The sequence below is a fragment of the Streptomyces sp. NPDC029956 genome (assembly GCF_055574655.1).
This window is the reverse complement of record NZ_JBVHZJ010000067.1, coordinates 1-44,150: the sequence shown is the minus strand read 5'-3', so window position 1 is coordinate 44,150 and position 44,150 is coordinate 1. Positions and strand designations below refer to the sequence as shown.

Annotated in this window: 43 protein-coding genes and 1 pseudogene; 15 read left to right on the top strand and 29 right to left on the bottom strand. The window is 72.0% G+C overall.

The genetic code is table 11. The annotated features are described in order from the left end of the window. Nucleotides 1–126: 126 nt before the first annotated feature. Together ACZ4XX_RS35065 and ACZ4XX_RS35060 are read right to left on the bottom strand one after the other, a co-directional pair. On the bottom strand, nt 127–780 hold the full coding sequence (locus ACZ4XX_RS35065; protein ID WP_468511896.1) for a DedA family protein: 654 nt from the start codon (nt 778–780) through the stop codon (nt 127–129). Between the two features lie 272 nt (nt 781–1,052). Next, nucleotides 1,053–1,490, bottom strand: coding sequence for a DUF4442 domain-containing protein (locus ACZ4XX_RS35060; protein ID WP_468511898.1), 438 nt, complete (start codon nt 1,488–1,490; stop codon nt 1,053–1,055). Nucleotides 1,491–1,610: 120 nt separating this feature from the next. On the opposite strand from ACZ4XX_RS35060, the gene ACZ4XX_RS35055 reads away from it, so the two are divergent. Then, a complete protein-coding gene (locus ACZ4XX_RS35055) occupies nt 1,611–2,753 on the top strand; it encodes a DUF8017 domain-containing protein (RefSeq protein ID WP_468511895.1) in 1,143 nt (380 codons plus the stop codon). Between the two features lie 290 nt (nt 2,754–3,043). Beyond that, the gene (locus ACZ4XX_RS35050) at nt 3,044–4,471 is read left to right on the top strand and encodes an MFS transporter (RefSeq protein WP_468511894.1); all 1,428 of its coding nucleotides are present in this window, start codon (nt 3,044–3,046) and stop codon (nt 4,469–4,471) included. Here ACZ4XX_RS35050 and ACZ4XX_RS35045 read toward each other — a convergent pair. Further along, nucleotides 4,433–5,278 (bottom strand): spermidine synthase, encoded by an 846-nt coding sequence (locus ACZ4XX_RS35045; protein ID WP_468511893.1) that lies wholly within the window; start codon nt 5,276–5,278, stop codon nt 4,433–4,435. The two genes, ACZ4XX_RS35050 and ACZ4XX_RS35045, sit on opposite strands and share 39 nt — an antisense overlap. A 94-nt stretch (nt 5,279–5,372) precedes the next feature. Then, nucleotides 5,373–6,098, bottom strand: a complete 726-nt coding sequence (locus ACZ4XX_RS35040) for a DNA alkylation repair protein (RefSeq protein WP_468511892.1) — start codon at nt 6,096–6,098, stop codon at nt 5,373–5,375. Nucleotides 6,099–6,280: 182 nt separating this feature from the next. On the opposite strand from ACZ4XX_RS35040, the gene ACZ4XX_RS35035 reads away from it, so the two are divergent. Further along, nucleotides 6,281–7,042 (top strand): TVP38/TMEM64 family protein, encoded by a 762-nt coding sequence (locus ACZ4XX_RS35035; protein WP_468511891.1) that lies wholly within the window; start codon nt 6,281–6,283, stop codon nt 7,040–7,042. A 22-nt stretch (nt 7,043–7,064) separates the two neighbouring features. On the opposite strand, the gene ACZ4XX_RS35030 is transcribed toward ACZ4XX_RS35035, so the two are convergent. Beyond that, nucleotides 7,065–8,234 carry a thiolase family protein gene (locus ACZ4XX_RS35030; protein WP_468511890.1) on the bottom strand — a complete coding sequence of 390 codons (1,170 nt, stop codon included), beginning with the start codon at nt 8,232–8,234 and terminating at the stop codon, nt 7,065–7,067. A gap of 136 nt (nt 8,235–8,370) precedes the next feature. Here ACZ4XX_RS35030 and ACZ4XX_RS35025 point away from each other — a divergent pair, with 136 nt between their 5' ends. Both ACZ4XX_RS35025 and ACZ4XX_RS35020 read left to right on the top strand, forming a co-directional pair. Next, a complete protein-coding gene (locus tag ACZ4XX_RS35025) occupies nt 8,371–8,841 on the top strand; it encodes a winged helix-turn-helix transcriptional regulator (RefSeq protein ID WP_468511889.1) in 471 nt (156 codons plus the stop codon). 82 nt (nt 8,842–8,923) lie between these two features. Then, nucleotides 8,924–9,796 (top strand): undecaprenyl-diphosphate phosphatase, encoded by an 873-nt coding sequence (locus tag ACZ4XX_RS35020; RefSeq protein WP_468511888.1) that lies wholly within the window; start codon nt 8,924–8,926, stop codon nt 9,794–9,796. Nucleotides 9,797–9,932: 136 nt separating this feature from the next. Here the strand turns inward: ACZ4XX_RS35020 and ACZ4XX_RS35015 are convergent, their stop codons facing one another. Continuing rightward, nucleotides 9,933–10,565, bottom strand: coding sequence for a flavin reductase family protein (locus ACZ4XX_RS35015; RefSeq protein WP_468511887.1), 633 nt, complete (start codon nt 10,563–10,565; stop codon nt 9,933–9,935). A gap of 80 nt (nt 10,566–10,645) precedes the next feature. Here ACZ4XX_RS35015 and ACZ4XX_RS35010 point away from each other — a divergent pair, with 80 nt between their 5' ends. Together ACZ4XX_RS35010 and lnt are read left to right on the top strand one after the other, a co-directional pair. Further along, the gene (locus tag ACZ4XX_RS35010; RefSeq protein ID WP_468511886.1) at nt 10,646–11,092 is read left to right on the top strand and encodes a nuclear transport factor 2 family protein; all 447 of its coding nucleotides are present in this window, start codon (nt 10,646–10,648) and stop codon (nt 11,090–11,092) included. A gap of 124 nt (nt 11,093–11,216) precedes the next feature. Beyond that, nucleotides 11,217–12,968: an apolipoprotein N-acyltransferase gene (gene lnt, locus ACZ4XX_RS35005; protein ID WP_468511885.1), complete on the top strand. Its 1,752-nt coding sequence runs from the start codon at nt 11,217–11,219 to the stop codon at nt 12,966–12,968. Here lnt and ACZ4XX_RS35000 read toward each other — a convergent pair. Both ACZ4XX_RS35000 and ACZ4XX_RS34995 read right to left on the bottom strand, forming a co-directional pair. After that, nucleotides 12,892–13,797, bottom strand: a complete 906-nt coding sequence (locus tag ACZ4XX_RS35000) for a Gfo/Idh/MocA family protein (protein WP_468511884.1) — start codon at nt 13,795–13,797, stop codon at nt 12,892–12,894. The two genes, lnt and ACZ4XX_RS35000, sit on opposite strands and share 77 nt — an antisense overlap. Nucleotides 13,798–13,857: 60 nt before the next feature. Further along, a complete protein-coding gene (locus ACZ4XX_RS34995; protein ID WP_468511883.1) occupies nt 13,858–15,099 on the bottom strand; it encodes an FAD-dependent monooxygenase in 1,242 nt (413 codons plus the stop codon). Nucleotides 15,100–15,201: 102 nt separating this feature from the next. Here ACZ4XX_RS34995 and ACZ4XX_RS34990 point away from each other — a divergent pair, with 102 nt between their 5' ends. From ACZ4XX_RS34990 to ACZ4XX_RS34980, 3 genes are all read left to right on the top strand, one after another. After that, complete coding sequence (locus tag ACZ4XX_RS34990) at nt 15,202–16,008, top strand: TetR/AcrR family transcriptional regulator (RefSeq protein WP_468511882.1); 807 nt, start codon at nt 15,202–15,204, stop codon at nt 16,006–16,008. Continuing rightward, nucleotides 16,005–16,532 (top strand): DinB family protein, encoded by a 528-nt coding sequence (locus tag ACZ4XX_RS34985; RefSeq protein WP_468511881.1) that lies wholly within the window; start codon nt 16,005–16,007, stop codon nt 16,530–16,532. The genes ACZ4XX_RS34990 and ACZ4XX_RS34985 overlap by 4 nt, the downstream gene beginning before the upstream one ends. A gap of 158 nt (nt 16,533–16,690) precedes the next feature. Next, nucleotides 16,691–17,176, top strand: a complete 486-nt coding sequence (locus ACZ4XX_RS34980) for a hypothetical protein (RefSeq protein WP_468511880.1) — start codon at nt 16,691–16,693, stop codon at nt 17,174–17,176. Between the two features lie 90 nt (nt 17,177–17,266). Here ACZ4XX_RS34980 and ACZ4XX_RS34975 read toward each other — a convergent pair whose 3' ends face one another. The 8 genes from ACZ4XX_RS34975 to ACZ4XX_RS34940 form a co-directional block, all read right to left on the bottom strand. Continuing rightward, nucleotides 17,267–17,740: a hypothetical protein gene (locus tag ACZ4XX_RS34975; RefSeq protein ID WP_468511879.1), complete on the bottom strand. Its 474-nt coding sequence runs from the start codon at nt 17,738–17,740 to the stop codon at nt 17,267–17,269. Between the two features lie 70 nt (nt 17,741–17,810). Beyond that, nucleotides 17,811–18,494, bottom strand: a complete 684-nt coding sequence (ung, locus tag ACZ4XX_RS34970) for a uracil-DNA glycosylase (protein ID WP_468511878.1) — start codon at nt 18,492–18,494, stop codon at nt 17,811–17,813. Nucleotides 18,495–18,598: 104 nt separating this feature from the next. Then, nucleotides 18,599–20,176 (bottom strand): ABC transporter substrate-binding protein, encoded by a 1,578-nt coding sequence (locus tag ACZ4XX_RS34965; RefSeq protein ID WP_468511877.1) that lies wholly within the window; start codon nt 20,174–20,176, stop codon nt 18,599–18,601. A gap of 148 nt (nt 20,177–20,324) precedes the next feature. Further along, nucleotides 20,325–21,092: an SDR family oxidoreductase gene (locus tag ACZ4XX_RS34960; RefSeq protein ID WP_383581284.1), complete on the bottom strand. Its 768-nt coding sequence runs from the start codon at nt 21,090–21,092 to the stop codon at nt 20,325–20,327. A gap of 29 nt (nt 21,093–21,121) precedes the next feature. After that, nucleotides 21,122–21,883, bottom strand: a complete 762-nt coding sequence (gene fabG, locus ACZ4XX_RS34955) for a 3-oxoacyl-ACP reductase FabG (protein ID WP_030316526.1) — start codon at nt 21,881–21,883, stop codon at nt 21,122–21,124. Nucleotides 21,884–22,338: 455 nt separating this feature from the next. Beyond that, nucleotides 22,339–22,722, bottom strand: coding sequence for a DUF3037 domain-containing protein (locus ACZ4XX_RS34950; protein ID WP_384328540.1), 384 nt, complete (start codon nt 22,720–22,722; stop codon nt 22,339–22,341). After that, nucleotides 22,719–23,564, bottom strand: a complete 846-nt coding sequence (locus ACZ4XX_RS34945; RefSeq protein ID WP_468511876.1) for a HipA family kinase — start codon at nt 23,562–23,564, stop codon at nt 22,719–22,721. Before ACZ4XX_RS34945 ends, ACZ4XX_RS34950 begins: the two co-directional genes overlap by 4 nt. Nucleotides 23,565–23,848: 284 nt before the next feature. After that, nucleotides 23,849–24,991 (bottom strand): agmatine deiminase family protein, encoded by a 1,143-nt coding sequence (locus ACZ4XX_RS34940; protein WP_468511875.1) that lies wholly within the window; start codon nt 24,989–24,991, stop codon nt 23,849–23,851. 183 nt (nt 24,992–25,174) lie between these two features. Between ACZ4XX_RS34940 and ACZ4XX_RS34935 the strand changes: the two genes are divergently transcribed. Then, on the top strand, nt 25,175–25,813 hold the full coding sequence (locus tag ACZ4XX_RS34935) for a TetR/AcrR family transcriptional regulator (RefSeq protein ID WP_468511874.1): 639 nt from the start codon (nt 25,175–25,177) through the stop codon (nt 25,811–25,813). A gap of 16 nt (nt 25,814–25,829) precedes the next feature. Here ACZ4XX_RS34935 and ACZ4XX_RS34930 read toward each other — a convergent pair whose 3' ends face one another. The 10 genes from ACZ4XX_RS34930 to ACZ4XX_RS34885 all read right to left on the bottom strand — a co-directional run bounded on the left by ACZ4XX_RS34930 (nt 25,830) and on the right by ACZ4XX_RS34885 (nt 38,063). Further along, the gene (locus ACZ4XX_RS34930; RefSeq protein ID WP_468511873.1) at nt 25,830–26,738 is read right to left on the bottom strand and encodes an ABC transporter ATP-binding protein; all 909 of its coding nucleotides are present in this window, start codon (nt 26,736–26,738) and stop codon (nt 25,830–25,832) included. Further along, nucleotides 26,731–27,786: an ABC transporter ATP-binding protein gene (locus ACZ4XX_RS34925; RefSeq protein WP_468511872.1), complete on the bottom strand. Its 1,056-nt coding sequence runs from the start codon at nt 27,784–27,786 to the stop codon at nt 26,731–26,733. The genes ACZ4XX_RS34930 and ACZ4XX_RS34925 overlap by 8 nt, the downstream gene beginning before the upstream one ends. Next, nucleotides 27,783–28,637: an ABC transporter permease gene (locus tag ACZ4XX_RS34920; RefSeq protein ID WP_468511871.1), complete on the bottom strand. Its 855-nt coding sequence runs from the start codon at nt 28,635–28,637 to the stop codon at nt 27,783–27,785. Before ACZ4XX_RS34920 ends, ACZ4XX_RS34925 begins: the two co-directional genes overlap by 4 nt. Next, a complete protein-coding gene (locus ACZ4XX_RS34915; RefSeq protein WP_468511870.1) occupies nt 28,634–29,593 on the bottom strand; it encodes an ABC transporter permease in 960 nt (319 codons plus the stop codon). The genes ACZ4XX_RS34920 and ACZ4XX_RS34915 overlap by 4 nt, the downstream gene beginning before the upstream one ends. Then, nucleotides 29,590–31,263: an ABC transporter substrate-binding protein gene (locus ACZ4XX_RS34910; protein WP_468511869.1), complete on the bottom strand. Its 1,674-nt coding sequence runs from the start codon at nt 31,261–31,263 to the stop codon at nt 29,590–29,592. Before ACZ4XX_RS34910 ends, ACZ4XX_RS34915 begins: the two co-directional genes overlap by 4 nt. A gap of 96 nt (nt 31,264–31,359) precedes the next feature. Continuing rightward, nucleotides 31,360–32,373: an agmatine deiminase family protein gene (locus tag ACZ4XX_RS34905; RefSeq protein WP_468511868.1), complete on the bottom strand. Its 1,014-nt coding sequence runs from the start codon at nt 32,371–32,373 to the stop codon at nt 31,360–31,362. A 243-nt stretch (nt 32,374–32,616) separates the two neighbouring features. Continuing rightward, the gene (locus tag ACZ4XX_RS34900; RefSeq protein ID WP_468511867.1) at nt 32,617–34,368 is read right to left on the bottom strand and encodes an urease subunit alpha; all 1,752 of its coding nucleotides are present in this window, start codon (nt 34,366–34,368) and stop codon (nt 32,617–32,619) included. Next, nucleotides 34,365–35,147, bottom strand: coding sequence for an urease subunit gamma (ureA, locus tag ACZ4XX_RS34895; protein WP_468511866.1), 783 nt, complete (start codon nt 35,145–35,147; stop codon nt 34,365–34,367). Before ureA ends, ACZ4XX_RS34900 begins: the two co-directional genes overlap by 4 nt. Nucleotides 35,148–35,624: 477 nt before the next feature. After that, complete coding sequence (locus ACZ4XX_RS34890; RefSeq protein ID WP_187623581.1) at nt 35,625–36,200, bottom strand: TetR/AcrR family transcriptional regulator; 576 nt, start codon at nt 36,198–36,200, stop codon at nt 35,625–35,627. A 105-nt stretch (nt 36,201–36,305) separates the two neighbouring features. Next, on the bottom strand, nt 36,306–38,063 hold the full coding sequence (locus ACZ4XX_RS34885) for a serine/threonine-protein kinase (protein WP_468511865.1): 1,758 nt from the start codon (nt 38,061–38,063) through the stop codon (nt 36,306–36,308). A gap of 160 nt (nt 38,064–38,223) precedes the next feature. Between ACZ4XX_RS34885 and ACZ4XX_RS34880 the strand changes: the two genes are divergently transcribed. Together ACZ4XX_RS34880 and ACZ4XX_RS34875 are read left to right on the top strand one after the other, a co-directional pair. After that, complete coding sequence (locus tag ACZ4XX_RS34880; RefSeq protein ID WP_468511864.1) at nt 38,224–38,841, top strand: TetR/AcrR family transcriptional regulator; 618 nt, start codon at nt 38,224–38,226, stop codon at nt 38,839–38,841. Nucleotides 38,842–39,089: 248 nt separating this feature from the next. After that, nucleotides 39,090–40,247, top strand: a complete 1,158-nt coding sequence (locus ACZ4XX_RS34875) for an agmatine deiminase family protein (protein WP_468511863.1) — start codon at nt 39,090–39,092, stop codon at nt 40,245–40,247. Nucleotides 40,248–40,339: 92 nt separating this feature from the next. Here ACZ4XX_RS34875 and ACZ4XX_RS34870 read toward each other — a convergent pair whose 3' ends face one another. The 3 genes and pseudogenes from ACZ4XX_RS34870 to ACZ4XX_RS34860 all read right to left on the bottom strand — a co-directional run bounded on the left by ACZ4XX_RS34870 (nt 40,340) and on the right by ACZ4XX_RS34860 (nt 42,856). Beyond that, nucleotides 40,340–41,323 (bottom strand): NlpC/P60 family protein, encoded by a 984-nt coding sequence (locus ACZ4XX_RS34870; protein WP_468511897.1) that lies wholly within the window; start codon nt 41,321–41,323, stop codon nt 40,340–40,342. 58 nt (nt 41,324–41,381) lie between these two features. Continuing rightward, nucleotides 41,382–41,660 (bottom strand): annotated as a pseudogene (locus ACZ4XX_RS34865) (poly-gamma-glutamate biosynthesis protein PgsC/CapC); the annotation flags it as partial. A 41-nt stretch (nt 41,661–41,701) separates the two neighbouring features. Beyond that, on the bottom strand, nt 41,702–42,856 hold the full coding sequence (locus ACZ4XX_RS34860; RefSeq protein ID WP_468511862.1) for an agmatine deiminase family protein: 1,155 nt from the start codon (nt 42,854–42,856) through the stop codon (nt 41,702–41,704). A 286-nt stretch (nt 42,857–43,142) separates the two neighbouring features. Between ACZ4XX_RS34860 and ACZ4XX_RS34855 the strand changes: the two genes are divergently transcribed. Together ACZ4XX_RS34855 and ACZ4XX_RS34850 are read left to right on the top strand one after the other, a co-directional pair. Next, nucleotides 43,143–43,745 (top strand): TetR/AcrR family transcriptional regulator, encoded by a 603-nt coding sequence (locus ACZ4XX_RS34855; protein ID WP_468511861.1) that lies wholly within the window; start codon nt 43,143–43,145, stop codon nt 43,743–43,745. 4 nt (nt 43,746–43,749) lie between these two features. Then, the coding region (locus tag ACZ4XX_RS34850; RefSeq protein WP_468511860.1) for a response regulator at nt 43,750–44,150 on the top strand (401 nt) is incomplete at its 3' end.

Genomic DNA, 44,150 nt, shown 5'->3' with positions numbered 1-44,150 from the left:
GCCCCGCAGAGAGGGGCGGTGGGGGGGTTGGGGGGGGGGGGGTGGCAGGGTGGGCGGCGGGGGGGGGGGCGCCCCCCCCCCCCCCCTCCCCCCCCCTCCCTCACCTGATTCCCGGTGCGTCCGGACTCAGTCGGCGACCGCGACCGGCGTCGGCTCCGGGGCCTCGGCCTGCTCCGCCGCCGCCTTCTTGGCACGGTTCTTGATGATCAGCATCGACGCGACGCCGATCAGCACGGCGAGGACGAGCCCCAGCCACGAGAAGCGCTTGAGCCAGGCCTCCGCGACGATGCCGACCGAGTAGATGACGGCCGTCGTGCCGCCGGCCCACAGGATGCCGCCGAAGACGTTGGCGATGAGGAACTTCCAGTACGGCATGTGCAGGACGCCCGCGAGCGGCCCGGCGAAGATGCGGAGCAGGGCGATGAAGCGGCCGAAGAAGACCGCCCACATGCCCCACTTCTGGAAGGAGCGCTCGGCAAGCCCGATGTTGGCCTCGCTGAAGTGCTTGGGGAACTTCTTCCCCAGCCAGGCGAGCAACGGCCGTCCACCTCTGCGGCCGATCGCGTAACCGATCGAGTCACCGATGATCGCACCGGCGGTGGCGCAGGCGCCGAGGACGTATGGGTTGATGTCGCCGTGCTGCGAGGCGAGCAGCGCGGAACTCACGAGGACGATCTCGCCGGGCAGCGGGATGCCCAGGCTCTCCAGCCCGATCACCACGCCGACGAGGACGTAGACCGCGATCGCGGGGATCGTCTCCAGCCACTCCTGGACGTGCAACGCGGCTTCCTCCCGTTTCGACTGCTTGGACTGCTTCGACTGCTTGGACAGCTTCGAGCACTGCCACCGCTTCGACCGCTCTGCCGCGCCCGTCCCCTGGTCGGGGGTCCGTGGCGCCGGCGCGCACCGCGGCGGGCACGCCGGGGCAGCCTACCCGGTCGGGGTGGACGGCCCGCGCCGTCGGCCGCCCGGAACGCGACCGCCCCCGCACCCCGGTAGGGGTACGGGGGCGGTCCACGGCGTCCCTGGTCGGGGCTCGGGCCCAGCGCCGGTCAGGCGTTCGGGCGCAGGGTCCAGACGACGGTCATCTCGCCGGTCACGGCGCCGTCCTCGCGGGTGATGTCGATCCGCACCGGGAACTCCGGCCGCTGCCCGGCGTCGAGCTCGGCGACGACCTCGGCGGCCGGGCGGCCCAGGGTCGCGGTGGCCGTGACGACGCCCATCGCGAGCTTCTTGTAGCCGATCTCGGCCTTGACGGCGAGCGGCACGGCGCGGCTCAGCTGGTCGCCGAACGCGGCGAGCACGATGGCGCCGCTGGCGGACTCGGCAAGCGTGAACATCGCGCCGGCGTGCGGGCCGCCGACGTGGTTGTGGTAGGCGGCCTGGTCCGGCAGGCGCACGACGGCGCGCTCGGCGGTGGTCTCCAGGAACTCCAGGTTCAGGGTTCCGGCCATGGGCACCGTGGCGGCGAGCATCTCGCCGACGGTCATCTGGTCTGCGCTCATGGCCGTGATGTTACCCACGAGTAGCAGCCTTGGCCATCCCCTGCGCGTGCGCTGTGCGGGGGCGGGCGTGGTCGAGGCGCCTCCGCACCTCTATGGTTACTGGCCATGTGGCCAGGACAGCAGCCGCCCGGGGGCGAGCAGAACCCGCAGGACAGCAATCAGAACCCCTATCAGCAGTCGGGGTACCAGCAGCCGAACCCGTATCAGCAGCCGCCTGCCCAGCCCGGGTATCCGCAGCAGCCGCCGACACAGCCCGGCTACCCGCAGCAGCAGCCGCCGGCACAGCCCGGGTATCCGCAGCAGGGGTACGGCCAGCAGCAGGGTTACGGCCAGCCGAACCCGTACCAGCAGCCGACCGTTCCGCAGCAGTACGCGGTGCCGGGTCCGGTGCAGCCCGGCGGGCCCGACGGCGGGAAGAAGAGGACGACGCTCGTGGCGATCGTCGCCGCGACCGCCGTGGTCGTCGCGGCCGGTGTCACCGGCTTCCTCGTCCTCGGCAAGGACGACGACAAGAAGACGACCGCCGACGACCAGAAGCCGACCCCGACGGCCGCGCCGGTGGACCCGTCGACCGATCCTTCGACCATCCCCTCCACGGACCCGAGCGACAGCCCGTCCGGGATCGCCAACCCGCGTGACGGCGCCGCCCAGCAGCCGACGATCCCCGGCTGGAAGGTCGTCTACAACCCGAAGTACGGCACGCTCTTCGACGTACCTCCGGAGTGGGAGGTGCTGAAGCCGGGCATGATCACCTTCTTCGAGGACGAGAAGAAGAACGACGGCAGCCCGCTCGTCACCATGTCGTCGCCGACGCGCCTCAAGAGCGAGTGGTGCACGTACGACACCGACAAGAACGGCACCAAGGAGACCTGGGGCCTGAGCACCGCCGGCACCAAGGGCGGCCAGGGCGCCAAGAACACCTCGGACGCCTCGCGCAGCGAAGCCGGAACGTGGGTGTGGGGCGGCTACGCCCAGCACATGCCGCAGAGCACCATCAAGATCACCAAGCCGGTGCCGTACAAGACGAAGTCGGGTCTCACCGGCCACATGGCGATGGCGACGGCGCCGGGCGTCAAGAAGCGCAACAAGTGCGAGACGGACGGCAAGTCGATCGCCTTCACCTTCAAGAACGCCAAGGGCGACTTCTCGACCTGGGTGCTCTACGGGGCCGACGGCGTCAAGGACGAGCTGCCGGACGCCACCATCCAGAAGATCCTGTCCACGGTCCGGCTCGCGCCGGAGTCCTGACCGGACGGCATGCGAAGGTCCGACCCCGGCGCGTGGTCCGTCCACGCGCCGGGGTCGACGCGCAGGCCGTACGGACGCTGGCCGCCACCGACCACGGTCCCGTCCACGCGCCGGGGTCGACGCGTCCGGAGCACTGCCCGGGCCGCTCTGCCGCCCCCTGCCCGGTGCCTCGCCCAGGCCCCTGACCGGACCCCCGCCCGGAGCCACTGTCCAGGACACTGTCCGGCCCTCAGGCGTCCCGTCCGGATATCGGGTTGGCATACGGGCGGCCCGCCAGGGATAGTCCCGGGGTGAACAGTCCCGCCGCCGCCCCCCACCGCGCTCCCCTCGGCTCGCGCCGCCCCGAGTGGGCCGGGCGCAACTACGTCCTCCTGACCGCCGCCACCATCGTGACCAACCTCGGCACGCACGGCGCGTTGATCGCCACGACCTGGGCGGTGTTCGAGACCGGTGGCGACGCCGGCGACGTGGGACTCGTGGCGATGGCACGGTTCCTGCCGCTCGTCCTCTTCCTGCTGATCGGCGGCGCGGTCGCCGACCGGGTGCCCCGGCACCGGGTGATGGTCGCGGCGAACGTCCTCAACTGCGTCTCGCAGGCCGTCTTCGCCGCCCTCGTGCTCGCCGGTTCGGCCCAGATCTGGCAGATGATGGTGCTGACCGCGCTCTGCGGCACCGGCCAGGCCTTCTTCAACCCGGCGGCCGAGGGCATGCTGATGTCCAGCGTCACCGGGGAACAGGCGAGCCGCGCCTTCGCCGTCTACCGGATGGCCATGCACGGCGCGTCCATCGGCGGCGCGGCGCTCGGCGGCGCGCTCGTCGCGTTCGTCGGACCAGGCTGGGTCCTCCTGATCGACGCCGTCGCCTTCGCGGTCGCGGGCGGGCTCCGCGCGTTCCTGGACGTGAGCGGAATCCCCGAACGCGCTCCCGGCGGTGGTCTCTTCTCCGATCTCCGCGAGGGCTGGCACGAGTTCATCGGCCGGCCCTGGCTGTGGTCGATCGTCGCCCAGTTCTCCGTCGTGGTCGGGCTGATCGGGGCGGTCGAGGCGGTGTACGGGCCGCTGGTCGCCAAGGCGGAGCTGGGCGGCGCGCGGCCCTGGGGCATCGCGCTCGCCGCGTACGGGGTGGGAACACTCGCGGGCGCCTTCCTGATGGCCCGCTGGAAACCGCGCCGGCTGCTGTTCGTCGGCACGCTCTGCGTCTTCCCGATCGCGCTGCCGTCGGCGGCGCTCGCCGTACCGCTCGACGCGTGGGGGCTCACGACGGCGATGTTCGTCAGCGGTGTGGCCATCGAGGTCTTCGGCGTCTCGTGGATGACGACGATGCACCAGGAGATCCCGGAGGAGAAGCTGTCCCGGGTGTCGGCCTACGACTGGTTCGGCTCGACGGCCCTGCTGCCGCTGACGACGGCGCTCGCGGGCCCGGCGGAGAACACGTTCGGCCGGAGCACGGCGCTGTGGGGGGCCGCGGGGCTGATGGTGCTGGTCACCGCGCTCGTCCTGTTGGTCCCGGACGTCCGGAACCTGACCCGGCGTCCGCACACGAAGGAGCCGGTCGGCGGGGTGACGCCGGCCGTCGCCTCCGGCTCCGTACCGGCTCCGACGGGCGCGTCCCTCGCCGCGTCGGCCGTTGATGCGGCCGTTGTTCCGGCCGATGCCTCGGCCACTGCTTCAGCCGGCGCTTCAGCCGATGCCGAAGGCTCCCTCCGGCGGAACGGGTGACGGGACGGCCCCGGCGTCGAGGACGGGTGCCGCGGCGCCGGTGAACCGGTGGAGCGTGTCCCCGTGCTCCACGCGCGCGGGGAAGGCGTCCGAGGCGGCCCGGCGGGCGAGGTGGGCGGTGTCGATCTCGCGGCCGGAGGCCACCAGGACCGCGTTCCCGAAGCGGCGGCCGCGGAGCACGGCCGGTTCGGCGACCAGCGCGAGCTCGGGGAAGACGGCCGCGAAGGTGGCGAGCTGCGAGCGGAGGAAGGCGAACGGCGCTCCGTCGGCCAGGTTGGCGGCGTAGACGCCGTCGGGTCGCAGCACGCGCCGAACCTCGCGCGCGTACTCCACGGATGTGAGGTGGGCGGGCACGCGGGAGCCGCCGAAGACATCGCCGACGACGAGGTCGGCCGAGGCGGCGGGGGCCGCCTCGAGCCAGCGCCGGGCGTCCGCGCCGTGCACGGTGATCCCGGACTCCTCGGGCAGCGGCAGGTGTTCGGCGACGAGCGCGAGCAGCCCCCGGTCGGCCTCGACCACCTCCTGGCGCGAGCCCGGCCGGCTGACGGCCACATAGCGCGGCAGGGAGAGCGCCCCGCCGCCGAGGTGCAGGACGTCCAGGGGTTCGCCGTCGTCGGCGGCGCCGTCCACGACATGGGCGAGCCGGCGCGCGTACTCGAACTCCAGGTACGCGGGGTCGTCGAGGTCGACGTACGACTGGGGTGCGCCGTCGACCGTGAGGAGCCAGGCCCGCTCCCGGTCCACATCGGGCATGAGGCGCGCGGTGCCCTGGTCGACCTCACGGATGACGGGAATCTGCTCGTTCACGCTCTCATTGTGCAGGGGCGCCGGGGACGGACGGTCGGGGCGGTCGGCGGGGGCCAGTGGCGGTCAGCGGCGCCCCTGGTCGGGCCGGGGCCGGTCAGAGGTGTTTGAGGGCCTCGCGGACCGAGAGCGGTGAGAGCCGGGCGGTGTGTGCGGCGACGAAGGCGCGCACCTCGGCCGGGGCCGTCTTGCCGTACTCGCGCAGGCTCCAGCCGATGGCCTTGCGGAGGAAGAAGTCGGTGTCGGCGGCGCGGCGCAGACAGTGGGCGAAGAGCCGGTCCGCGTCGGTGGCCTCCTTGAACCGCAGCTGGTGGAGGATCGCCGTCCGGGCCACCCACAGGTCCTCGTCCTCGATCCACTCGTCCATGCGGTCGCCGAGCACGGGATCGGCCGCGACGAGACCGCCGACGACATGGGCGGCGAGGTGGTCGACCGTGTCCCACCAGGAGACGGTGGTGACGAGCCGGCGGGCGACGGGCAGGAATCCGGACGAGCAGCGCTTCACATGGCGGCGCAGGTAGTCGACGGCGAAGTAGTGGTACTCGCGCTCGGGCAGTGCGAAACAGCGCAGGGCGACGGCGGCGCAGTCCTGCTCGTCCGGGCGGGGGGTGCCGTCGAGGACGGTACGGGACAGGGCTCGGCGCTCGGGGGTGCGCAGCCCGAGGAAGGGGGCGACACCCTTCATGTACGCGACCATCTCCTGTGCCCGGAAGGGGTTCCCCGCTGCCGGGTAGGCGGTGGTGAGCCGTTCGAGAAGGGTGTCGGCGAGCGCGCTGTCGGGGATGCCGACGGACCCGCCGGCCGTCGGCGCGGTCTCGGTCATGGGGCCCTCCGTGTCGTGGGCGGTCCGCGGCGTGCGCGGTCCACCCGGGTTCGTGGGCCCACCCGGGGGCATGGGGCCCGCCCGGGATCATGGGCTGTCCGCCCGGGGTCATGGGCTGTCCGCCAGGCGGGACATGACGCACATTACGGCGATCATACGGACGCGTCCGTTACTCTCCCCGAATGCTCGCTCCCGTGCCCCGGCCGCCGGGCTCCCTCGCCTTCCGCTGCTCCCGGGCCCTGCTCGCGCCCCGCGCACGGCTCTCGATGCTCGCGCTGCTGCTGCTGACCGCGGCGGCCCTCGTCGTCCTGTACGAACCGCAACGGCTGCTCTCCTCGGGCTGGCCTCAGCAGACGGACGGCACCGGCGCGGTGATGCTCTTCGGCCTGGCGTACGGCGTGTGCACGGCGGCGTTCGTCCCGCGTCCGGTGCTCAACCTGGCGGCGGGCGCGCTCTTCGGCTCGGCCTTCGGTCTGACGGCGGCGATCGCGGGGACGGTGCTCGGCGCGGGGATCTCCTTCACCCTCGGCCGCTTCCTGGGGCAGGATGCGCTGCGGCCGATGCTGCGGGGCCGCTGGCTGACGGCGGCGGACGGGCAGCTCAGCCGGCACGGGTTCCGTTCGATGCTGGCGATCCGGCTGTTCCCCGGGGTGCCGTTCGCGGCGGCGAACTACTGTGCCGCCGTCTCCCGGATGGGGTACGTGCCGTTCCTGGTGGCGACGGGGATCGGTTCGGTGCCCAACACGGCGGCGTACGTCGTGGCGGGCGCGCAGGCGGGGGAACCCGGCTCCCCGGCGTTCCTCGTCTCGGCGGGTTTCATCGCCCTGTCCGCCGTGGCGGCCGCCGTGGTCGCCTGGCGCAAGCGGCACCATCTGCGGTCCCCGGCTCAGGCCGTGGCGCCGGAGCCGGAGCAGACGCCCGAGACGGTGGGCAGCCCCCGCTGAGGGGGTGTGCGGGCGGCGGAGGTCAGAGGGCCTCGACGATCATCGCGTTGGCCAGGCCGCCCGCCTCGCACATCGCCTGGAGCCCGTAGCGGGCGCCCCGGGCCCGCAGTGCGTGGACGAGCGTGGTGGTGAGGCGGGTGCCGCTGGCGCCGAGGGGGTGCCCGAGGGCGATCGCGCCGCCGTGGACGTTGACCTTGGCCGGGTCCGCGCCGGTCTCCTGCTGCCAGGCGAGGACGACGCTGGCGAAGGCCTCGTTGATCTCGAAGAGGTCGATGTCGTCGAGGGAGAGGCCCGAGCGCCGCAGCACCTTCTCCGTGGCGGGGATGACGCCGGTGAGCATGAGCAGCGGGTCGGAGCCGGTGACGGCGAAACTGTGCAGCCGGGCGAGGGGCCGCAGGCCCAGGCGCGCGGCGGTGTCGGCGGCCATGACGAGCACGGCGGAGGCGCCGTCGTTGATCGGGCTGCTGTTGCCCGCGGTGACGGACCAGTCGATCTGCGGGAAGCGCTCGGCGAAGCCGGGGTCCTCGAAGGAGGGCCGGAGTCCGGCGAGGATCTCGGGGGTGGTCGCCGGACGCACCGACTCGTCGCGGCGGACGTCCTCGTACGGGGCGACCTCGGCGTCGAAGAGTCCGGCCGCCCAGGCGCGCGCCGCCTTGGTGTGCGACGCGGTGGCGAAGGCGTCCATGGCCTCGCGGTCGATCGACCACTTCGCGGCGATGAGCTCGGCGCTGACGCCCTGCGGGACGAGGCCCTCGGGGTAGCGCTCGGCGACACCGGGTCCGAAGGGATCGGCGCCCGGCGGCACGTTGGACCACATGGGGACCCGGCTCATGGACTCGACTCCGCAGGCGACGGCGATGTCGTAGGCCCCGGAGAGCACGCCCTGGGCGGCGAAGTGCACGGCCTGCTGGGAGGAGCCGCACTGCCGGTCGACGGTGGTGGCGGGCACGGACTCGGGGAATCCGGCACCCAGCCAGGCGTAGCGGGTGGTGTTCATGGCCTGCTCGCCGACCTGGTCGACGGTGCCGCCGATCACGTCGTCGACGAGGGCGGGGTCGATGCCGCTGCGCCCGATCAGGGCACTCAGGGTGTGCGAGAGCAGGGCGACGGGGTGGACATGGGCCAGGGCTCCGCCCGCCTTGCCCTTTCCTATCGGCGTCCGGACGGCTTCGACGATGACGGCGTCACGCATGACAGACTCCTGAGTTGGAAAAGTGGACCAACACTCATCGGTAACATAACCCCCAGGGTTGGCTTTTCAAACCCACTCGGAACAGTGAGTTGGATTCCCGAACCGACAGTGCCCCGACTGTCCTACCCTTGAGCCCATGAAGGCCGCCCCCCGCCCCTGCTCGATCGCCGACACGCTGGCGCTCGTCGGCGAGAAGTACTCCCTGCTCGTACTCCGGGAGGTCTCCCTCGGCGTACGACGCTTCGACCGGATCGCCCGCAACACCGGCGCGCCCCGCGACATCCTCACCACCCGCCTCAAGCGGCTCGTCGAGGCCGGAATCCTGGAGAAGGTGCGGTACAGCGAGCGCCCGCAGCGCTTCGAGTACCGGGCCACGGCGGCCGGCGAGGAGCTCCAGCCGGTCCTGGTGACCCTGATGGCCTGGGGCGACCGGCACCTCAACGCCGACGACCGCCCGGTCGTCCTCGAGCACCGGTGCGGCGAGGTTCTGAGCCCCCGGATCGTCTGTGCCCACTGCGGTGACGAGGCCGCCCGAGACAGCCTCACCGCCCACGTCCGGGCGCCCGGCTGGAGCACCGCGGGCCCGACGGTCCCTCAGGAGGACTGAGCACGGGACCGTTCATCTGGGGAAGGTACGCTGCGCTCGACCTGCTGATCGCACACGTACATAACGGGACGGCCCTAGCCCCATGAGTTGGTTCGAATCGTTCATCCTCGGACTCGTCCAGGGGCTGACGGAGTTCCTTCCCATCTCCTCCAGCGCGCATCTCCGCCTCACGGCGGCGTTCGCCGGCTGGGAAGACCCGGGTGCGGCCTTCACCGCCATCACCCAGATCGGCACGGAGACCGCGGTACTGATCTACTTCCGCAAGGACATCGCCCGGATCGTCTCGGCCTGGTTCCGCTCCCTCACCGACAAGTCGATGCGCTCCGACCACGACGCCCAGATGGGCTGGCTGGTGATCATCGGATCGATCCCGATCGGCGTCCTCGGCATCACGCTCAAGGACCAGATCGAGGGCCCCTTCCGCGACCTGCGGCTGATCGCCACCACCCTGATCGTCATGGGCATCGTCCTCGGCATCGCGGACCGGCTCGCCGCCCGCGACGAGATCGGTGGCCGCCACCGGGCGATCCGCGAGCGCAAGACGCTCAAGGAACTCGGTGTGAGGGACGGCCTGATCTTCGGCGTCTGCCAGGCGATGGCCCTGATCCCGGGCGTCTCACGCTCGGGCGCGACGATCTCCGGCGGCCTGCTCATGGGCTACACCCGCGAGGCGGCCGCGCGCTACTCGTTCCTCCTCGCGATCCCGGCGGTGCTCGCCTCGGGCGCGTACGAACTGAAGGACGCGGGCGAGGGACACGTCTCCTGGGGCCCGACGATCTTCGCGACGATCATCGCGTTCGCCGTCGGATACGCGGTGATCGCCTGGTTCATGAAGTTCATCACCACGAAGTCGTTCATGCCGTTCGTGATCTACCGCATCCTGCTCGGCATCCTGCTCTTCATCCTGATCGGCACGGACGTACTGAGCCCGCACGCGGGCGAGTCGGCCGACTGACGGAGCCACGGGCCGACGAGTACGCCCCCTGCCCACCACGACGCCGGCCCACGACGAGGCCGCACCGGATGCCGGGACCCGCGGTAACAACTGTCGATCACACGCCGCGGGTCAGGCACGATCCGGAAGAGACGGCCTAGCCGCGCTTCCGATCCCGGGCGGAGACGTCGTGACCGTCGGCAGCGTAGGGCACGCGGGCGATCTCCCGGATGCCGCCCAGGGTGCCCCACTCGTTCTTGCCGAGCCTGGTCAGCGGGCGCATCAGGGTGATCTCCGGGTGGCCGTCGACGACGACCGACTCGTCGATCGCCGCGTGCACGACCCGGCCGAACACGACCGTCGAGTCGCCGATCCGCAGCGTGCTGTGCAGCTCGCACTCCAGCGCCACCGGCGACGCCGCCACACGCGGCGGCTTCACACGCAGGCTCGGCTCGCGCTCGACGCCACAGGCGTCGAACTCGCCGACCCCGCGCGGGAAGTCCGTCGCCGTCGCGTTGATCTGCTCGAAGAGTCCCTCGGGGGCGAGGTTGACGACGAACTCCCCCGTCTCCTCCACATTGCGCAGCGAGTCCTTGCGTCCCACCGAGGTGAACTGCACGACCGGTGGCGTGACCGAGGCGATGGTGAAGAAGGAGTGCGGGGCCAGGTTGTCCGTCCCGTCCGCCGAGGTGGTGGAGACCCAGGCGATCGGCCGGGGCACGACGGTGGCGGTGAGCAGCCGGTAGAAGGAGGTCCGGTCGCTCAGTTCGGGATCGATGTTCACACGCATCCGGCCAGTATGACCGGGTCCTGGAACTCCCCCCGCGCACGCCCCTTGGCCCCTGGCCCGGCCTGCCCGACACTGATCCGATGACGCAGCGCGTGGACCTCGCGACCGTGATGGACCGACTCGCCGTCGACGACCTGATCACCGGGTACGCGGCGGCCGTGGACGACGCCGACTGGACCGCCTACCGTGCCCTGTTCTCGCCGGACGGCAGGGCCGACTACCGGGGCTCGGGCGGCGTCGAGGGCCCGGCGGACGAGATCGCCGACTGGCTCGCCGAGACGTTGACGCTCTTTCCCGTACGCCAGCACCTCATCGTGAACCGCCGCGTCCTCTTCCGCGGGCCGGCCGGGTACCCGGAGAACGGGGACACGGCGGAGATCCGCGCCGACTACGTCAACCCGATGCGCTTCACCTCCGGAGAGGACTTCGTCTGCGGGGGCCGCTACGCGTTCGGGGCGGTGCGCACCGCCGACGGCTGGCGGCTGACATCGGTCGTGGTCGACGAACGGTGGCGCCGGCACGGCTGACCGCCACCCCCGGCCCCGCTGCCGCCGCCCGGGGGACCCTCCCGCCCCGGTCACCACGACGGACCGCCCGAGCCGCGCCGGACCCGGTCACGCCCGACACTGAAGGCAAGGGCGGAGGCATGCCATGCGAAATCCGTTCGTACGACGGGACCAGGAGCAGGGTCAGAGCCACGAGCAGGGCCAGGGTCAGGAGCAGGGCGGGAACCAGCCTCGGGGCAAGGACCGGGACCAGGCCCCGGGCCGCGACCACGGCGGTGGGACCCGTCGGCGTACCCTCGCCCGCTCCCTGCTCGCCGTCGGCTGCGGCGCGCTGCCCGCGCTCGCCTTCCCCGCCCCCGGACTCTGGTGGTGGGCGTACCTGGCCCTCGTCCCCTGGCTCCTCCTGATCCGGACGGCTCCGGGAGCGCGCCGGGCCGGCCTGGACGGCTGGCTGGGCGGGATCGGTTTCGTGTTCGCCGTCCATCACTGGCTGCTGCCCAGCCTGCACGTCTTCCTCCTCCCCCTCTCCGCGCTGCTCGGCCTGTTGTGGATGCCGTGGGCCTGGCTCGTGCGGGCCCTGCTCGGTGGCGTGCCGTCCGCCCTGCGGGCCGGCTCCGCCCTGGTCGCGTTGCCGTCGGGCTGGCTGCTGATCGAGCTGGTGCGCTCCTGGGAGGGGCTGGGGGGTCCCTGGGGGCTGCTCGGGGCGAGCCAGTGGCAGGTGCCGGCGGCGCTCCGGCTGGCCTCGGTCGGCGGGGTGTGGCTGGTGACCGCGCTCGTGGTGGCGACGAACACGGCCGTGGCCCTGCTGGTGGCCGCGCCGGGGCTGCGCACCGTCGGGGTCGCGGGGCTCGCGGGCTGCGCGCTCGTGGCCGGTACGGCCGCCTGGGGTGTGGGGGCGCCGCGGGTGAGCGGGTCGGTGCGGGTGGCCCTCGTACAGCCGGGCGTGTTCGACGGGCCGGACGGGACGGAGCGGCGGTTCGACCGCGCCGAGGAGCTGACCCGCTCGCTCGCCGGGCAGCGCCTCGATCTGGTGGTCTGGGGCGAGAGCGGCGTCGGCGCCGATCCGGCCGGCCGGCCCGATCTCGCCGCCCGGCTCACCGCTCTCTCGCGGGAGGTCGACGCACCGCTCCTGGTCAATGTGGACGCCCGGCGGGCCGACCGCCCTGGCATCTTCAAGAGCGCCGTCATGGTCGGTCCGGCAGGGCTCACGGGCGAGCGCTACGACAAGATGCGGCTCGTGCCGTTCGGCGAGTACGTCCCCGCGCGCGGGGTCCTGGGCTGGGTGACGTCGTTCGGCAAGGCCGCCGCCGAGGATCGCCGCAGGGGCAGCACACCGGTCGTGATGAGGCTGCCCGCCACGGGCGACGGCAGCGGGGACGGTACGCGCGAGGGCGGCGGGGACGTCACCGGCGGAAGCGCCCGGGGACCGCTGATCGGCCCGCTCATCTGCTTCGAGTCCGCCTTCCCCGACATGAGCCGGCACCTCGTGCGGGACGGGGCCGGGCTCCTCGTCGTCCAGTCGTCGACCAGTACCTTCCAGGAGAGCTGGGCGCCCGCCCAGCACGCGTCCCTCGCGGCACTGCGGGCCGCGGAGACGGGGCGGCCGGTCGCGCACGCGACGCTCACCGGGGTCAGCGCGGCGTACGGCCCCGACGGGCGCAGGATCGGGCCCGTGCTCGGTACGGACGCGAGCGCCGCCGCCGTCCGCGAGCTGCCGCTCTCGGACACGACGACGGGCTACGTCCGCTGGGGCGACTGGCCGTTGTACGGGGCGCTCGCCGTGGTGGGCGCGGTGTGCGCCGCCGAGGGCGCGGGCGCGTTCAGGAGGCCTGGATCAGCGCCTCGCGCACGACGCGCTCGCACAGCTCATGGGTCTGCAGGGCGTCCCGGGCGCTGAGCACCCGCCCGTCGCGTACGGCGTCGAGGAAGGCCAGTACGGCCTGTTCGATACCGCGCTGGCGGGCCACCGGCACCCAGTCGCCGCGCCGCCGCAGGGTCGGCTGGCCCTTGTGGTCGACGACGTCGGCGAGATTGACGACCTGGCGCTTGGTGTCCTGCCCGGAGACCTCGAGGATCTCCTCGGTGGAACCGTTCATCCGGTTCATCACGCCGATGGCGGTGAAGCCGTCGCCGGAGAGCTGGAGCACCACGTGGTGCATGAGCCCCTCGCGGATCCGGGCGCGCACGTCGATGTGCTCGATCTCGCCGGGGAGGAGGAACCGCAGGGTGTCGACGACGTGGATGAAGTCGTCGAGAACGAGGGTACGGGGGTCCTCGGGAAGGCCGATGCGGTTCTTCTGAAGAAGGATCAGCTCGCGGGGGTGCTCGGCACACTGGGCGTACGAGGGGGCGAGGCGCCGGTTGAAGCCGACGGCGAGGCTCACGGCGCGCTTCTCCGCCAGTTCCACGATCCGCTCGGACTCGGCGTACTCGTAGGCGAGGGGCTTGTCGACGTACGTGGGGACGCCCGCGTCCAGGAGCCGGCCGGCGATCTCGGCGTGCGCGGCCGTCGGCGCGTGGACGAAGGCGGCGTCGAGCCCGGCGGCGAGCAGCGAGTCGAGGTCGCCGTGACGCTGTGCGGCGGGCAGGTGGAGGGTGTCGGCGACCCTGTCGAGCGTCGCGCGGGTGCGGGTCTGAAGGTGGAGTTCGACCCCGGGGAGGGTGGCGAGGACCGGAAGGTAGGCCTTCTGCGCGATGTCGCCGAGTCCGATGCAGCCAACCTTCACGGGTTCTCCCTTGTCGTGTCCACAGGCCCCCGTACGGGTGGGCCGTTCGCGCCGGTCAGCTTACGCGGACCGGGCCGGGGCCACCGGCGGCCGCCAGTCGGCGATGCGGTCGAAACCGCGCAGGACGAGCCCCGGGCCGAACCGGGAGACCGCGCTGACGAGCGTGGCGCGCAGCGCGACGGCGGGGCGGGCCGCGAGCAGGGTGACGGCTCCGGTGCGGGCGGCCTTGCGGACGATGGCGGTGGTACGGGGAAGGCGGTCGGCGGTGTACGCGGCGAGGTCGCGGCCCGGGACGAAGTCGGGTACGGGGCCGGCGGGGTGGGCTTCGGCCGCGCGGCCGGTGGGACGGACTTCGGCCGCGGGGCCGACGTGGTGGGCGAGGACGACGGCGTCCTCGATCGCCTGGTTTCCGCCCTGGCCGAGGCTCGGCATCATCGCGTGCGCGGCGTCGCCGAGGAGCGCGACCCGGCCCCGGTGGAAGGCGGGCAACGGGTCGGGCAGGTGGTGGACGTCGTGGCGGAGGACCTGCGCGGGGTCCACGGCGGCGAGGATCTCGGGGACGGGGTGGTGCCAGTCGCCGAACAGGCGCAGGAGTTCGGCCTTCTCGTCGTCGGGCGCCCGGCCGCCGGCGGGGGCGGCGGCCATCGCGTACGCGTAGATCCTGCCGTCCTTGAGGGGCTGCGTCCCCCACAGGCGACCGGCTCCCCAGGTCTCGTGCGGCGCGAACGGCCGCTCGGGGGCCGGGACGACGACCCGCCAGGTGGTGCAGCCCGCGTACCGAGGGCCGGGGTGCCCGGGGAAGAGGGCGGGCCGGGTCGCGGAACGGATGCCGTCGGCGGCGACGACGAGTGAGGCCTCGATCTCTCCGTCGGGGGTGGCGAGGCGGGCGGGGCGGTGGTCGTCGCCGGGGTCGACGAGCGTGCCGGCCGCCCCGGTGCGGACGGCCCCGTCGGGGAGGGCTGAGGTGAGGATGTCGACGAGGGTGGCCCGGTGGAGGAGGACGAGCGGCCCGCCGAAGCGAGCGGCGGCGGCCGCGGCGTCGGTGCGGGCGAGCCAGCGCCCGTCGGGGGCACGCATGCCGCCGTCGCCCTGCCAGGCGGCGAGGGCGCGGACGCGGTCGCCGAGGCCGATGACGTCCAGGGCGCGCTGGGCGTTGGGGGCGAGGCCGATGCCGGCTCCGACGGGGGCGAGGTCGGCGGCCCGCTCCAGGACGGTGACGTGCCAGCCGCTGCGGTGGAGGGCGACGGCGGCGGTGAGTCCGCCGATGCCGGCTCCGACGACGACGGCGCGGTGCTGTTCCATGGCTGCTCCTCGGATCGGGAAACTACAGATGTAGTCCTACCGATGGCGTGACCGTACTACAGATGTAGTGAGGCGGGAAGCGTCCGGCTGTAGGTTGTCCTCATGACCTCAGCGCCGCCCTCCGCCGCCCCTCCCGGCCCGACCGGATCCCCCGGTGCTCCCGGCGCTTCCGGCGGTTCCGGCACTTCCGGGAGCGCGGGCACTTCCGGGACGTCCGGCTCCGCCGCCTCCCGTGCGGACCGGATCGGCGACGCCGCCCTCGACCTCCTCGTGGAGCGCGGCATGCGGGGCCTGACCCATCGGGCGGTGGACGAGCGGGCGGGGCTGCCGCAGGGGTCGACGTCGAACCACGCCCGCACCCGCCAGGCACTCCTGGAGACGGCCGTACGACGTCAGGTCCAGCTGGAGTCCCAGGTTCTGACCCCGGACGAGCTGCCGGGCGCCGCCTCGCCCGGGGCGGCGGCAGGGGCGCCGATCGGAGCCCTTCCGGAGGCACCCCTCGGCACCGACACCCTCGCGGACGCGCTCTCCCTCGCCCTGCACCGCTATCTCACCGACCACCGCGCCCTGCTCGTCTCCCGCTACGAGCTGGCCCTGGAGGCGACCCGCCGTCCCGAGCTCCGCGCCTTCTTCGACGCCGCCGGTTCCGTCTTCCGCGGCCCACTGGTCGCGATGACGGCGGCGGCCGGCTCGCCCGAGCCCGAGCGTCACGCGCTGTCGCTCGTCGCCTGGTGCGAGGGGCTGATGTTCTCCTGCGCCGTCGGCTCCTTCCACACGGCCGTGCCGAGCCGCGCGGAACTGCGCACCGGCTTCGACGAGTTGCTGCGGGGCATGCTCGGCGATACGGGCCCGGGGCGCGGGGAAAGCGGTGGCGCGGCCGGTGACCATGAGGGACGATGCCGCGCATGACCACCGAACGCATCGAAACCGCGCCCCGCGTCGACCCGAGCACCACCTCGGGCGAGCGCGAGGCGCTGGAGCAGTGGCTCGACTTCCATCGCGCGACCCTCGCGAGGAAGTGCGAGGGGCTCGACGACGCCCAGCTGCGCACCCTGTCCGCCCCGCCGTCGGAGCTCAGCCTGCTGGGCCTCGTCCGCCACATGGCGGAGGTCGAGAACGGCTGGTTCCGCAACGTCCTGGCCGGCGAGAAGGCGGGCTGGATCTACTCGACCGAGGAGGACCGCGACCGGGACTTCCACTTCACCGGCGAGGACACCTTCGAGGAGGCCCACGCGACCTGGCAGGCGACGATCACCCATGCCCGCACCGTGGCCGCCGGGCGCGGTCTCGACGACCTGGGCGAGGGCGGTCACCACTCAGGAAAGCAGTTCAACCTGCGCTGGATCTATCTGCACATGATCGAGGAGTACGCCCGCCACAACGGCCACGCGGACCTCGTCCGCGAGCGGATCGACGGTGCGACCGGCGACTGAGCGCCCACGCGCCGCGCGGCGATCGGGATCCGACCGCGCGACCGCGTACCCGCAGGCACGCCGACCGGGTCAAGTCCGGTCCCGCGTCGCTCACCCGTGCGGGGCATTCCCCTGCGGTAGGGGCGCGGAGATCACGGAGGACCAGCAGAGTTGCGCGGGTGCATGGAACCCGAACAGCAGCGAAGATCCTGGTCGGGGCGGCCGTGGCCGCCCTCGCGGGCTGCGTCACGGTGGACACCCCGCCGACGGCGCCCATCTCCTCGCCCGCCGCGGAGACCTTACGCCCCGCCCAGGACGTGGCCCCGCAGATCGTCGAGGGACCGGCCCTCGAGGCCCTCGAAGCGGCGCTCCCCACTCCCCCACCGTCCGTCACGCCCCGCGCGACACCCTCGCCCGAGGCGCGCCGGCGGACGGCGGCCCCGCCCCACCCGGAGGCACCGCGCCCCGCGTTCGTACCGGGGCAGCGTGAGCGTCCGCGTCCGGAGACCCGGCCGCCGCTGCCCGAACTGCCGGCGGAACCGGCCGAGCTTCCGCAGAACCCATCGGTCTCCCGGGCGGACGTCTGCGACCTGGGCGAGCGGTACGGCGGCTGGGCGCCCGACAGCGACCCGTCACGCCTCTGCCACGGCACGTACGGCCCCTGAGGCCCCGGGGCACGTGGCCCGCGGAGACCCGCGGGCCCGAGTGACCAGAGCGGCCCACGAGAACCCGGGGCCCGAGGCGGCTTCCGGCCCTCACACCCCGCGAAGCCGCAGCTCCAGGCGCTCGATCGCGGCCCGCACCCCGTTCCCGTAGCCGTCGTCGTCGAGGTGGTCCGAGGCGGCGCGGGCCCGGTCGAGATGGACCCGCGCGGCGTCGTACCGCTGGAGTTTGACGTAGTCGGCGGCCAGGTTGAGGTGGAGCGAGGGGTACAGCGCCCGGAGGGCGACCGCCGAGTCGTGCTCCGCCAGCCGCTCCTCCGCGAGGCCCTCCGCCGCGCTCAGGGCCCGCAGGTCCCAGGCCAGCTCGGTGTCGGGGTCGTCCTGGGCGTCCGCCATGTAGTGCGCGAGGGTGCACCGGTGCAGCGGGTCCCCGTCCGGGCCGATCTGCTGCCAGAGCAGCCCGAAACGGTTGCGTGCCTCCTCGCGGTCGCCGCCGTGGAGCAGCATCATCGTCTGCCCGATCCTGGTCATGACCCCGTCGTCCGACACCTGCTGCTGCTCGGTCACCGCGACCTCCACCCGCTCTCCCACTGGGAGAGCCGACGCTAGCCGCACCGGGGCCGGATCGGGCCGAGGCTCAGCCGAGGTCCGGGATGCGCCAGTCGATCGGCTCGTGTCCCTGGGCCGCGACGGCCTCGTCGATCTGGGTGAAGGGCTTCGATCCGAAGAACTTCTTCGCCGAGAGCGGGGAGGGGTGGGCGCCCTTGACCACCACGTGCCGCTCCTCGTCGATGAGGGGCAGCTTCTTCTGGGCGTAGTTTCCCCAGAGGACGAAGACGGCGGGGTCGGGGCGCGAGGCGACGGCGGTGATCACCGCGTCGGTGAACTTCTCCCAGCCCTTGCCCTTGTGCGAGTTCGCCTCGCCGGAACGGACGGTCAGCACGGCGTTGAGCAGGAGGACGCCCTGCTCGGCCCACGGCATCAGATAGCCGTTGTCCGGGACGGGGTGGCCGAGCTCGGCCTGCATCTCCTTGTAGATGTTCCGCAGGGAGGGCGGGGTCTTCACGCCGGGCCGGACGGAGAAGCAGAGGCCGTGTCCCTGCCCCTCGCCGTGGTAAGGGTCCTGACCGAGGATCAGGACCTTCACCTTGTCGTACGGGGTGGCGTCGAGGGCGGCGAACACCTCGTCCTTCGGCGGGAAGACCGGTCCCTCGGCGCGCTCCTCCTCGACGAACTCGGTGAGCTGGGCGAAGTACGGCTTCCGCAGCTCCTCGCCGAGAACACCCCGCCAGGACTCGGGCAGCATGCTGGTGTCGGTCACGGTCAACAACCTCCGGTGGACGTTCCTGTTACTCCGTCCACGAACCTACCGGGGGCCACTGACAGTGGCCCCCACGGGCTCCCGGCCGACGGCCGCCCCGGGTCCTACCAGCTGGCCCGGCGGCTCAGCTCCCAGAGCTGCATGACGGTCTGCGGGTCGAGCGCGCCCTCGCCGCCGCCGATGTCGTCCTGGGCCGCGATGTACAGCTTGCCCTGCCACAGGGGCAGCAGCCGGACATCCTGGACCATGATCTCCTGGGCCTCCTCGAACTCGTCCGTGACGGTCCCCCGGTCGCTCTCGCGGCGGGACTTCGGGAGGAGTTCGCCGGTGATCGTGGGGCTCTCGTACGGCGTACCGAGGACGTTCTCCTTGCCGACGAACGGCGCCACGAAGTTGTCCGGGTCCGGGAAGTCGGGGAACCAGCCGCGGCCGAAGACCGGGTACTCGCCCTTCTGGTACCCCGCCTGGAAGTCCTTCCAGGGCTTGCCCTCGATCTCGACCTCGAAGAGGCCGGTCTCCTCCAGCTGGCGCTTGAGTTCCTTGAACTCGGCGGCCGTCGAGGAGCCGTAGCGGTCCGTCGTGTACCAGAACTTCAGCTCGACGGGCTCGGTGATGCCGGCCTCGCGGAGGATCTTCTTGGCCTTCTTGGCGTCCGGGTCGCCGAAGCGGTCGAAGAACTTGGTGGTGTGGGCGGCGATTCCCTTGGGCACCATGGAGTACAGGGGCTCGGCGGTGCCCTGGTAGACCTTGCTGACCAGTTCGTCGCGGTCGACGACCTGGGCGATGGCCTTGCGGACCGCGGGCTTGGCGATCGTGGGGTCCTGGGTGTTGAAGACCAGGTAGCGGATGTCGGCGCCGGTCGACTCCACGATCTGGAGGCCCTTGTTCTCGGGCTTGTCCTCCTGGAGCTCGATGACCTCCTCGGCGGTGAGGCCGCGGTAGGTGGCGTCGATCTCCTTCTTCTTGAGCGCGGCGACCATCGCCTCGGAGTCGTCGAAGTAGCGGAGGGTCACACCGCCGTTCTTGCGGTCGGCGAAGCCCTTGTACGTGGGGTTCTTGGTCAGCTCCGCCGACTCGCGCTCGGTGTACGAGTCGAGGACGTACGGCCCCGATCCGGTGAGCTTGCCGTCCTTGCGCAGCTGGTCGGCCGGGTACTCGGCCGGGTCCACGAGGGACATCGCCGGCGTGGCGAGGACCATCGGGAAGGTGGCATCCGGCTTGTTGAGCCGGAAGACGACGGTCCGGTCGCCGACGGTCTCGATCTTGTCGAGCGAGCCGAGCATGCCGTTCGGGCCGCCCTTGTGATTGATCGTGCGGATGCGCTCGATCGAGTACTGCACGGCCTTGGCGTCCAGCTTGTGCCCATTGGAGAACGTGAGGCCCTCCACGAGCTTGCACTCGAAGACCCTGCTGGAGGTGTCCGAGAACTTGCAGTCCGCGGCGTCGGAATCCGGGGTCGTGCTGCCTGTCGGGAAACTCACCAGGGTCTGGAAGACATTCCGGAAGAGCTCCCAGGAGTTGTCCCAGGCGGCAGCCGGGTCAAGCGTGGTGGGAGAGCTCGTCGTACCGACGACGATTCTCTGATCCCCGGCCGAATCACTGTCAGAGAAGACACTGCATCCGGTTACCAGGGATATGGACACAAGGGCTGCAGCGGCCTGCAGACTGGTCCGGTTGAACACGTGCACGCTCCTCGTTCAGCCACGGGTCGGCCGACGATACCGCAGCACCCCGTCAGGTCAATGTTCGAGCCTGACGGGGCACTTGAGGCATTCGACGTATAACCGGGGTCAATCCGGACACGAAATCCGGAAAGTGTCCGATTATCGGTCACCCGACTCCGGCGTTCAGGAAAATCCCACCGTCGACCACAAGGGTCTGGCCAGTGATCCACTCCGACTGCGACGAGGTGAGGAAGGCGGCCGCGCCGCCGATGTCCTCGGGCTCGCCGAGCCGGCCGAGCGGGTAGGCCGCCGCGGCCTCCGCCTCCCGGCCCTCGTACAGCGCCTGCGCGAATTTCGTCTTCACGACCGCGGGGGCAATCGCATTGACCCGCACCAGGGGCGCGAATTCATGGGCCAGCTGAATGGTCAGATTGATCATCGCGGCCTTGCTGATTCCGTACGCGCCGATGAACGGCGAGGCGGAGACACCGGCGACCGAGGCGATGTTCACGATCGCCCCGCCGTGCTCCTTCTGCCAGGCGTGCCAGGTCCGCTGGGCGAAGCCGAGCGCGGAGACCACGTTGGTCTCGAAGACCTTGCGGGCCACCCCGAGGTCCAGGTCGGCGATCGGACCGAAGACCGGGTTCGTACCGGCGTTGTTGATCAGGAAGTCCACCCGGCCGAAGCCGTCCATCGCCGCCTCGACGGCGGCGGCCTGGTGGGCCTCGTCGTGGGCCTTGCCGGGGACGCCGATCGCCCGGTCGGCGCCGAGGCGCTCGACGGCCTCCTTGAGGGCCTCCTCGCCGCGTCCGGTGATGACGACCCGGTCGCCTCGGGCGACGAGCGCCTCGGCGATGCCATAGCCGATGCCCCGGCTGGCGCCGGTGACGAGAGCGACCTTGCCGGACAGTTCCGGCCGTGCCTGTGCGGTCATGTCTGCCGTGCTCCTCTCGATGCCGGTCGTCAGTTGAGCGGGCCGCCGGCCACGTACATGACCTGGCCGGAGACGAAGCCGGCGTCGTCGCCGGCGAAGAAGGCGATCGCGTTGGCGACGTCCTCGGGGCGGCCGACCCGCTGCACCGGGATCATGGACGCGGCGGCGGCCTGGAAGTCCTCGAAGCCCATGCCGACGCGCTCGGCGGTCTGCGCGGTCATCTCGGTGACGATGAAGCCCGGGGCGACGGCGTTGGCGGTGATGCCGAACTTGCCGAGCTCCTTGGCGAGGGTCTTGGTGAGGCCCTGGAGACCGGCCTTCACGGCCGAGTAGTTGGCCTGGCCGCGGTTGCCCAGGGCCGAGGAGGACGACAGCGAGACGATCCGGCCGAAGCCCGCGTCCACCATGTGCTTCTGGCAGGCCTTCGCCATCAGGAAGGCGCCCTTGAGGTGCACGTTCATGACGAGGTCCCAGTCGGACTCCGACATCTTGAAGAGCAGGTTGTCGCGGAGCACACCCGCGTTGTTGACGAGGATCGTCGGCGCGCCGAGCTCGGCGGCGACGCGCGCGACGGCGGCCTCCACCTGGGCGCTGTCGGAGACGTCGCAGCCGACCGCGAGGGCGGTGCCGCCCGCGGCGGTGATCTTCTCGACGGTGTCCTTGCAGGCCGCCTCGTCGAGGTCGAGTACGGCGACGGCGCGGCCCTCGGCCGCGAGGCGGAGCGCCGTGGCGGCCCCGATACCCCGTGCGGCACCCGTGACGACGGCTACGCGCTGCTCGGTGGTGGACATGCTTGGTTCTCCTCGCCCTTGGATCGTCCCTGGTCGCGGTCGAACCGGTCACCCGCTCCTGCGTCCCGCACATGAGCGACCGCTTAGTATCGTCCGCAGAACGAGACGCTAGAAGCACTGGCACCCGGTGTCAACGGCCCACCGGGTGCACCCGGTCACTGCCCACCCGTGCGGCACGGGCGGGCGCGGAGACGGACGCCCCGCCCGGCTGTGCGGCACGGGCGGGCACAGCCGGGCGGGGCGGGGTGAACCACCGGGCGCGGCAGGTGGATCCACCGGGCGTGGCGGGCGGATCCACCCGGCCGGGCGGGGGGATCCGCCAAGGCGGGGCGGGGGGGGGATCCGCCAGGCCCTGGCGGGGTCCGTCCGCCGGGGCGGGGCGGGGGCGATCCGCCAAGGCGGGGCGGGGGCGATCCGCCAAGGCGGGGCGGGGGCGATCCGCCAGGGCGGGGCTCTCAGCGCACGAGGAGGTCGAGCAGTCGCTCCACCTCGGCCTCCGGGTCGACGGTGAGGCCGGTGTGGACCGGCCCCGGCTGGACGACCGTGGAGCGCGGTGCGATCAGCCAGCGGAAGCGCCGTCCCGCGTCGTCACCGGCGGCCTGCCCGGCGGCGTCGCCTCCCAGACAGACCCCTTCGACCGCGCGCAGGGCGGCCCGCACCCCGGTCACGTCGGCCGCCGGGTCCAGCACCGACAGTTTCGCCTCGTCCAGGTGCGTACGGGCGGCCACGTAGGAACGGGCGCGGCAGTAGACGACGACTCCCGCGTTGAAGCACTCACCGCGCTCGACCCGCGGCACCACGCGCAGCAGCGCGTACTCGAAGACATCACGATCGGTCACGGGGTGCTGTCCTTCTCGGTGGAGTGCGTCCGGGGCGCGAGGCGCTCGGCGAGCCAGCCGGGCGGCTGCTGCGGCCGGCTCTCGGTCCGGGGTCCGAGCGTGATCCGCTCGTGGATGGTGGCGGCGCGGGGCAGCAGCGCCGCGACGTAGGCGGCGCGCACCTCGTCCGTGCCGTCGAAGCCGGGCTCGTCGACGAGCCACTCGTCGGGCACGTCGGCGGCGATCTCGTCGAGCAGCTCACGGGTGACGAGCGGGGCCAGTGCGGCGGCCGCGGCGGCGATGTCCGGCGCGTAGCGGGCGAGCACGTGGTCGGAGGCGTCGTACGGCTTGGCGGCGGACGCCTGGGCGCCGGGCCAGTTGTGGTGCCAGATCATGGTGGCGCCGTGGTCGATGAGCCACAGATCGCCGTGCCAGACGAGCATGTTCGGGTTCCGCCAGGACCGGTCGACGTTGTTGATCACCGCGTCGAACCAGACGACCTTGCCGGCCTCCACGGGGTCGACCTCGTACGCCAGCGGGTCGAAGCCCAGCGAGCCGGGGAGGTAGTCCATGCCCAGGTTGAGCCCGCCGCTCGCCTTGAGCAGCTCCTGCACCTCCTGGTCGGGCTCGGAGAGTCCGATGACGGGGTCGAGCTGGATGGTGACGAGCTCGGGCACCCGCAGACCGAGCCGGCGGGCGAGCTGCCCGCAGACGACCTCGGCGACCAGGGTCTTGCGCCCTTGGCCGGCGCCGGTGAACTTCATGACGTACGTGCCGAGGTCGTCGGCCTCGACGATCCCGGGGAGCGAGCCACCCTCACGCAAGGGCGTGACATAGCGGGTTGCAGTGACCTCTGTTAGCATTTTCCCAGGCTATCTCAGGGCTGAACCGAGCAATCAAAGGTTCAGCCCTTTTTGCGTTCACGCCACGGCGATCTTGCCAATTTACACCGGGGAGCGGCCGGGCGGTCACGTACACCCCTCCGCCGAGGGGGCGCTCCGACGAGGGGGCGCACGCCTCCCGCACGGGAAGGCGTGTCCCCCGACAAGGAAGAGGCGCCCCTCCGGCGAGGAAGGGGCGCCGACATGAGCTCGTGTCAGGGGTCTCCGCGGGCCCGCTCCCGCCCCCGGTCGCCGTGTCCCGTCCGCTAGCGGACGGGCTGCTGCTGGGTGACGCAGTGGATGCCGCCGCCGCCGGTGCCGAGGCGGTCGATGTTCAGCTGCTCGACGACCCGGTCGGGGTAGAGGCTCCGCAGGGTCGCCTTCGCCTCCTGGTCCGCGCGGGTGTCACCGAAGTGGGCGCTGATGACAGCGCCGTTGCAGAGGTAGAAGTTGGCGTAGGAGGCGAGGAACTCCGGGTTGCTGGAACGGATCTTGTAGTAGTCCGGGCCCTGGAGGCGCATCGTGTCCATCGGGACGCCCGTGGAGGTCGTCGAGGCGGACAGGATGCTGAACTGCTGGCGCGCGTCCCGGGCGTAGGCGTCGTTCTCGGACGCCAGGGGCATCTGGACCAGGGCCTCGCCGGGTGCGAGGAAGCGGGACGTGGCGTCGACGTGGTCGTCGGTGATGTCCTGGCCGCGGACGCCGTCGAACCAGATGACCTTGGAGGCGCCGTACGCCGCGCACATGGCGGTCTCCAGCTGCCGCTCCGTCACCCCGGGGTTCCGGTTGCGGTTCACGAGGCTGCTGCGGGTGGCCATGAGGGTTCCGGCGCCGTCCTGTTCGATGGCTCCGCCCTCGCCGACCAGGTCGGCGTAGGTGATCGGCACACCCACGTACGAGGCGATGCGTCCGGCGACGAGCGCGTCCTTGGCGTGGGCCTGCTTGTTGCCCCAGCCGTTGAAGTTGAGGCCGATCGCGTCGAGGCCGCCGGCCCCGTCGGTACGGAAGACGGGCCCGGAGTCCCGCATCCAGCAGTCGTCGACGGGGATGGTGCTGATGACGGTGACCGTGGAGCCGCACAACTGACGGGCCTTGGCGGCGCTGCCCGAGTTGGCGCACATCACCACCGGTTCGTACTTCGCGACGGTACGGGCGATCAGGGCGATGTCCGCCTGGACGCCGCTCAGCTTGTTGCCCCAGATCGACGTGCTGTCCGGCCAGGCCATCCACGTACGGGTGTGGCGGACGTCCTCGACCGGGACCCGGAAGGTGCCCGCGGACGTGGCGGCACCGGCCTGGAAGCGGGTGGTGGCGAGGGCGGCTCCGGCCGCGGTCAGACCGGCCGCGGCGAGGAATCCCCGGCGGTTCAGACCGCTGCGTGCGCGTCGGCTGGATTCGGGTCGGCTCACGTGTGCCTCCTGCTTCAACTCCCCGCGGAGGGTCCGCGGTTGGCCAGAAATGTAAAACTGACCGAGCGCTCGGTCAATATTGTGCGCAGCATTGCCCGGAACCGCCGGAGCTCGTCCGCCACCGGGTGTACGAGGCATCGAAACCCGCAGATGGCAGGCGTAGGGCGTGGCTAGAGTGAGGCCATGGCAGCATCCGCGAAGGACTCCCCGAACCCGACCGCTCCCCCGCCCCGCCCGGCCACACGGTCACGGGCCTCGGCGAAGGGCGAGCAGACCCGGGCGCGGTTGATCGCGGCCGCCCGCACACTGCTCGCGGGCGAGATGAGCGAGCGGTTCACCACCCGCAACGTGGCGGCGCTCTGCGGGGTGTCGCACGGAATGTGCCACTACCACTTCCAGGACAGGACCGACCTCGTCCTCGCGGTCGTCGCGGACATCCGCCCCGAGTGGATCTCGCCCCTGGAGGAGGCCGTCGCCGGCCCCGGCACCTTCGCCGAGCGCGCCGAGCGGGTGCTCGACCTGCTCGGCAGGCCCGAGAAGACGGACCTCGCCCACCTCCATTCCGCCCTGCACTGGCACGCGTTGAACGACGACCGGGTCAGGGAGGCCATGGAGACGGAGTACCGGCGCTGGCGCGCCGGTTTCGTGGAGCTGTTCCAGGTGCTGGCCGACGAGCGCGGTGGCGGTCTCGACCCCCGGCCGCTGGGCGAGGCCGTCGCCGCGGCCGTCGACGGTCTGGCCGCCGTGGAGTCCCTGGACGCCGATGTCGACGCCGGGGCGGTCCTCCGGACCCTGGTCCGCACGCTCGCCGCCGGCGTCTGAGGCGTCCCCGCCCGCCCTACAGTGCCCGGCGGGCGGCCGCGATCCGCTCCGGATCCCAGCCGGGGCGCGGCACGGACTCCATGAGCAGCCGGGTGTACGGGTGTTGCGGCGCGGCCAGCACCTCGGCGGTGCGCCCCGCCTCCACGACCGCGCCGTGCCGCATCACGATGACATCGTCGGTGACGCACCGGACCACCCCCAGATCATGCGTGATGAAGAGATAGCCGATCGAGGTCTGCTCCCGGATGTCGGCGAGCAGGTTGAGGATCTGCGCCTGCACGGAGACGTCGAGCGCGGCGACCGCCTCGTCCAGGACGAGGACGGCCGGCTCCACGGCGAGGGCGCGGGCGATGGCCACGCGCTGCCGCTGGCCGCCCGAGAGCCGGCGCGGCAGCGCGTCGGCGGCGCGCGTCCCGAGACCGACCTGGTCGAGCAGCTCCCGCACCCGCCGGTCGTGGTCCCGCTCGGGGAAGTGGAGCCGTAGCGTCTCGCGGAGGGCCGCCTCGACGCTGGTCCGCGGATCGAGGGACTGAAGGGGGTCCTGGAAGACCATCTGGACCTCGCGGGCGCGGGCGAGTCGCTGCGCGCGGCCGCGGCGCCGCTCGGTCCGGGACCGGCCCCGTACGTACACCTCGCCCTCGTCCGCCCTCTCCAGGCCGACGACGATCCGGGCCGTGGTGGTCTTTCCTGAGCCGGACTCCCCCACGATGCCCAGGGACCCGCCGTGCGGCAGCGTGAAGGACACGTCGTCGACGGCCCGTACGGCTCCGTAGGTCCGGCGCAGGCCCCTGACGACCAGGACGTCGTCGGCGTTCTCGCCGTACCGGGAGTCCCCGGCGTCGGTCACGGCGGTCCTGTCGGTCACGGCGCTCACCACGGTCTCGGCGTTCTCGGCGTTCACCACGGTCTCGGCGTTCTCAGGCATCGACGGCGCTCCCTTCGAGCCGCTCGCTGTGGTGACAGGCGGCCCGGTGTCCCGGCCGGCCCGGGGCGGGCTGCGTCACCGGGGCCTGCTGGCCGCAGACTTCGGTGGCGAGCGTGCAGCGGGCGGCGAAGGCGCAGCCGGTGAGCGTCACCCGGAGGTCGGGGGGCTGCCCGTCGATGGCGGCGAGCCGCCCCCGCGGGTTCTCCAGGCGGGGGGTGGAGGCCAGGAGGGCCGCCGTGTAGGGGTGGCGGGGCTGCGCGAAGATCTCCGCGGCCGGTCCGCTCTCGGCGATCCGCCCGGCGTACATCACGTACACCCGGTCGCTGATGGCGGCCGCGAGATCGAGATCGTGGGTGACGAAGAGCAGACCGGTGCCGAACCGCTCGCGCAGCTTGCCGAGGAGGGCGATGACCTCCGCCTGGGTGGTGACGTCCAGGGCGGTGGTCGGCTCGTCGGCGAGCAGCAGGGCCGGGTCGCCCATCAACGCGGCCGCGATCATGACGCGTTGCAGCATGCCGCCGGAGACCTGGCTGGGGTACTTGGCGAGCGCCGTGCCGTCGAGGCCCACCGCTTCGAGGAGTTCGACGGCGCGCGCGGTCGCCTGCGCGGCGGTCATCGTCCTGGTCGCGCGGACGCTCTCGGTGAGGAAGTCGCCGATGCGCCGGAGCGGGTTGATGGCCGCCCGCGGGTCCTGGAAGATCATGGCCACGGTGCCGGTCCGCAGAGCCCGCAGCCGGTCGGCGTCGAGGGTGAGGACGTCCTGGCCGTCGACGAGGACGGTGCCCTCGGTGACGGCGCCCGGCGGCAGCAGGCGCAGGGCGCTGCGTGAGGTGAGACTCTTCCCGGAGCCGGACTCGCCGACGAGCGCGACGGTCTCCGCGGTGGCGACGGTGAGGTCGATCCCGTCGAGGACGGGTCGGGCCGTGCCGGGCAGGGTGATCCGCAGCCCCTGGATGTCGAGGGCCGGCCTGTCGCAGCTGTTCACCGGTCTGTCGGAAGCGTTCTCCGGCCTCTCGGAGGTCTTCACCGGCCTGTCGGATGTGTTCATCGGTCTCTCCTGGCGACGCGGTCGGCCCAGCGCTCTCCGACCACGTTGAACGCGACGACGGTGAGCACGATCAGGACGCTGGGCAGGATCGCGGACAGCGGGTAGCCCTGCTGGACGGCCGTCTGCCCGTCGAAGACCATGCGGCCCCAGTCGGGGGTGAGCGCCGGGACGCCCAGTCCGAGGAAGGAGAGGCCGGCGAGGTCCATGAGGGCGTAGCCGAAGTTGATGGTGGACTGGGCGAGGACGATGGGGGCGATGTTGGGGAGGATGTGGCGCAGGCAGATCTGGAGGGCCGAGTGGCCCTGGACCAGGTAGGCGCTGACGTACGGACGCTCTCGTTCGGCGAGGACCAGTGAGCGCGTCAGCCTGCTGACGTAGGGCAGGTAGGCGATGGCGAGGGCGATGACCGGGGCCAGGAGCCCCTCGCCGTAGATCGAGATGATCAGGATCGCGAGGAGCATGCCGGGAAAGGCGAAGACGAGTTCGGTGCTGCGGGAGAGGACCGAGTCGAGCCAGCCGCCCCGCCAGGCCGCGGCCGTGCCGACCACGACACCGGCGAGGGTGGAGAAGAGGACCACTCCGAGGGGGCCGAGCAGCGAGGTGCGGGCGCCGAGGAGCAGGCGGGAGAAGGTGTCGCGGCCCGCCGCGTCCACCCCGAGGAGGTGCTCGGCGGAGGGTCCGGCGAGCGCGTTGCCGAGGTCGACGGCGTTGGGGTCGTACGGCACGACGAGGGAGGCGAGGAGCGCACCGGCGACGACGAGGACGACGAAGCCCAGACAGACGAGGTGGAGCGGCGACCGGGCCGTACGGATCTTGGCGAGGCCGGGCCGGCGGGTGAGGACGGCGGTCATGCGGAGGAGCTCCTCGATCCGAGGGTGATCCGCGGGTCGACCAGCGGGAGCAGCAGGTCGACGATGAGGTTCACGATCATGAACAGGGCGACGATGATCAGCGAAATGGCCTGGACGGTCGGGAAGTCCTTGGTGGTCGTGGACAGCTCCAGGAGCTGGCCGATGCCGCCGATGCTGAACGCGGTCTCGACGAGGATCGTGCAGACCAGCAGGGTCGAGACGATCAGTCCGCCGGTGGTCAGGACGGTGCCGAGGGAGTTGCGGAACACATGGCGGCGGATCACCTGGCGCTCCGGGACGCCGCGGCTGCGGGCCACGGTGACGTGCTCGCTGTCGAGGGCCTCGAGCATCGCCGAGCGGGTGACCCGGGCGAGCATGCCGATCAGATAGAGCGCGAGCGCGATCGCCGGCAGGGTCAGGTGCCAGAGTGTGTCGAGGAGGCCGTCGCCGGCGCCGCCGCTGGGGAACCAGCCGAGCTTCACGGCGAACAGGGCCTGGAGCAGGACGGCCGCGACGAAGGACGGGGTGCCGACGGCGAACGTGGTGGTGACCAGCACGGCGGAGTCGGTCGCCCCGCCGCGTACGGCGGAGACCCAGCCGAGCACCAGTCCGATGACCACGACCACGACCAGTGCCATCGCGATCAGCAGCAGCGTGGTCGGCAGCCGGTCGGCGAGGAGCCGGGACACGTCGATGCGGTACGTGATGGACCGCCCGAAGTCGCCCTGCAGCATGTCCCCCAGCCAGCTGAGGTAGCGGACGAAGAAGGGGTCGTCCAGGTGGTACTGGGCGTTGATCGCGGCGAGCGCCTCCGGCGAGGCCGAGCGGCCCGAGAGCAGGAAGCTCGCGGGGCTGCCCGGCGCCAGGTACATCGCGCCGAAGACGACGAACGACGCCACGAGGAGGGTGACGGCCATCTCCGTCACCCGTCGGACGGCGAATCTCGCGAAGTTCACGGGGCGGCCCCCACGTCGGCGGCCCACGGGTAGTACATGTACGAGATGGTGGTGGGGGCGCCGGTGATCCTCTTGTTGAGGAAGACGGCGGTGGGCCACTCGGCGACCGGGATCCACAGCAGGTTCTCGACGGCGTGCTTCTGCAGCTCCGACTCGATCGCCAGGCGCTTGTCCGGGTCGTACTCGGCCGTCGCCCGTGCGACTCCCGCGTCGTACGTCCTGTCGCTGTAGCCGGCGAAGTTCATGTAGGCGCCGGTCTTGAAGTTCTGCAGCAGGTCGAGCGGGTCGGTGATCGAGTCGTAGTAGGTGAGCGGGAACATGTCGATGCCCTCGCGCGCCTCGGGGTCGGTGAACAGGGCGGTGAACGCGTTGGGCGCGATGGTCTTGAGCCGGATGTCGAGACCGATCCGGGCACCGGCCGCCTGCACGGCGGTGGCGAGCAGGGAGACGTCCTGGCCGATGGAGCTGGTGGCGACGGTGAGCGTCTTCCCGGTGGCGCCCGCCTCCTTGATCAGCGCCGTGGCCTTGCCGATGTCGGGAGTGATCTGCGGGAGGCCGTCGAGGGCCTTCTTCCTGGTCGGCTCCGAGCCGGCCGACCAGGCGGCACGGGTGGTGAGCGAGTTCGTGACGCTGCCCGCGCCGCCGAGTCCCGCCTTCACGAAGCCGGAGCGGTCCAGGGCGAGGGAGAGCGCCCGGCGGACCCGGACGTCGCCGAGCGGTCCCTTCATGTTCGTGATGTTGACGTTGACGGTGCTGAGGCCCTCGCCGAAGTAGAGGGTGCCGACGCCGCTGCCCTTGAGGCGGCCGTAGCTCTCGGTCGGGATGAGGTAGCCGCCGTCGGCCTCGCCGCTGAGCATGGCGTTGGTCCGGGCGGAGGGGTCGGTCATGAACCGGAAGACGACCTTGCCTGACCTGGCCTTCTTCCCCCAGTAGCCGTCGAAGCGGTCGAGCTGCACGGACTGGCCCTTGTTCCAGGTGCCGAGGGAGAACGGTCCGGTGCAGGCGAGTCCGCCCGAGGTGCCGTAGTCCTTGCCGGCCGCCTCGACGCCGGCCTTGGAGGCGATGACTCCGGCGGCGGTCGCCATGTACTGGGGGAACTGGGAGTCGGGCTTCTCGAGCTTGACGGTGACCTGGAGCGGGCCCGTCTTCCGTATGGAGGCGACGTTCTCGAAGTTCTGCGCCCAGGCCGCCGCGTTGTCCGGGTCGCGCTGCCGGCCGAGGCTGAACACGACGTCGTCGGCGCTCATGGTCCGGCCGTCGTGGAAGCGCACCCCGCTCCGCAGGTCGTACACCCACGTCGTCGGGTCGGGGTTGGACGCCTTCTCGGCGAGCCCCGGTTCGAGGGTGAGGCCCGGCGTCCAGCGCATGAGGCTCTCGCAGACGTTGGACAGGATCGTGTTCTGCGGGTAGTCGAACGCCACGGTGTAGTCGAGCGTCGGCGGCTCGGCGTACACGGCCCACGTGAAGGAGTCGATGTCGCCCTTGGCGACGGGCGTGGTCTTCGAGAGGGTGACGCCGCCGGTGCTCGCCCCGTTCTTGGGCGGCCCCGAGCAGGACACGACCAGGGCCGCCGTCGCCAGGAGGGCGGCCGCGGCGGCGCGGCGGCGGCCGGACGGACGGCCCCGGGAGACGCTGCCGCGTCTGCCGGTGCGGGGTACGGGTGTGGTCATCGTCGCGCTCTCTTTCCGTACGGTCTGTGCGTACGCGATGGGGGAGGCTGCCGGACCGAGGGGACGGTCCGGCAGGAGCGATCGGTCCGGTCCGGGTTACGCGAGGGGGCGGGCGACGGGGAGCTGCTGCGTGATGCAGTGCACCCCCCCGCCGCCGAACGCGATCGCGAGCGCCTGCACGCCGACCACCTTGCGGCCCGGGTACGCCGCGGCGATCACCGCGAGCGCGTCGTCGTCCTGGGGCAGGCCCGCCACGGGGACGACGACGCCGCCGTTGGCGACGTAGTAGTTCAGGTACGAGACCTCGACCTCGCCGTCGGCCACGTCGACGAACGCCGCCTGCGGAACGTCGACGATCTCCAGCGACCGTCCCCGGGCGTCGGTGGTGACCTCCAGGACCGCGCGGTTGGCGCGCATCCGGGCGTAGTCGGGGTGCGCGGGGTCGTCGGGCAGCGAGACGACGACCCTGCCGGGCGCGGCGAAGGCACAGACGCCGTCGACGTGACCGTCCGTCTCCGTGTCCAGGAGGCCTCCGTACGGGAGCCATACAACCTTGGTGACGCCGAGTCGGGATTTCAGCTCGGCCTCGATCTCGACCCGGTTCATGCCGGGGTTCCTGTTGGGGTGCAGCAGGCACTGCTCGGTCGTGATGAGCGTGCCCTCGCCGTCGACCGTGATCGCCCCGCCCTCGAGGATCATGTCGGAGGCGATGCGCTCGACGTCGAGGTGCTCCAGGAGCAGACCGCTGATCCGGTCGTCGGAGTCGTACGGGTGGTGCTTGCGGCCCCAGGCGTTGAAGCGGAAGTCGACGCCGGCGCGGCGCCCGTCGCCGTCGAGCACGAACAGCGGGGCGGAGTCGCGGAACCAGGAGTCGTCCAGGGGAAGCTCCACGACGGTGATCCCGCTGCCGCAGTGGGCGCGGGCGTCGTCGCCGTGGCCGAGCGGGGCGACCATCGTCACCGGCTCGAACTCGGCGATGGCCCTGGCGACGTTCGCGTACTCCTCCTTGACGTCGTTCAGCACACTGCCCCAGAGGTCGGGGCGGGTGGGCCAGGCCATCAGGCAGCCCTCGTGCTCGGACCACTCGGCGGGCATACGGAATGCGGTCATTCGAGAACTCTCTTCTCTCGCCAGAGATACCGGTCGGTGGCGGACGGCCGGCACAAGGCCGAATCGAGCCACGGACGAGTACGTGGTGGATGGAATCTTCTCCTCGACTGAAATTTCAGTCAAGAGAGAATTCAGGGGGCGTTCACTCGGAAGCGGAACAGTACGGACCAGAACCGGATCAGAGCCGGATCGGGGCCGGACGGGGCCGGACGGAGGATCAGGAGTGGCGGAGACAGTCGGGGCTCAGAGGAAGTAGAGGCGGCTGAGAGAGACCTCGTGGGCCGGCTCCGAGCGCAGGGGCTCCCCGTCCAGCGTGACGAGCCCGGTTCGGCCGTCGACCTGGACGTCACCGGTCCGGGAGTTGCGAAGGAGGTCTGCCGGCCCGATGCCCCGGGTGCCGCGCACCGCGACCCGGCGACGGCGGGTCGCCATGGCGTCGTACGGGCGGCCGAAGCTGCCCGACTCGGCGGCGGCCCGGCTGACGAAGGCCACGGAGAGGTCGGCCGGGGTGGCGCCGTGGGCGCCGAAAAGGGGGCCGAGGACGAGGGGCTCACAGGTGTCGGTGGCAGCGTTCGGGTCGCCGGTCACACCGTAGGCGGGGAAGCCGTTCTTGATGACCATCTGCGGCTTCGCACCGAAGAACGGGGGCCGCCACAGCACGATGTCGGCCATCTTGCCGACCTCGATCGAGCCGATCTCGTGGGCGAGGCCGTGGGCGATCGCCGGGTTGATGGTGAGTTTGGCGATGTAGCGCAGCACGCGCGCGTTGTCATCGCCCTGCCCGTCGCCCTCCATGGGGCCCAGCTCGGCCTTCATCTTCCCGGCCATGGCGAACGTGCGCCGGACGGTCTCGCCGGCCCTGCCCATGCCCTGCGCGTCGGAGGAGGTGATCCCGATCGCGCCGAGGTCGTGCAGCACGTCCTCCGCGCCCATCGTCCCGGCCCGGATCCGGTCGCGCGCCATCGCGGCATCACCGGGCAGGTCCGGCTTGAGCGCGTGGACGGAGACGATCATCCCGTAGTGCTCGGCGACGGCGTCGCGGCCGAAGGGGAGCGTGGGGTTGGTGGAGGAGCCGATGACGTTCGGCACGCCCGCCATCTTCAGGACGTTGGGGACGTGCCCGCCGCCGCAGCCCTCGATGTGGAAGGCGTGGATCGTACGGCCGTCCAGAACCCGCAGGGTGTCCTCGACCGACAGGCACTCGTTCAGGCCGTCGCTGTGCAGGGCGACCTGCACATCGTGCTCCTCGGCCACCCGCAGGGCCGTGTCGAGCGCACGCGTGTGGGCGCCCATGTCCTCGTGGACCTTGAAACCCGATGCCCCGCCCTCCGCGAGCGCCTCCACCAGCGGCGCCGGGTCCGAGGACGAACCCCGGGCCAGGAAACCGATGTTGACCGGCCAGGCGTCGAAGGCGTTGAACGCGTGCCGCAGCGCCCAGGGCGAGTTGACCCCGACACCCCAACTCGGCCCGATCTCCTGCCCGATGACCGTGGTGACGCCGCTCGCGAGCGAGGCCTCCATGATCCGGGGTGACAGCAGATGGACATGGGTGTCGACGGCTCCGGCGGTGGCGATCAGCCCCTCGCCGGGGATCATCGTCGTCCCCGTACCGACGACGACCTCGACCCCGTCGAGCGTGTCCGGGTTCCCGGCGCGCCCGATCGCGTGGATCCGGCCCTCACGAAGCCCGATCGACACCTTGCGGATGCCCAGGACCGCGTCGATCACCAGGACGTTGGTGATCACGACGTCGCAGGTCTCGCGGACGGCCGCCGCCTTGAGGTGCAGGCCGTCGCGGGCGGTCTTGCCGAAACCGGCCAGGAACTCGTCCCCCGGCCGCTGCGAGTCCGACTCGACGCGGACGACGAGACCGGAGTCGCCGAGCCGGACCCGGTCGCCCGCGCGTGGACCGTGGACAGTGGCGTATTCGTACGGGTCGACGTGCCTGCCGGCACCCGGCGCACAGTGATCGCTGTGCCTGGTCGGCTTGCTCACAGGACGGCTCCTTCCAGGGCCTCGGGAGTGTCGGGGGCATCCGCGACGTCGGGCGGATCGGCGACGTCACCGGCCGCGCCGGACGCAGCCCGCTCGCCGTGCGCACCGCGGTAGCCGCAGGCCGCCGCCCTGCGCAGGGCCTCCTCCTTCGCGCCGGGCGCGTCCAGCGGCCCGTCGACCAGGCCCGCGAAGCCGATGGCGACCCGGGCGCCGCCGATCGGCACGAGTCCGACCTCCGCCTCGGCGCCCGGGTCGAAGCGGAACGACGACCCGGCGGGCACGGCGAGCCTCATGCCGTACGCGGCCGCCCGGTCGAAGTCGAGGCGCGGATTAGCCTCGAAGAAGTGGAAGTGCGAGGTCACGCTGACGGGCACCTCCGCGGTGTTGCGCACGGCCAGCGCGAACTGCGGCTCCGGCACGGCGATGGCGTCCGGGGCCGGCAGGACGGCACCCGGGGCGCCGTCGTTGCGCTCCTGGGCGCCGAACGGCTCGGCGACGGCGGCGAGCCGGGTGCCGTCGTCGAAGACGGCCTCCACCTGGATCTCGGTGACCACGTCGGCGACCCCGGGCAGCACGTCGTCCGGGCCGAGGACCGAACGACCCCGCTCGATCGCATCGGCGAGGCGCAGTCCGTCGCGGGCGGCCTCGCAGACCGTGTCGGCGACGATCGCGGTGGCCTCGGGGACGTTCAGCCGCAGACCGCGCGCGTGGCGGGCCCGGGCGAGCTCGGCGGTGGTGAAGAGCAGCAGGCGGTCCCGCTCGGTGGGAGTCAGCGGCATGACGGCCCCCGACCCGATATCCCGACGGGTACGCCGGTCGACATCATGGTGTTCATTCCTTCTCCGGAAGGTGGGCGAGATGCCTGGACGGCACGGCCGCCGCTGGGCATCGGACCGGGTCACGGCCTCGGGTCCGCGGAGGCGGCGAGGTCCGAGGAGGACCTCGGCAGGCAGGGAAGCCGGCGGTACGGATGCGAGAGCAGTCCGTTCTCGGCGATGCCCTCACTGTGGCATTGACTGAAAAAACAGTCAACGCCTGAGAGCAAGCGCTCCTCGGCAGATGAGGGGTGGCACGACGGAAGGGAGCGGCTCACGGAAAGGTCACGGAGCTCCGCTGCCGGCACGGGCGGCAGGACGGCCGTGGGCGCGGGGGAAGCGTGAAAGTCAGGGCGCACAGGGGCGCGGGCACACTAGAGTGCGGGAGACCGCACAGGGGGGTGCGGGACTCAAGGGCGCGGGAGTCCGGGGCGCCCCGGCTCAGCGGAGCGCGGCCAGCTCCGCCTCGACGGCGCCGAGCAGCAACGCGCGCGCGTGGTCGATCTTGATCCCGCCGCCGAGCCAGCGCATGCTCAGCCCCTCCAGGAGAGCCGTGAGCCGCTCCCCCGCGGCGGCGAGCGCCGACGCGGACGCCATGGGCTGCACCTGGCCGAGCAGCACCGCCACGTCCTGGGCCCACATCAGGGTGGCCCGGGCGAGGTCCTCGCGGAGCAGCTCGTCGAAGACGGCGCTCGCCCTCAACTCGCCCCAGGCCGCGCTGTTCTCGCGTACCTCGACGGTGTCCTGGAGCTCCAGGAGGAGTGTTCCCTCGAGTTCCTCGCGCGGGCTCAGCGGCGGCGCGTCCGGGTCGCGGTCGCTCGTGTAGCGCTCGGCTCGCTGGCTGATGAACTCCAGCGTGTGGCGCAGGATCCCGGAGCGGTCCTTGAAGTAGTAGTAGATCAGGGCCGTGGAGACGCCGGCCTCCGCCGCGAGCTCCTCCACCCGCAGCCCGCGGATCCCGCGACGGGCGATGACCCGCGCTGCCGCTTCGAGGATCTGAGTACTACGAGATGCCATGCCCGAACCCTACCCGGCGGTGATCAGGCCGGACCCGCGGCCCTCGGGCGGCCGACCGGCCGCCGCCCTGCGCGCTGTCGGCGCCGGAGGGCACGGATCGCCACCTCATCCGTCGCGCCGGTGATGGTCGACGACGACGGTCACTGACCCGCCGTCCTCGGCCACTTCGACGAGGCGCGCGATCACGATCTCCTTCTGGTCCGCGCTGCGGACGCAGAAGGGCCGCTCGTCGGCGAGTTCGGCGAACGGCAGCGTCGTCACCGGTTCCGACTCGATCCCGCGGACGCAGTCGGCCGGACTCAGCTCGTCCCCGGTCGCGACGAAGGCGTCGCTCTCCTCGGGCAGGACGAACGCCTTGTCCGTGCGGGCGAGGTACCAGGCGGCGGTCTCCTCGGGAACGACCTTGCCCGCCTTGAGATCGAACTCGTACGAGGTGTCGGGCGAGGTGAGTTCGACCCCCGCGTATCCGACCGTGTAGGCGGTCCCGCCGGACGGCTTCGGCGTGCCGCCGGAGGGCTGCACGCTGACGGGCGGCCGTGCCGAGGGTTCGCCGGTGGCGCCGGCCGCATCGCTCGCCCCCTCCTCCGGTGGGGGGTCGAGACAGTAGACGGCCGCGCCGCCCGCGAAGAGCGCGAGGAGCACCACGACGGCTGCGAGCAGCAGTCGGCCACGGCGACGGGGCGCCCTGCGCGAGGAAGGGGTGTGCGCCCGGGCACCGGCACGGTGCGCCTCCGGCACTCCGGGGGGCGCCGTACCCGTACCGCCGGAGTCGCCCGTCCCGCCGGAGCCCGTACTGCCGGGGTATCCCGCACCGCCGGGCGAGCCCGTACCGCCGGGGAGACCCGTACCACCGGGCGAGCCCGTCGCCGCGTCGACTCCCGGGTGCGGGCTCCGCGAGGAGAACGCGGTGGCCCTGACGGTGGGCTGGACATGGGACGGCGGCGTCGGTCCCGCACCGTGCCCCGCGAGGTCGGCGCTGACGGGGCGGGGCAGCCAGTCGTCGGCGAACTCCGGCCGCGGCCCCACGGCGGGATGGGCGTGGACGGCCTCGATCAGTTCGGCGGTCGAGGGGCGGCCCTCCGGGCGCTTGGCCAGGCAGCGTCCGAGCAGGTCGCGCAGGGCGGCGGGGACGGGAGCCAGATCGGGCGCCTCGTGGACCACGCGGTACAGCGCGGCGGATTCCGGCCCGCTCCCGAAGGGCGGCGCCCCGCCCGAGACGTACACGGCGAGCGCACCGAGCGCGAACACATCGGTCGCCGCCGTCACCTGGAGTCCCAGCGCCTGCTCGGGCGCCATGAAGGCGGCGGTGCCGATCCGCAGTCCCGCCCCGGTCAGCGCGGTGGCGTCGGCCGCGCGCGCGATCCCGAAGTCGATCACCCGGGGTCCGTCGGCGGCGATCAGCACGTTGGCGGGCTTGAGGTCCCGGTGGACGACACCCACTCCGTGGATCCCCTGCAGCGCCTCGGCGATGCCGGCCACGAGCAGCAGGACGGTCCGCACCGGCAGCGGCCCGTGCCGCTGGACCACCTGCTGAAGGGTGGGCCCCGGAACGTACGCCGTCGCCAGCCACGGCGTACGGGCGTCCACGCCGTAGTCGACCACCTGCGCGGTGAACAGGCCGTGGATCCGACGGGCGCTGGCCACTTCCTGGGCGAAGCGCTCGCGGAACTCGGGGTCCTCGGCGAACTCGGCCCGCACCGCCTTCAGGGCGATCGGACGACCTCCGGGGGTGTACGCCAGGTACACGACGCCCATGCCGCCCGCGCCCAGCCGGGCGTGAAGGCGGTAGCCGCCGATCTCGCGGGGGTCGTCGGAGGCCAGAGCCGTATGGGCGGGCTGTGCACCGGGAAGCTGAGCGGACATGCGGTGGCTCTTTCGGCAGGTGGAACGGAGCGACGTGCGGCGCCGCTCCTCGCATCGTGCCCTTAACTAAAGTTTCAGTCAATATGAGACGATGAGCGGCCACGAGCGGCCACGACCCGTGATGACCGGCCGTGACCGGCCACGGCGGTGGTGACCGGCGATGACTGACGGACGAAGGGACGACATGGTGAAGGACCGCAGAACCGCGATCCTGGAGGCAGCGGCCCGCACCATAGCCAGACGCGGGGTACGCGGGCTCCGCACGGAGGACCTGGCGGCCGAGGCCGGGGTGTCGACCGCGCTGGTCTACTACCACTTCAAGGACCGGGCCGGCCTCCTGCGGCACACGCTCGGGTTCATCACCGACCGGGCGAAGCAGCATTCCCTGGGACGGCAGGACGCCGACGAACCCGTGGACCCGCGGGAACTGCTCGGGATGGCCCTCCAGCTGGAGTTCCAGGACCTCCCCGAGGTGCGCGAGAACACCACGGCCTGGAGTGAGCTGCGCGCCAGCGCGATCTTCGAGCCCGAGCTCCGCGAGGCGCTCGCCACGGCGAGTGCGGCCTGGGTCCGGCATGTCGCGGGACTCCTCACCCTCGCACGCCCGGCCGCGAGCGCGGCGGAGCGCGCCGCCTCCGCCGCGCGCCTGACCGCGCTGCGCGAAGGACTCGACGCGCGTCGACTGAGCGGCGTTCTTCGCCCGGACCACGCCCGTGAGCTGCTGGGCGAGGCGATCGAGGTGGAACTCGCCCACCTGACGACGCACGCGCGACCCTGAGCGGTCCGGGCGCGGGCCGCCCAGACGCCCCCGGCACCCCCGACACCCACCGAGAGATTTGACTGAAATTCCAGTCAGTGCCACAGTGCTTGACATGAGGCCGTCACCGCTGCCGCGGTGACGCGCGGACGCGGTGCGGATGATGCACCCTCTGAAGCAGGACTCGTGTGACGACCCTGCCGTCCCCCTCCGTGCCCCCCACCGCGGCCGGCTGCCTCCGTCCTGCCAGTCCACGATCGGAGTCCACGATGACCTTTCTCCCCTCCCGACGCTCCGCCCTCCGCTCCTTCGCCGGGATCAGCGCGCTCGTCCTCGGCGCTTCCGCCTGCGGCCCCACGGACTCCGGAGTGTCCGCCACCTCCGGGGGTGCGAAGCCGCACGGCGGGAACGGCGGGGAGCGCCGGCTGGGCGCCGAGTGGGAGAGCCACACCCGTACCTTCATGTCCTGGCCGGCCCTCGAGTCGGTCTGGACGGAGGACCTCCCCTACGTACGGAAGGACATCGCGCGGATCGCGCGCGAGGTCGCGGAGTACGAGGAGGTCGTCATGATGGCGCGGCCCGCGCAGCTGAAGGCGGCGCAGCGGGCGTGCGGATCCCTGGTGGAGGTCGTCCCGCTGGACGTCGACGACCTGTGGGCCCGCGACACGGTGCCCGTCTTCGTCGAGGAACAGGGCAAGGTCGTCGGCGTCGACCTCAACTTCAACGGCTGGGGCAACAAGCAGGAACACGAGAACGACGCCCTGGTCGGCGAGACGCTGCTCGCGAAGTACCGGATCCCCCGCGTCGAGGCCCCTCTCGTCGCCGAGGGCGGCTCCTTCGAGACCGACGGCGAGGGCACCCTGCTCATCACCGAGAGCTCGATCGTGAACGACAACCGCAACCGGGGCATGACCCGGGACGAGATCGAGGACGAGCTCATCGAGACGCTCGGCGTGCAGAAGGTCGTGTGGCTGGCGGGCGTCCGCGGCGAGGACATCACCGACGCGCACGTGGACAGCCTCGTCCGCTTCGTCGCCCCCGGCGTCGTCCTCCTCGACCAGGCGTTCCCCGGTACTCCCCCGGACTCGTGGTCCCGCTCGGCCGACCAGGCCCGCTCGGTGCTCAGCAAGGCCACCGACGCGCGGGGCCGCCGCTTCGAGATCATCGACCTGCCGCAGCCCGACCTCGACCGGATCACCGGCGAGGGCGACGACTTCGTCTCCACCTACGCCAACTTCTACATCGCCAACGACGCCGTCTTCCTGCCCAAGTTCGGCGACCGGAAGGCCGACAACCGCGCCAAGGGCATCCTTCAGGAGCACTTCCCCCAGCGCGACATCGTGATGGTCCCGATCGACACCATCGCCTCCGGCGGCGGCGGGATCCACTGCTCCACCCACGACCAGCCGGGCAAGCCCGCCGCCTGACACCACGCGGCACGGCGACCACGCCGAACTCCAGGACGGCCACGACCGCCTCGGCCCCTCTCCGGGCCGGGGCGGTCGTCGCGTTCCACCGGCTACAGGCGCTTGGCGCTCCGCAGCCCCTTCGCGTAGAAGCCGTCGCCGTCGAGCCGGGCGGTGCCGCCCAGGTCACCGAAGGTGGGTCCGTCGGCCTCCTCGCGGCTGGAGACGAAGCGGGGCTTCCCGTCGGTGTCGAGTCCCGTGTACATGCCGACGTGGTCGAGTCGGGGACCCGTACGGGCGTCGATCTCGAAGAACACCAGGTCGCCCGGCTGGAGCTTGCCGAGCGAGCGGGGGCGCTGCCCGGTGAGCGCCAGGACGTCCACGCCCACCGTGCTGCGGGCCATGCCGTCGGAGGTGCGGGGCAGCCCGTCGCCCTCGTCGTCGCTCGGGGCGAGCGGGAAGCGCGCCCGGTAGCCGAGGACCAGGCGCACGAAGCCGGAACAGTCGCCGGCGCGGTGACGGATCCTGTCGGGCTGGACGGCGGTGCCGTTGCGGAAGGTGTAGGGGATGCCGAGGTAGTCGTAGAAGTCCGACTCCTCCAGGCGCTTGTCACCGTTCGGGTCGGGATTGACCGGACCGAAGCGCGCGTCGCCGGCGAAGGCGATCCCCCTGGCGTCCTTCGTGGCCTTAGCCCCGTACAGGTACTCCTGGGCGAAGGCCATCACGTCCGGCTGGGTGCTGGTGCGTTCGGCCGCGAACCAGTCGGTGAACCAGCGTGCCTTCTCGGCGTCCTGCTTCCAGGGCTGCGGAAGGAGGCGCACCCAGCGGTCCGTGACCACCTTCGCCCGGGTGGAACGCTGCTCGGCGAACGTACGGACGGGGCCTGCCAGCCAGGCCGTACGGGCGCCGTCGGTGAAGCTCGCCACCACGGCGCCGTCGCCGCTCCTGACCACCGTGCGGTCCGGGTCGCGGAGCCGCTCGTAGGTCAACCCACCGTGAGACGCCCGTGTCGCGCCCTTGTCCGCCACGAAGGGCGGTGGGGGCGACGTCCTGGCCTCGTTCAGTTCGGCGGTCGGATACACGGACGCGCCGAGCAGGCCGGCGACCGCCGCCGCCGCGAGAGCACCGCGCGTACGGCGACGGCGAAGGTTCGTGTCAGGCGCCGGGCATCACTCCGAGCAGAATTCCGGCCGTCAGCACCGCATAGGTGGCGAGGGCGACGGCGCTGGTCGCGAGCAGGGTGGCTCCCCGGGGCTGCCGGACGAGCTGGTAGGCGATCAGGCCGGGCACGATGAACCCGAGGGTCTGCGTGCCGTAGAGCATCGGGAACTCCCTCCGCAGCAGCACGTACACCGTGGCCTGCAGCAGCACGCCCATCAGCACCACCGCGGCGAACAGGCGCCTGCCGTAGAGGATGACGACCTTCTGGAGCAGCACCGGACGGCGACCGGCGCGCCTCCTGCCGGAGCGTCCGGTCAGGCTGCCGGGGGTACGACCGGCTGCGACTGGGTGGCGCAGTGGATGCCGCCGCCACCGCTCGCGATGTTGTCGATGTTGAGCTGCACGACGTTCCGCCCGGGATAGGCGGCCTGCAGAATCGCGTAGGCGACGCCGTCGGCGTAGCCGTCGCCGAACTGCGGTACGAGGACCGCCCCGTTGGCGGTGAAGTAGTTGGTGTAGCTGGACAGGAATTCGGTGCCGCGGCCGCGGATGTACCGCCGGTCCGGGCCGGGCAGTTCGGTGATGGCCAGTCGCCGGCCCTGCGCGTCGGTCGAGTCCTGCAGGATCCGCTTGGTCTCCTGGTACACGGCGACCCACTTGCTGTCGGCGCCGGGCCCCGGCTTGTCGAGGATGACCTGCCCCGGTGCGGTGAAGCGGGCCAGGCAGTCGATGTGGGAGTCGGTGATGTCCTGGCCCGCCAGACCCGGTACCCAGATGACCTTGTCGACGCCGAGCACGGACTTCATGCCCTGCTCGACCTGGTCCTGGCTCATGCCCGGGTTCCGGTTGCTGTTGACCAGCGAACTGACCGTGGCCATCAGGGTGCCCGTGCCGTCGGTCTCCAGTGACCCGCCCTCCCCCACGAACGGTGCCTGGACGCGGTCGACCCCGTAGTGACCGAGCAGGGTCGCGGCCGCGGCGGCGTCGTTCGCGTAGGGCTGTGCGTACGAGGTGCCGGTCTTGCCCCAGCCGTTGAAGTTGGTGTCCACGCCGGCCACGGCGCCGGGGGCGACGACGAAGGTGGGGCCGAAGTCACGGATCCACAGATCGTCGTTGGCGATCTCGACGACCTCGATGCCGTAGTAGGCGCCGCTCCCGCAGGTGTAGCGGGCGTCGGCGGCCTGGTCGGGGCGGGCGAGCATGACGACCGGCTCGTACCGCGATATCTCGTGCGCGACGGTGGCGATGTCCCGGCGCACCGCGCCGAGTTTGCTCGACCAGACCGACGACAGAGCGGGCCAGGCCATGAAGGTACGCACGTGCTGATCGGTCTCCGCGGGCATCCGCAGAGTGGCGCCCGACGGGGCCGTCGCCGCACGGGCGACCGTCGGCAGCGCCGCCCCGAGGGCGACGAGCGGCAGAGCGGCGGCTCCGAAGCGGAGCAGTCGGCGACGAGTGGTTGCTGGCATGTCCATGGAACTCCCTAGAGGAGGGACGGGAGGATGCCCGGCCATCCTGGACCGAACTGAAAACTCAGTCAAATGTGCAGGGCGGAGATTCGATGCAGCCCCAACGGGCAAGCAGCAGCACGACACGGAGGCACTTCCCCCGCGAAGCCGGGGCGGAGAACCGCACCTCCTGCCACACCTTGCACTCCACCCACTCCTCCATCGCCGGACCTCATCGTGACTCCAACTAAAGATTCAGTCAGCATGAGATACTCCGAGCGACCGAGCGACGACAAGGAGGCACGACGTGGCCACAGACCGCCGAACGGCGATCCTGGAAGGGGCCGCCCGCGTCATAGCGCGGCGCGGGGTCCGAGGACTGCGGGTGGAGGAACTGGCGGTCGAGGCCGGGGTGTCCACCGCGTTGATCTACTACCACTTCAAGGACCGGGCGGGCATCCTGCGCCACACGCTGGAGTTCATCAGCGACCGGGCCGATCGGTACACGGCGGCGGACGAGGGGGCGGCCGGCGGCTTCGACGCCCACCGGGACCTGGAACGGTCGCTGCTGCTGGAGTTCCAGGACCTTCCCGAGGTCCGGGAGAACAGCACGGCCTGGGGCGAACTGCGGGCCAGCGCGGTCTTCGACCCGGAGCTGCGCACCGAGCTCGCCAGAGCCGGCCTGACCTGGGTCCACGATGTCGCGGCGCTGCTGGGCGAGGCCTGCCCCGCCGTTCCCGCGCCGACCCTCACGGCGTCCGCGGAACGCCTGACCGCCCTCACGGAGGGACTCAGCACGCGGTGGCTGAGCGGCGCACTGCCCCTGGAGCGCGCCCGCGAACTGATGCGGGCGGCCATCTCCGTGGAACTGAGACAGCTGAACCGCCGTTGGCCGCCGGAGCCGCGGTGAGGCGATGGCGGCGATCCGGGAGCACCGGCCGGACGTCGTCCTCCTCGACATCCGCATGCCCGACATCGACGGCCTGACCCTGCTCGCCCTGATCCAAGAGCTCCCCGACCCGCCCCAGGTCGCCATGCTCACCACGTTCGACCACGACGAGCACCTCGGCCGGGCCATCGCCCTCGGCGCCGGCGGCTTCCTCCTCAAGGACTCCGAACCCGACACACTGATCCGTTCCGTACGCGCCCTGGCGACCGGCGCCGGTTGCCTCTCGCCGTCCGTGGTGCGACGACTCCACGGCGGACTCGCCCCCACGGCACGGGCCGGGGGGGGGGGGGGGGGGGGGGGGGGGGGGGGGGGGTGGGGGGGGGGGGGGGTGGGGGGGGGGGGGGGGGGGGGGGGGGGGGGTTGTCT

Coding starts and splice junctions, on each gene's coding strand:
- ACZ4XX_RS35060 (WP_468511898.1), bottom strand. CDS start 1,490: ATGACCGTCGGCGAGATGCTCGCCGCCACGGTGCCCATGGCCGGAACC.
- ACZ4XX_RS35055 (WP_468511895.1), top strand. CDS start 1,611: ATGTGGCCAGGACAGCAGCCGCCCGGGGGCGAGCAGAACCCGCAGGAC.
- ACZ4XX_RS35040 (WP_468511892.1), bottom strand. CDS start 6,098: ATGACCGAGACCGCGCCGACGGCCGGCGGGTCCGTCGGCATCCCCGAC.
- ACZ4XX_RS35035 (WP_468511891.1), top strand. CDS start 6,281: ATGCTCGCTCCCGTGCCCCGGCCGCCGGGCTCCCTCGCCTTCCGCTGC.
- ACZ4XX_RS35030 (WP_468511890.1), bottom strand. CDS start 8,234: ATGCGTGACGCCGTCATCGTCGAAGCCGTCCGGACGCCGATAGGAAAG.
- ACZ4XX_RS35025 (WP_468511889.1), top strand. CDS start 8,371: ATGAAGGCCGCCCCCCGCCCCTGCTCGATCGCCGACACGCTGGCGCTC.
- ACZ4XX_RS35020 (WP_468511888.1), top strand. CDS start 8,924: ATGAGTTGGTTCGAATCGTTCATCCTCGGACTCGTCCAGGGGCTGACG.
- ACZ4XX_RS35015 (WP_468511887.1), bottom strand. CDS start 10,565: ATGCGTGTGAACATCGATCCCGAACTGAGCGACCGGACCTCCTTCTAC.
- ACZ4XX_RS35010 (WP_468511886.1), top strand. CDS start 10,646: ATGACGCAGCGCGTGGACCTCGCGACCGTGATGGACCGACTCGCCGTC.
- lnt (WP_468511885.1), top strand. CDS start 11,217: ATGCGAAATCCGTTCGTACGACGGGACCAGGAGCAGGGTCAGAGCCAC.
- ACZ4XX_RS34995 (WP_468511883.1), bottom strand. CDS start 15,099: ATGGAACAGCACCGCGCCGTCGTCGTCGGAGCCGGCATCGGCGGACTC.
- ACZ4XX_RS34990 (WP_468511882.1), top strand. CDS start 15,202: ATGACCTCAGCGCCGCCCTCCGCCGCCCCTCCCGGCCCGACCGGATCC.
- ACZ4XX_RS34985 (WP_468511881.1), top strand. CDS start 16,005: ATGACCACCGAACGCATCGAAACCGCGCCCCGCGTCGACCCGAGCACC.
- ACZ4XX_RS34960 (WP_383581284.1), bottom strand. CDS start 21,092: ATGACCGCACAGGCACGGCCGGAACTGTCCGGCAAGGTCGCTCTCGTC.
- fabG (WP_030316526.1), bottom strand. CDS start 21,883: ATGTCCACCACCGAGCAGCGCGTAGCCGTCGTCACGGGTGCCGCACGG.
- ACZ4XX_RS34945 (WP_468511876.1), bottom strand. CDS start 23,564: ATGCTAACAGAGGTCACTGCAACCCGCTATGTCACGCCCTTGCGTGAG.
- ACZ4XX_RS34935 (WP_468511874.1), top strand. CDS start 25,175: ATGGCAGCATCCGCGAAGGACTCCCCGAACCCGACCGCTCCCCCGCCC.
- ACZ4XX_RS34930 (WP_468511873.1), bottom strand. CDS start 26,738: ATGCCTGAGAACGCCGAGACCGTGGTGAACGCCGAGAACGCCGAGACC.
- ACZ4XX_RS34925 (WP_468511872.1), bottom strand. CDS start 27,786: ATGAACACATCCGACAGGCCGGTGAAGACCTCCGAGAGGCCGGAGAAC.
- ACZ4XX_RS34920 (WP_468511871.1), bottom strand. CDS start 28,637: ATGACCGCCGTCCTCACCCGCCGGCCCGGCCTCGCCAAGATCCGTACG.
- ACZ4XX_RS34910 (WP_468511869.1), bottom strand. CDS start 31,263: ATGACCACACCCGTACCCCGCACCGGCAGACGCGGCAGCGTCTCCCGG.
- ACZ4XX_RS34905 (WP_468511868.1), bottom strand. CDS start 32,373: ATGACCGCATTCCGTATGCCCGCCGAGTGGTCCGAGCACGAGGGCTGC.
- ureA (WP_468511866.1), bottom strand. CDS start 35,147: ATGCCGCTGACTCCCACCGAGCGGGACCGCCTGCTGCTCTTCACCACC.
- ACZ4XX_RS34890 (WP_187623581.1), bottom strand. CDS start 36,200: ATGGCATCTCGTAGTACTCAGATCCTCGAAGCGGCAGCGCGGGTCATC.
- ACZ4XX_RS34885 (WP_468511865.1), bottom strand. CDS start 38,063: ATGTCCGCTCAGCTTCCCGGTGCACAGCCCGCCCATACGGCTCTGGCC.
- ACZ4XX_RS34880 (WP_468511864.1), top strand. CDS start 38,224: ATGACTGACGGACGAAGGGACGACATGGTGAAGGACCGCAGAACCGCG.
- ACZ4XX_RS34875 (WP_468511863.1), top strand. CDS start 39,090: ATGACCTTTCTCCCCTCCCGACGCTCCGCCCTCCGCTCCTTCGCCGGG.
- ACZ4XX_RS34860 (WP_468511862.1), bottom strand. CDS start 42,856: ATGCCAGCAACCACTCGTCGCCGACTGCTCCGCTTCGGAGCCGCCGCT.